This window comes from uncultured Sanguibacteroides sp., assembly GCF_900543425.1.
Classification (GTDB): Bacteria; Bacteroidota; Bacteroidia; order Bacteroidales; family Marinifilaceae; genus Gabonibacter.
The window spans coordinates 115,344-173,014 of the sequence record NZ_UQRQ01000006.1; the positions used below are offsets into that span (position 1 = coordinate 115,344).

The window sequence follows — 57,671 nt, forward strand, 5'->3', positions numbered from 1 at the left end:
GAATATCACTATTTTAAAGGATAAAGCGGCTATTGACCAGTATGGTAAAAAAGCTAAAAATGGAGTAGTCCTTATTTCTCTTGGAGACGGAACAGAGATGGGCGTAATGAAAAATTTGTATCGCTCGCTTCAGGCAAATTATTTAGCTAAAGATGCCGTTTTTTACTTGAATGGAAAGAAGATTTCCGGGGAAAAACTAAAGAACGTAAACTTATCTTACGATCAAATCGAATCCATCAATATGTCGGCTACCAAGGACGGGAAAAAAGTTTTCCGTGTAGAAACCGATAAAAAGAAATAAATCAGTTTTTTCTTGTGATTCAGCCTACCACAAAGTACACTGTGGTAGGCTGATTATCTACAATTTACAATCGTCACTCTACAATTAAAATAGCATATTGTACCCGTCCCTGTGGGTTATTCCGAATTTACAATTGTTGATTATTTCGTTTCTTCGATAGCGACGGCAACGGCTACAGTTGCTCCGACCATGGGATTGTTTCCCATACCGAGGAATCCCATCATCTCCACGTGAGCGGGTACGGAAGAGGAACCGGCAAATTGGGCATCTCCGTGCATGCGACCGAGGGTGTCGGTAAAGCCGTAGCTGGCAGGGCCAGCTGCCATGTTATCAGGATGAAGGGTACGTCCGGTACCACCTCCGGAAGCTACTGAAAAATATTTTCTTCCGGTTTCCATACACTCTTTTTTGTAGGTTCCGGCTACCGGATGTTGAAAACGAGTAGGGTTTGTTGAGTTACCTGTAATGGAAACATCCACTCCTTCGTGACGCATGATAGCTACTCCTTCGCGAACATCGTCTGCCCCGTAGCATTTTACTTGGGCTCGTTCGCCTTTGGAATAGGCTTTTTCTTTTACGATTTTCAATTCTCCGGAATAGTAATCGAATTCTGTTTGAACATAGGTGAAGCCGTTGATACGAGAGATAATCATGGCGGCGTCTTTTCCCAAGCCGTTTAAAATGACTTTCAGCGGTTGTTTACGTACCTTATTGGCCGATTTGGCAATACCGATGGCTCCTTCTGCAGCTGCAAACGATTCGTGTCCGGCTAAGAAGGCAAAACACTTTGTCTCTTCCCGAAGCAACATGGCTGCCAGGTTTCCGTGTCCTAATCCTACCTTCCGATCGGCGGCAACGGAACCGGGAATGCAGAATGCTTGCAATCCTTCTCCGATAGCTTCTGCTGCTTCCGCTGCCTTTGTGCAACCTTTTCTGATGGCAATGGCTGCTCCCACCACATAAGCCCACGCTGCATTTTCGAAAGCAATGGGTTGAATTTCTTTACACATTTTGTAAGGATCGATTCCTCTTGCATCGCATATCGCTTTCGCTTCTTCGATGTCTTTTATATTGTAATGGTTTAAAACCGCGTTAATCTGATTAATCCGGCGGTCGTAACTTTCAAATAAAGCCATGTTGATTTTTATTATTCTGTGATTTTGTGATTACCTGATTCTGTGATTTGTTGTAATCTGTAATTACTTAATCTCATAATCAATTAATCGTTTTTATTCGTGTCTCGGATCGATGTATTGGGTAGCTTCGGCGAAACGACCGTAAGATCCTTTTGCTTTTTCGAGTGCCTCTTTGGGTTCGATACCTTTCTTCAACATATCGGTGAATTTTCCGAGGTGGATAAATTCGTAGCCGATGACTTCACCTTCTTCGTCTAATCCCATGCGGGTAACGTATCCTTCAGCCATTTCCAAGTAACGAGTTCCTTTAGCCCGTGTTCCGAACATGGTTCCTACCTGACTGCGAAGTCCTTTTCCTAAATCTTCCAGGCTGGCTCCGATAGGAAGACCTCCTTCGGAGAAAGCGCTTTGACTGCGCCCGTAAACGATTTGCAGGAAGAGTTCTCGCATTGCCGTGTTGATAGCATCACAAACTAAATCAGTATTTAAGGCTTCCAATAACGTTTTTCCCGGAAGAATTTCCGAAGCCATGGCCGCAGAATGAGTCATACCGGAACAACCGATGGTCTCTACCAATGCCTCTTCGATAATCCCTTCTTTGATGTTCAGGGTCAGCTTACAAGCTCCCTGTTGGGGAGCACACCAACCGATCCCGTGTGTCAGGCCGGAAATGTCTTTGATCTCTTTTGAACGTACCCATTTCCCTTCTTCCGGAATGGGAGCCGGACCGTGATCCGGTCCTTTTTTCACAACACACATGTGCTGTACCTCTTGTGAGTAAATCATGTTTCGTTTGATTAAAATATCGTTATTATATTCTTGTTTTTAAGATACGCGGGCAAAAGTAGTACAATTGTTTAGATTAAAAAATATCTTATATAACATATAATTGTGCATACGTTTGCGATATAACTTTTTGATAATATGATAGATATGTAGAACGAACAAGATCGTTCAGTATCTCAAAAAACGAACGATTATAAAGATACAAAACTAAACAAAATTTCTCATTATGCAATATTTACATGCGATGTTTATATGATTAACAATCAAAATATTACATTATTGAACAACAAACCACGGTCTACTTATACTGCCATCTCAAAAAAGGTTCGTTTTAAGAGTCTGATGTTACATTGGCTGTCAGGATGTTGTTTTATTAAAGATAAGGGAAAATTTCATGTATTCGTCTGTATATAAGATAAAGATAGAAGATAAGGCCGTATTTAAAAGTCTGTTCAACGATTTTTTCGTGACCTTGTGTCTTTTTGCGGAGAGATACGTGGAAGAACCTGAAATGGCGGCCGATATTGTACAGGAAAGTTTCGTTAAATTATGGCAGAATCGAAAGAATTTTAATTACTTACATCAGGTGAAATCTTTTTTATACGTATCTGTCCGAAATTTGGCCCTCAATGAAATAAAGCATAAACGTGTGGAGGAGGCTTATCGGGATTGGGCGGGAGAGGGTTTCCGACTTTGGGGGGAAGAGGTAATAGAAGAGGAGAGTTATCGGTTGCTGATGCAAGCGATTCAAAAATTACCGGCGCAGTGCCGGCGGGTGATTATGTTGGCCATGGAAGGCAAGGCGAATAAAGAGATTGCCGAAGAATTGGGAGTATCGGACGGTACGGTACACTCTTTAAAAAAGACGGCTTATAGACGTTTGCGAGAAGATTTAAAGCATTATTTTTATTTGTTTATCTTATTGATGCACAGTGTTCAATAAAAAAACTGCAAAAAAAAATTATTTTTAACTACCCCATTTTTGACTTTCAGTTGTTATAGAGAAAAACTGAAAAAATGTTACATCGGGAATTTGATATTGCTTCTTTCATCGCAAAATCGTTAGCCGGAACAATGAGCGAGGAGGAACATGCTTTATTGGAAGCATGGAAAGAGGAGGATATTGCCCATCGGCGATTATTCGAAAGATTATCTTCTCCCGAAAATTTGGCCCGTAGAAACGAGCATGCCGAACGTTACCGGAAATTACAACGTTGGAAAGATCTGGAGAAACGAATAGACAATCGGCGGTTTGTAACGGTAAGGAGAGTGACGACCTATGCGGCTTTATTGATTGTTTTATTTGTAGCATCCTATTTTGTTTTTCGTTTGCCTGAAGGACCGAATGAAAAGGTCGGACAAGCCCGGCTTATTCGTCCGGGTGAAGCTAAAGCTGTCTTGGTTTTAGCCGACGGGCAGCATGTTACATTGGAAACCCGTTCCTCTTTTACTCTTCAGGAATCCGATGGGACGGTAATTTGTAAAGACTCTTCCGTGTTGGATTATCGGGGGAAGAATGAAAGAGAAACGACCGGAGAAGAGGTTATATATAATACGATAAAAACCCCTCTTGGGGGAGAATATTTTTTAGTGTTGAGTGACGGTAGCCGAGTACATCTTAATGCCATGAGTTCCTTGCGTTTCCCGGTTCGATTCACGCGAGAGAGACGGGAAGTTGAATTAACCGGGGAGGCTTATTTTGAGGTAGAAAAGGATAATCGTCTTTTTGTAGTGACGACCGGAGAAACGTCAACGGAAGTATTAGGTACGAAATTTAATGTTTCTGCTTACCCGGAGGATGAAGAGGTAAAAACAACATTAATATGCGGGAGCGTCCGTTTTACGGCGAAGGTTCGGGGAAGATCATTCCTTCTGAAACCTTCGGAGCAGGTCAGTTTTAATAAATTGTCCGGAGAAGCAAAAGTGGAAGAGGTAGATGTAGCTGATTTTATTGCCTGGAAAGAGGGATTGTTTCGTTTTAAAGATTGGCGGTTGGAAGAGATCATGGAGCAGTTAGCCAGGTGGTATGATATGAAGGTTGAATTCCGGGAAGAAGCTTTAAAAGATATCCGGTTCGGTTGTTGTTTTAATCGTTACCGGGATATTACTCCGGTATTGGAGTTGCTCGAGGAGACTTGTAAAGTGAGGGTGAAGGTAGAGGGGGACACCGTCGTATTGGAAAAAGCGAATACTAAGACTAAATAAAAAGCTACGTGATGCGGGAACATCGCGTAGCCCCAGTTCTTGTAAAACAAGAACTTATGTTAAACTTAACACACAAAGTTATGGAAAAAAAAAGAATTTCTTTCACGCGGAAAGAATTAAAAAAGGTTTTTTTTCTGATGAGATTAGCCTTTTATGTGGTTATTTGGGGTCTGTCAGACCTATCGGCGGGAAACCTTCCCTCCGCTAACACGACAAACGAGCGTGCGCCGGAACTCTGGGTGATAAAGGGGACGGTCGTCGATAGTGTGACGAAAGAACCGATGCCGGGAGTTTCCGTTCGTTTAAAAGGAACGCAAATCGGTACGGCTACGGCTGTCGACGGTAAATTTGAACTTAAAATTCCGAAATCTAAGGAGGTGATTATCGTGGTCTCTTTTATCGGCATGAAGACCAAAGAGATCAAAATCACTAAACCGGAAACAACGTTGAAAATTTTATTGCAAGAAGATGTGGCAAGAATAAAAGATGTAGTGGTGACCGGTTACGCGACCGTCCGCCGGGAAGCGTACACGGGTTCGGCTACCGTAATGACAGCAAGAAAGATCGAAGAGCGGCCGGTAGCCTCTTTTCAAGATGTATTGCGGGGAAATTCGCCGGGGACGTTAGTAACCTCGACCGGACAACCGGGAGTTTCCGGAACTATCCGTTTAAGAGGAATCAGTTCTATGAATGCTTCCAATGCTCCGCTTTATGTCGTGGACGGGATTGTTTGGGATGCCGCCAACATGTCGGGTAGCGCAGAGTTCCCCACCAATCCGTTGAATACCTTAAATCCTTCGGACATTGCCAGTATGACGGTTTTGAAAGATGCGGCATCGGCTTCTTTATACGGTTCGCGCGGAGCTAACGGGGTAATTGTAATTACCACGAAACAAGGTCAGATAGGGAAAAGACCGCAATATACGGTTGATATGCAATTCGGTTTTTCCAAAATATTTGAAGCCTCCAAACCGGAGTTGGTAAACGGAAAAGAGTTTACGGAGCTTTGGCTGGAAGGGGAGATGCACCGGATGGTATATGCTGCCTGTTCCAAGGAAGATGATTTCTTTGCGATCATTAAGGATTTGTATAAAGACAAGGAGGGATATAAGTTTGACGGAAAAAATTACAACGAATGGTATGCGGATGCCAAAACCGAGTTTTGTGACGTCTTTAAAATCAAAAAAGGAGCGGATAGTGACGAGTACTATACCGATCTGTTCGGGGCGGATGCCGACAAGGTGCCCGATGTGAATTGGTATGACGAGGTGACCCGTACGGCTCCTTTCCAGAAGATCAATGTTTCGGCCCGGGGTGGTTCGCGTGTCGGAAAATTTTATGCTTCGTTGGAGTATTTCAATCAACAGGGAGTTTTGAAATCGAGCGAATTAAAACGTTACTCTCTACGTATGAATTTGACTTCCGACGATCCGGACAATTTCTTTAATTGGGGGCTGAATACTCAATTAACTTACTCCGCCCAATCGGGGCCCCGCCGGGATGCATTGGGGTACGCCATGTTGCATTATACGGCTTTATCTCTTGCTCCGGTTGTTCCGGTCTATTTAGAGGACGGATCTTTTAATTTCAATTTTCCCAAAAATGTCAATTCGAATATGAACCCTCTGGCTGTAGCAAAATACAATAGCTACGATCGTCCGCAGACAAAAGTGTTGACATCCGGTTTTTTACAGTTTAATCTTACGAAGTGGTTAAAGATAAAGAGTACTTTTGGTCTTGATTATCTGCACGCCCGTCGTCGTCAGTATTATGATAAGGATTTCGGTGACGGAGCAAAGAGTGATGGTTATCTATACGAACGGGATGCCCGTCGACGGAAGATCTCCAATACTAATTTAGCCTATCTTGAAAAAACTTTTAACGAAGTACATGAGGTATTAATCTATGGAGGAATCGAGTGGGAAGATATGAAATCTGAGTATATCAGGGCAGTAGCGACTAAGTTCCTTTCGGACGATTTTCCTTACCTAAGTGCGGCTGCCGTACCCGATGAGGTCGCCGGGGACGGAGATCGTTACTCCATGCTTTCCTGGCTGTTGAAAGGAGATTACAGTTATGATAATAAATATTTCTTTTCTGCTTCTTTCCGAAGTGACCGTTCTTCCCGCTTCCATAAAGATTACCGGGTGGGTAATTTCTGGTCCGTATCAGGAGCTTGGCGTATAAAGGAAGAGTCTTTTATGCAAGGTTTAGATTGGTTGAATAACCTGAAAGTCAAAGCCAGTTACGGTATAAACGGGACCTTGCCGAGTTCTTATTATAGCTGGCGTTCCCGTTACTCTTTCGGTTATAATTACAATGGACATTTGGGTTTAAAACCGACGGCAATTGCTTCTAAGGACTTGTCATGGGAAGAGAATAAAATCTTTAATATCGGTTTGGAGATGGGCTTTTTCAATCGGATCGATTTGAGCGTGGAGTATTATAACCGAAAGACGGAAAATTTATTACAAGATCTGCCGATCTCTTACGTAACAGGACATAAAGAACGTTTGGTGAACTCTTCTGCCGGGCTGAAAAACCGGGGATGGGAAATCGAATTACATGCGTCGATTGTTCAGGAACGTCAGATCAATTGGGATTTTAATATCAACATAGCCACGTTGAGAAATGAATTTTTCGGTTTGACCAACGATGATATCGGTACTCAGATCAAACGTAACGGAGAGAGTTATTACTCCTGGTACTTGAGGGAGTGGGCCGGTATAGATCCGCAGACCGGGGAACAGCAGTGGTATAAAAAGGACGATCAGGGGAATAAAGTAATCACCAAGGATTATGATGAAGCAGACCGGGATATCCGGGGGACGGCACTTCCGAAGGTAAACGGAGGGTTCTCCAGTACCGTTTCGTATCGGGGGTTGGAGTTGAGTTTCCTGTTTACCTATGCTATGGGGCATAAGGTGTTGGATTATACCGGTCGTACGGCCACGAAAAATGACGGAGCCCGGGATATTCGGGCGATTGAAAAAGATCAGCTGGATCGTTGGACTCCTGATAATCCTACCGGGAAAAATCCGCTACGGATCAATTCCAAGAAATGGAGTCGCTGGACCTCTACCCGGTACTTGTATAAGGGAGATTATTTGAAATTGAAGAATATTAAATTGCAATACGATTTTCCCAAACCCTGGATGGATAAATTGACATTGAGAAGCGCCAAAGTGTTTGTACAGGCGGAGAACCTGTTTGCCCTTTCCAAATTGAAAGGATATGATCCCGAAATGACCTTAAACGGTTATCGTAATCCGGACGATTATCCTTCGGCTATGACGTTTACGGCAGGTTTACAGATTAACTTCTAAAATGATACAGTTATGAAAAAGATATATCTATTAGGAATATTGGTGGTCATGTTATCCGGTTGTGATCACTTTCTGGACCGGACACCTTACGATAATATGGATGAAGATATTGTATTCGAGAAATTGGAGCATGTACAGGGGGCTTTGTATGGAGTGTATGATGCGATATCTCATGAAAATTATTATGGACGCCAAGTGTATGCTTATGAGGCGGCAAAAGGCCCTGACTTTTACGTGAACAGCGGGACGGGAAACCGTTTCGAACGGGAGAACGGTTACCAGGAGTCCTCTTCCTCCGGCGGATTTGCGGTCGATACGTGGGAACAGCTTTATGGCGTGGTAAAGGCTACGACCAATATCATCGGACGTATCGATAATGTTCCCGGTAATGAGGAAGAGAAAAAACGGATAAAAGGAGAGGCTCATGCTTTACGCGGATTGACCTATTTCGATTTGATGCGGATGTTTGCTTATCCTCCGATCTTCTCTTGTCCGGGAGGGGCTAAGTACGAAGATAAATATAAGAAGGGAGTACCTCTGGTTTTGACTATCGAGGAGTTGAATAGTGTGATTACTACACCTATCGGTCGTACGGATGCAGCCACTTGTTATGAGAAAATTCTCCATGAGTTGAATCAGGCGAAGATTTGTTTGAAGGGAATGCCGGTAAAACAGGGAGAGATCTCTTATTATGCCGTTTGTGCTTTGCTTTCCCGGGTATACCTTTATTTGGGGAAATGGGAAGAGGCGATCACGGAAGGGGAGTTGGCTTTAGGGGGAAAAAGTAAGATGATGGATTATAGCGAGTACAAAACGAATTATTATAAACCTTTCTGTAAGGAGAATATATGGGAGTTGGCTTATACGGCAACGGATAATTTGAGTACGGCAGCCTTGAATTATATTATACGCTATCCGACAATTGATAATCCGGAAGATCCGAAGGACGGAAAAGTTTCGGCCAAGCAGGGGTACGCTGCTTATAGTATCAATTCGTTGTGGATGAATACCGTAAAAAAGGATGCAAAGGACGTGCGGAGTTATTTGATTTGTGACAATAGAAAAGGCAAGGGGTGTCGGAGATATATAGGTGATCCTACCCATTATCAACATAATATTCCTGTGGTTTGTTTGGCTGAGGTCTATCTGAATCTGGCCGAAGCTTACGCGGAGAGTAGCCGTCCCAATGGATTAAAGACGGCTTTGGATTATATGAATGAGGTGCATGAGGCCCGGACGGACGAAACGTTTGAAGGAGGATTGTTGACAAAACAGGAATTGATCGATGCCATATTATTGGAGCGTCGCAAAGAATTGGTTTTATTGGGACATACCTATTGGGATTGTTTCCGTCGGGCGATTCCTTTTAAACGGGAAAGGAAAGGATGTGTGACGGCTGCAAACGAAAATATTGATTATACTTTGCCTCAGGTAGTATATCCGATACCGGAGAATGAGATGGATGCGAATCCCAATATCCGGGGAGAACAGAACCCGGGCTATGCGCCTTATCAGTAAGTTTGGGTGAATAGATTTGCTTGTTTGTAGAGAGATTGTCCGAAATCCGTTTTCGGACAATCTTATTTGCGTCAGGGATACTACTGGGTTATACCGGTGAATTACAGTAATCGATAACCAGAATAAAATCGTAAGATCGAGGACGAACAGAAGCATTTATGGAAAGATTTATTAAATATCTATTGCTTTGGGTGTGTCTGAGCATGGGGGAAACTCTTCAGGCTCAGGAGCAACGGGTTAATTTGAATCTGAAGGATGTCATGTTACGGGATTTGATCTGGGAGTTGCAGCGTAAGACCGATTTGATTTTTATTTATAGTACGTCCGATGTGGAATCGGTACGACTGTCCCGGGTAAAAGAGAGAAACAAGGGGGTTCGGGCGATTCTGGATAAATACCTCGAGGGTACCGGGTTGTGTTACGATGTCCGTCACGAGGTTTTTGTACTTCGACGATGCGACAAGCAGCCTGTAAAGATGAAAATGAGAACGATACGGGGATGCGTACGGGACGAAGAGGGAGTCGTGTTGCCGGGAGTTACCGTACGGTTGAAGGGGAGTTCTATCGGAGTTGCCACGGATATAAACGGTTGCTACGCTTTGCGAGTACCGAAAGAGGGACGATCGATATTGGTTTATTCTTTTATCGGGATGGAGAGTTGTGAAGTGGAGATTACTGCAGGAGCGACCGTTGACGTGGTGTTGCGGCCGGATTGTAAACATTTGAGGGAAGTGATCATTACCGGGTATGGTCAGTATGCACGGACCGGTTATACGGGATCGGCTACGGTTATCGGATCGGAAAATATAGGAGGGCGTTCCGTCAGTTCGTTTCAAGATGTTATCCGGGGACTCTCTTCCGGTACGTTGGTCGGCGGATCGGGACAACCCGGGGTGGCTTATTCCGTTTTAATCCGCGGGGTAGGTTCCATGCATGCTTCCAAGGATCCCCTGTATGTCGTGGACGGGATGGTTTGGGATTTGATGAATCTCTCCGGTGACGATGAATATCCGATCAATCCTTTGAACACGATTAACCCGCAGGATATTGCTAATATTACGGTATTGAAAGATGCAGCTTCCGCTTCCCTCTACGGTTCCCGGGGAGCAAACGGTGTTATCGTTATTACGACAAAACAGGGAAGCGGAAACGGGAAGACCCGTTATACCCTGGATGCCCAGTTGGGGTTGGCTTCGTTGTTCTCCGGGGCAAAGCCCGATCTTGTGAATGCAGACGAGTTTACCGATTTATGGGTGGAGGGTGAAATGCACCGTTTAGTATACCAACAGATCTCTAAAAATAATTTTTTTGAAGAGGTGAAACGGTTGTACGCGGATAAAGAAAACTATCTGATCGAGGGGAAGAACTATTATGATTGGTATCATGCCGCACAACAAAGGTTTAATGAGGTCTTTAAGATAAAGAGAGGGGACGGGGGGTATTACGAGGATTTGTTTGGGGTGGATCGGAGAAAGTTACCGGATGTCAATTGGTATGAGAAAGTGACTCGCTTGGCTCCGTTTCAAAAAATTAATTTCTCCATGGATGGAGGAGATCCTGCCGGAAACTACTATATTTCGCTGGAGTATCTGAATCAACAGGGAGTTATTCGGGGAAGTCAGTTGAAACGTTATTCTTTACGGGTGAATTTTGCTTCGGAACCCGCGGGGAAATCGTTTCATTGGGGAATAAAGACTATGCTTTCTCATTCCGATCAGAGAGGGCCGCGACAAGATGCTATGGGGTATGCCATGCCTCAGTATACGGCTCTTTCTTTGGCTCCGGTCGTCCCGGTTTATTTAGAGGACGGATCTTTGAATCTGGAATTTCCGTACGGACAGAATAGCAATATGAATCCGTTAGCCGTTAATAAATATAACATTTATGCCCGTCCGCAAACAGTCGTTTATGCTTCGGGATGGATACGTTGTTTGTTGTCTCGATCTCTTTCTTTTCGGGGAACCGTTTCTTTGTCGGCTTTAATGGCCCGTCGTCGTCAATATTACGATAAGGATTTCGGAGATGGACAAAAAGATGGAGGGGCTCTTTACGAACGGGATGCCCGTCGCCGGAAAATCATGGGTACGGGAATACTTTACTATTGTCCCGTTCTGGGGAAAGGGCACGAGTGGAGTTCTTATACCGGATTTGAACTGGAAGATGTAAAGGAGGAGTATATATCGGCCAGAGGAATACGTTTCCTCTCGGATGACTTTCCTTATTTATCGGCTTCCGCCAAGGTGTCGAGAGTGGGGGGCGGCGGAGAAGGTTATGCCATGTTTTCCTGGTTGTTTAATTCGAATTATACGTACAGGCAGAAATATTATTTGTCGGTTTCTTTGCGTGGGGATCGTTCTTCTTGTTTTCATCCCGACTATCGTTTCGGATTTTTTGGCTCCGTTTCGGCGGCCTGGAGGATTTCCCGGGAGCGATTCATGCAACGACAGGATAAGATACAAGAATTGAAATTGAAGGTCAGCTACGGAAATAACGGCTGTTTGCCCCAGAAGCTTTATGGTTGGCGTTCCCTCTATTCTTTTGGTTATGAATATAACGGTAAACCGGGATTGAACGCCGAAACAATTGCCAATAAACGTTTGACCTGGGAAAATAACCGGATATTGAATCTGGGGGTAGAAGCCGTTCTTTTGAACCGGATGCATCTGAATCTGGAATATTATTACCAGGTGACGGCAAATTTGTTGCAGGATGTTCCTCTTTCCTACGTAAGTGGTTATTCCAGCCGCTTGGAGAATACGGAAGCAGGATTGCGCAATACCGGGATTGAGTTGGACGTGGAGTTGGATCTCCTGAAAAAGAGATTCTGGAGTTGGGGTATTGATTTTAATCTGGCAACCCTGAAGAATCGATTTTTCGGATTGAAAGGAGACTACCTCGGATTACAGATACAGCGGAACGGGGAGAGTATATATTCCTGGTATTTAAGGGAATGGGCCGGGGTGAACCGGGAGACGGGCGAACAGCAATGGGTTCATGTGGAAAAAAATGGGAAAAAGGAACTGACAACAAAATATTCAAAAGGTTCGCGGGACGTGAGGGGTAGTGCTTTGCCTAAGATTAGCGGAGGATTGACAAGCGTGTTGCGGTATAAGAATTGGGAATGGAGATGTTTGTTTACTTATGCCTGCGGATATAAGGTCTTGGATTATACCGGTTCTTATAGTACGAAGAATGATGGTGCCCGGAACTACCGGAATATGGAGCGGGATCAATTGGATCGTTGGACACCGGATAATCCGGCCGGGAAAAATCCGATCCGTATAAATAATGGTTGGGATCGTTATAATTCAACCCGGTATTTGTATGACGGGGATTATTTAAAGTTGAAGAGTATGAAGGTTCAATATAACCTGCCTGAAAGTTGGACCCAAAAATTTAAAATAGAGCATGCGCATTTGTTTTTGCAAGCAGAAAATCTTTTTGTATGGACCGAATTGAAAGGATTCGATCCGGAAATCACCTTAACCGGTTATCGAAGACCGGAGGTTTATCCTTCGGCCACGACCTATACGGTCGGATTATACATGGTGTTTTAAAAATGTTTTTTTAGATTTTAATGAAAGGTATGAAAATGAACAGGATAATATGGGGATTGCTGTATTTCATAATGTGGCTCCCTGCAGATCGGGTATTTGCACAAGAAATACAAACGAAAGATACGGCCCTTTCGGTAGATGGGCCTTATATTTTACACGAGAAAGAGGGGTGGTTGAGGTTGTTGAAGGTAGATGAGGCCGGAAAATTGACGGATAGTTTGTTTTTTCCGGATGATCGCTTCTCTTTTCAGGTACGTTCGGAGGATGGAGAACACCGTTTTTCCGTCCGGTTACATGAATTTGAACGGGAGGAGTATAGAATTCCCGGGGTTTCGGATCAGGTTTTTGTAATTTCCGATCCTCACGGGAATTTGGATTGTTTTGTTTCCATATTACAGGCCGGAAAAGTTATAGACAAGACATATCGTTGGATTTTCGGTCGAAATCGTTTGGTTATTATCGGAGATGTTTTCGATCGGGGAAAAGACGTGCTCCCGATCTTCTGGTTGATTTATAAATTGGAACAAGAGGCCCGGGAGGCGGGGGGAGCCGTTACCTTATTGTTAGGGAATCACGAAGAGATGGTATTGCGGGGAGACCTACGTTATACCCGGAAAAAATATTTGAATCTGGCCAAACGTCTGGGGCTTTCTTATCAGAATCTTTGGCATGGAAATAGTGAGTTAGGCCGCTGGCTTCAAACCAAAAATACGGTCGCTCTTATCGGGAGAAACGCTTTTGTGCATGCCGGTTTTAGTCGAGAGTTTGCCGCTTTGAAGGAAGATTTGGGAGTGGTAAACCGAACCGTAAGTACTTCTTTGTTTTTATCTAAGCCGGAACGTAAGGCCGTATCCGAATTGTCCGCCTTTCTATTTTCGGGGAAAGGACCTTTATGGTACCGGGGGATGGTGCTGAACAAGAAAAAATACGATCCGATGACTTTAAAAGAGGTTAAATCCGTTATGCAGAAATTGGAAGTAGACAAGGTATGGGTAGGGCATACTATCTTTAAGGATATATCCCGGTTTTACGGGAAACGGGTGATTGCGGTAAACGTGAATAATGTAAAAAATCGGGAAGCCCAACGGGGACGCGGCGTTATGATGAAAAAGGGGAAATTATACCGGGTTTATGATTCCGGTAAATGGAGAGAGATGAGGTAACAGATTGAAGAGAGTAGGACAGATATGGTTTTTATAATTTGTGAATTTCCTTTTAATGAACAAAAAGGAAATTATTTTAAGTCGTAAATGTACAGTCATTTTCTATAAATGTGAAAAAGAGGACCTTTTTAGCTTATTTTGGGTCCTCTTTTTGTATTTATTGAGCTATTTTTGTATTGTTTTTATTAGTATTTTTTCTTAATTTTTCCATTTTATTTATGCTGTTTTCACATAAGAAATAGGTTACTTTATCACCATTTTTGTTGTGTATGAAAGACGTGTACGAGATGACTGATAGGAATTTGAAAAAGATAAACGGATATGTATATAATGTGGAGTCTATATTTAAAGAATATTATGGCTCTTTATGTTATTTTGCATCTCAGTATATCCAGGATGATAGTATTACGGAGGACATAGTGCAGGATATTTTTATCAGTTTGTTGGAGAAAAAAAATGTTTTCCAGACAGAACTTCATTTGAAAAATTTCCTGTATTTATCTGTGCGGAATGCTTGTTTGAATGTTTTAAGGAATAAGGTTTCCAAGGAAAAATACATTGAGTTTATTACTCGAGAAGAATCTTCCGAGAATTTTGAAGATAACTTGATTCTTACGGAAGTTCATAAAGAATTGGCAGAGGCGGTGGAGAAGTTGCCGCCGGAGTGTCGTAAAGTATTTGATCTCTCTTATTTCCAGGGAAAAGATAATGAAACGGTGGCGGAAGAATTGGGACTTAGCGTGAATACCGTGAAGGCTCAAAAAGCTCGTGGGAAAAAAATTTTAAGAGAGGGATTAAGGGATATTTTCCCTTTCGTGATGTTTTTTTTGAATATTTTGGATAAATATTGATGATGTGTTATTAACTTGTTTATAAGGATTTTATGATATGTTTGTTTTAGGATAGTTATTCCCAAAATGGACATGGAATTTTTTTTGGAAAAAAAAGAAGATTCATTTAATCCTTTTGAATACCCTTCGTGTAATAATGATGATGAAAAGAGAAAACTGTACATACCAGTATGACATGGCCGCTATAATAGTTTCCTATTTGCGGAATGAGATTAGTGAGGCAGATCAACGAAAGTTAGATGTCTGGCTGGCTTCTTCAGAGGGTCACAAGGATCTCTTTTCCCGGATTTGTAACGAGACGATGCAGTTGGAAGAGATCCGGAAAATTTTATCTCGTGATGCCAATAGTGCATGGGTGGTATTGAAGATGAAAGCCGAAAGGCGCCGTAAACAACGTTTATTTAGGATATATAAAGTTGCAGCTTCTGTGGTAGTCTTGTTTGGTGTGTCTATGGTATTGTGGTTAAAGTCTTCGAATAAGCCTGTAGAGGGAGAGAGGGTGGCCGTGCGCGAAGAGATCGTTCCGGGGCGTCCGATGGCAAAGTTGACCGTTGCTTCCGGAATCACGTATCAGTTGGATACTTTGGGTGACTTGATGTTGTCGAGTTCTGCGGCAGAGAATAACGGGCGAGAGGTGATATTTAAAGATTTGCATGAGGTGCAGGATTCATTGCCGAAATATGGAAAAATAGAAATTCCTCGCGGGGGAGAGTATACAATGGTTTTAAGTGACGGAACAAGGGTTTACTTGAATTCGGCAACGGAATTACGTTTCCCGGAAAGTTTTGCGGGATGTAAGGAGCGGGTGGTTTATCTTTCGGGAGAAGCTTTTTTTGAGGTGGCTAAAGATGCCGACCGACCATTTATTGTCATTTGTTCTACTTACGATGTGCGGGTTCTGGGAACCTCTTTTAATATTTCTGATTACGCGGATGACGAGGATTCTCGGACAACATTAGCCTCCGGAAAGGTCGAAATCGATATGCATAATAACAAGCAGATTGTATTAAAGCCAGGAGAACAGGCTATCGTGACGGGTAAAGGAGTGAATGTGAAAGAGGTTGATGTGGAGCTTTATACCACGTGGATGTACGAGAATTTCCGCTTTAAAGGTGGAAATATAGAAGATATTATGAAAAAGTTGGCGCGATGGTATGTGGTGGATGTGTTTTATGCCAATCAATCTGTAAAAGATTTTCATTTTACCGGTTTTTTGCCTCGTTATGCAAAAATCGAAGATGTGTTGGAATTATTAAGTTTGACAACAAAAAATATAGCGTTTGAAGTGAAAGGTAAAAGTGTATGGGTTAGGGAAAAATAAAAAGGGTATAAGAAAAGGGCCGGAGCTGCAACCCCGACCCTTAAATGTGTACTAAAAATAAACCAAAAGGGATTACAAATATACTCTTTTTTTTTCCATAAACAAATATTAAGCAAATTTTCTCACTGCAATTTTGAAAAAAAATTATGCGGGAGAAGGTCGGTTTGTGGTGTATTGAATTTTTATAAAACATCAATTGCTTGGTTCAGAGATTATTGACAGTGATCTTCTGAGTTGGGTGATATGTACTAAAAATGACCTAAATAAATTAAAAATCAATGAGAAGTAAAATGAAAAACTGGTTGTTTAGTCATAGCAGATTTTCGTTAGGGTCGAAGCTAACGTTAATGCTATTGCTAATCACGCACATTGCTTTTTCCAGCGAGAAAGCTTTCAGTCAACAGAACATCACGGTTCAGTTTAAGAAACAGTCTTTGAGTGAAGTATTGAATGTATTGAAAACAAAGACTACGTACGAGTTTTTGTATAATGATGAGGAAGTGAAGAATATCACAGACATCACTCGTGACTTTACCGATGCAACGATTTCTGAAATTCTAAAATCTTGTTTGGCCGGAACAAAGTATAATTTTAAGATCGTGAATAATATCATTATTATCACTCCGGACGATCAGAAGAAAGAAGAGGTAAAGGCAATCACGGTAAAAGGTAAGGTTTATGATGAAAAGGGCGAATCCTTACCCGGTGTAGCGATTACTTTGAAGAAGACAACTTTGGGTGTTGTTTCGGATATTGATGGTAAATTTGAAATTAAGTTACCCAAAAGGGATACGATGATTTTGGTATTCTCTTTCCTTGGGATGAAATCTCAAGAGGTCGATGTCAATAAGATTAAAGACCTGACGAAAGATGTTATCATCAAATTACAACCGGATGTAACGGAAGTGGATGAGGTTGTGGTTACCGGTTACGGACAAATCAAAAAACAAAGTTTTACCGGTAGTGCGCAAACGATAGAGGGAAAAGAGTTGATGAAAGCTTCTAAAAGCAACGTGATAAAAGCATTGCAGGCTTTTGACCCGTCTTTCAGAATTCAGACCAATAATCAATGGGGATCCGACCCGAATGCATTGCCTGAAATGTATATCCGGGGTCGTTCCGGTATAGGTGTAAAGGAACTGAATAAAGACCCGTTATCTAAATCCGCCCTGCAGAATAACCCGAACCTGCCGACCTTTATTTTGGATGGTTTTGAGGTAGATGTACAGAAGGTGTATGACTTGGATATGAACCGGGTTGCCAATATTACGATTTTGAAAGATGCCGCAGCAACGGCTATGTACGGTTCTCGTGCTGCTAACGGTGTGATCGTTATCGAGTTGGTTGCTCCGAAACCGGGAGAGGTGACGGTTTCTTATACCGGAAAAGCCACGGTAACCATGCCTGACTTATCCGATTATAACTTGGCAAATGCGAAGGAAAAGTTAGATATCGAGGTACTTTCCGGCTTATACGATCCGGCTAATTATAATGGTTTAGACGATGCCATGAAGGCATATAATAAACGTTACGAGCGTATTGTTGAGGGTGTGGATACCGATTGGATGTCTATGCCATTGCGTAATGTTGTTGAACACCAACACAGTTTGTATGTTGAAGGAGGTAACAATGATTTGCGTTACGGTTTGGATGCTCAATTCAACAACAGAGGCGGTGTAATGAAAGACTCTTATCGTAGAACGATGGGTGTAGGATTCTCCGTGGATTATCGATTGAATAAGAAATTCCAGGTGAAAAATACCATTTCTTATACTTACACGAAATCTCAAGAGTCTCCTTACGGGTCCTTTAGTGATTATACGGAGTTGTTGCCCTATGACCGTCCATACAATAAGGAGGGTAAATTGGTACAGAAATTGGATTTCTCCGTGGATGCCTCCAATTCAGGTTTGAACAACCCGTTGTATGAGGCTACTTTGAATAACTTCGAGTATAGTAAATACGACGAATTTATCGATAACCTCAGTATGAACTGGTATGTTGATGACTTCTTGTCTGTCAAAGGACAATTCAGTATCACCAAACAGTATACGAAAGGAGAACGTTTTTACGATCCTCTTTCCAGCAAAGTATCTGCAAAGGATTCTGACGATAGCGACGGTCTTTTGGGAGATTTGTACTGGAATAAAGGAGAAAATACGAACTGGAATGCCAATGTGTTCGTTTATTACAACCGTTTGATCGGTGCCCACAGTATAAACTTTTCTTTGGGTATGAATGCCCGTTCCACGAAAACGACTACGACCTCCATTCACTACAGAGGTTTTCCGTCCGGAGAGTTGCATTCACCGAACTATGCTGCCGAAGTATACGATAAACCTTCTAAGAGTGAGAATCAGACCCGTTTGGTCGGTTTTATCGGAAGTTTGAACTATACCTATAATGATATTTACTTGTTGGATGCTTCCGTACGTTTTGACGGTTCTTCCGAATTCGGACGTAATCAACCTTGGGGTTCTTTCTGGTCCGGCGGTTTGGGTTTGAATATCCATAACTACGAGTTTATGAAAGATAACGGTATTTTCGACCAGTTGAAAATCCGCGGGTCTTACGGACAAACCGGTAAGGTAAATTTCTCTCCGTATAGTGCAATTACTACTTACGAAGCTCAAACGGACGAGTGGTATAAGACCGGATACGGTGTGAAATTAAAAGCGTTAGGAAATGCGGATTTGACCTGGGAAACCACGAATGAATTGAATATCGGTTTGGATATGACCGTGTTTAATCGGTTCACGTTGAATTTCGACTTCTATAATAAGAAAACGGTAGACTTGATCAACGATGTAACGCTTCCGACTTCATCCGGTTTCTCTTACTATGTAGACAACGTGGGAGAGAACCAAAACCGCGGATTTGAAATTCAACTTCGTGCCGATATCATTAAGAAGCGGGATTTGAACATTGCTCTCTGGGGAAATTTAGCCCACAATAAAAATAAGATTTTGAAAATCTCCGAGTCGTTGAAAATGTACAATGATCAGGTAAACGATTATTATAAAGAGGCCGAGGATGATCAGGTTAGTGCTTCCTGGATTAGTAAAGATCCCAAGTATTCCAAGCCGATTATGAAATACGAAGAGGGCGGTTCTTTGACCTCTCTATTTGCGATGCAATCTTTGGGAATTGACCCGAGTAACGGAAAGGAACTTTTCCTGAATCGCGACGGATCTGTTACTCATACCTGGAGTGCGACCCAACAGGTAATCGTTGGAAATACCGAGCCGGATGCTCAGGGTTCTTTCGGTTTGAATGCCATTTATAAGAACTTCACTTTGTTTGTTAACTTTATGTACCAATGGGGAGGACAGGCTTATAACCAGACTTTGGTTGACCGGGTTGAGAATGCAAAAGTGGAAAACAGAAACGTGGACAAACGGGTGTTGACCGATCGTTGGCAAAATCCGGGAGACGTGACTCCTTTGAAAGATATTAAGAATCGTGACGTGACGACTTTGCCCACCTCTCGTTTCGTGCAGGATGATAATTTCCTCACCTTGTCTTCTATCTCTTTGACGTATGATTTCAACGAATCATTTGTAAAACGTCTTAGAATGAGTCGAATGAGTTTCGAGGTAAGTATGGAGGATATCGTAAGATGGTCCAGTATTCGTCAAGAACGGGGACTTAGCTATCCGTTTGCACGGGGTGTAAGCTTCTCGTTAATGGTCAACTTTTAATTAATTAGAAAACTATGAAAAGATATAAGTTAATATTACTTTCTGTTTGCGTGTTGCCGTTTGTGTTGGCTTCGTGCAACAAGTGGCTGGATGTCTCTCCGGAGGATCAGATCACGGAGGAAGAACTTTGGAGTAAGGGAGAAGGATTCCGGAATGCCTTGAACGGTGTTTATAAATCGATGGCCGCTTATAACCTTTACGGTCGTAATTTGACCTGGGGATTGGTAGATGCTTTGGGACAATGTTATAATTTAAATTACGCGGCAGATAATGCTACCAAGGATATGAAGAAGGCCGTGGAGTACGAGTTTGAAGACGAAGCTTTGAAACCGGTTATCGAGACGATCTGGGAAGAGGCTTACAATACGGTAGCCAATTGCAATAACATATTGAATAATGTGCCTCAGGCTAAGCCTGAAATTTTTGCAGCCGGAGAGCGGGAAAAGAATATGATATGGGGAGAAGCCTTGGCTTTACGTGCCTTTATCCAGTTCGATATGTTGCGTTTGTATGCGGCAGCTCCGATAACGAAACCGACCACGAAATATATTCCTTACGTGGAGACCTATCCCTCTTTGATCTCTAACAAGAAAAGTGTAAATGAGTGTTTGGATTTGATTATCAGGGATTTGAAAGATGCAAAAGCGTTGTTATGGAAGAGTGATTCTGCTTATACGTTATCTGTTGCCAATCGTTTTGAGGTTGCCGGAAGTTTAACCAACCGGTTTATTTCGACCAGAGGATACCGGATGAACTATTATGCCGCTTGTGCTGCATTGGCCCGGGTATATTTGTATGCCGAACAGACGACCAACGCGTATAACGAAGCTACTGCTTTGATCGAATTGGAGAAGAAAAATAACTATTTCCCTTTTAAAAATAGTGCAAACAATGGAGATTTGAAGTTCTATAGCGACATCATTATGGGACTGTATGCCTCTAAATTAAGGGATTGGGATCGGGCAGCCAATGAGGTGATGAGCGGAAACAGTATGTATTATTTAAGGTTGACGAACATTAAAAAAATCTTTGCTCCGGACTTGAAAGGTTCCTATGAAAATATAACGAGTGATGACTATCGCTTTAAGTATCAGATTGAGAACTACATGGGATACGAGTATTTCCGTCCCTTGAAATACAAGGAGCAAACGGCGACTACGACCCAGACCAAGGTCGCTAACGACTTGGTTCCGATGCTGCGTATGAGTGAAGTATATTATATCGCTGCAGAGGCTATTTATGAAACCAATTTGGAAGAGGCTAAGGAGTATCTGTTTAAGGTGAAATCCGGAAGAGGAATCAGATCTGCTGCCGTGACGGAACAAAAACAGGCTATTCAGGATAAAGATGCCTTTATAGAAGCTTTGCGTAACGATATGCGTAGAGACTTGTGGGGAGAGGGACAATTGTTCTTTATGTTTAAGAGAGTGAATGAAGCTATTCCCTCGGATTACGAGACCTTCGGTCCTTCGGATGAGTATTTTGTACTTCCGGTACCCGATAGTGAAATTACTGTTAAATAAAATCGAATTATGAAGACGAATATTATATTACTTCTTTTATTGTCCCTGTTTTCTCTGTCGGCTTGCGATGAGCAAGGTTTATGGGAAAATTCGAATGATGTGACTTATATCTATTTCTCTAAAGATGCAACAAAAGACAGCACGGCTACTTCCTTTAAATTGTATGCCGGAGAGAATCGGATTACAATTCCCGTGGAGGTAACGGTTGCCGGTAAATGGCCGAAGCAGGATATGGAATTTACGGTATCAGTAGATTTGAACGAGACCACTTTATATCCCGAGAATTATGTTATTCCGGAAAAATTCGTTTATCGTGCCGATCATAAGGTTGATACGATCTATATAGATTTTATCAATCATCCCGATTTGGCCACGAAAGATTTGAGATTAGTTTTGAAAATCGATCCGAAAGGGGATATTTTGGAAGGACCGGTTATCAATCAGAGAGCGATTATCTCTATTACGGACAGGATTTTCCAACCGGAGTGGTGGACCGTATGGGATTTTATCGGTACGAACGGACAACCCCTCTTTAATATAGCGGAAGCTTATTATATCGGAGAATATTCGGATACGAAATACTTGATGTTCCTGGATATATTGGACGGTGAGCCTTTTGACGGAAAGGACCGGAACAAATTGAGAGGTTATTGTTTGCAGCTGAAGTACAAGATCGAAGAGTTCAACAATGATCCGGCGAATATCGCTGCAGGAAAGACCCCGTTGAAAGATGAGAAAGGTAGAGTAATAACTGTTCCTATCAAGGGATAATTAAAACGAGAAAAAAGATGAGACATAATTTTTTATGGATTGTAATGCTGCTGTTGGCAGTGAGTTGTTTGGACGATAAAAACAACTACAATTACAAGGATATAAATACGGTTGGGGATTCTAAGATTACAGGATTAAGAAGTGTTTATACTTGTTTCCCCGGCGAAGAAGTGCGTTTGGTTCCCGAAGTAAAGCTTTCAAAAGACACGTTGAATCCAGATGTAAGCTACTCCTGGTATGTTAACGGTGCTTTAATCGAGAATACCGATTCTATATATACGTTCAAATCGGATGTTATCGCCACACATAAGATAGTTTTTTGTGTGACCGATAATCAGACCGGTGTTCAGTTTGTGGCAGGAACTCAGGTTTCCGTTGACTCTCGTTGGCTAAAAGGGTGGATGATCTTGTCCAAGGGGGCCGGAGACGCTTCTCAGGTATCCATGGTGTTGATGAGAAGAAGCGAGGTCGCTTTACCGGAAAATCAAACCAAAGATACGATTTTGTATGATGGTCAGGATATCAATGTTGTAAAGGATCTGGGAACGGGACCGAAGAAATTGAGAGAATCTTTTATGATTTACGATTATGCTTTTGACGGAGCCATGGATGAAATTGTTGTATTACAAGATAACAAATGCGCTGAATTACACGGGAGCGACTTGCATAAGGTAATTAATACGGAAGAAGAGTTCTCGGGAGCCGTTCCCTCCAATTTCCGTCCTTTGGATGCTATTATGACAACCGGATTAAAATGCGTATTGGATCAAGACGGTTATGTTTACACGAGTACGGGAGCCGTAATCACCGACTTCCACGCCGGAAGATATCCGTCGGAGCCGGCTTTCAACGGAAGGAAATTTAAAGCACTTTATCAATCCAACCGGAATAACGCTAAGTTTTTCTTGGCACTGGATGCAAATAACACTTTGGTCGGAATCGTAGACGATGCTACCGCCAGATACGGTAGTCAGGATGTTCAAATGGGGGGTAAAGCGGGTGCGTTAGCCGAGATTCGTTTCCCCGAATCAAGCTACGATAAGACTTTGTTCCAGAATATTCCGGAAGAGGTGTTGTTTACGACATGGACGGACGGTGAGTACGAAGATCCTTCGTTCGTATCTTTGCTGAAAGGACAGAGCGATTATTACATGCATACCTATTCTTTTGAGTATAAGAGTAATCCTTCTTCGGAAGAGCCCAATTTGGATGTTATCTCAACCAACGGAAGAACACATAAAATTTCTTCTGCCATGATGAATAATTTCACGGATGCGGCTGCTCTTTACTACTATAAATGTTTGATCGTGGCTAACGGCAATAAGTTATACAGTTGTTCTTTGACCGATGAGAACGATCCCGGTAAGGAGTTTATGACCTTCGCCGGTAATATCGTTGCCATCGATGCCAAAGATATGGGACGAGATCCGGATAGCCCGAGATACGATTTCGGTGGTGCTCATGTCGGAGTGGCGTTGGATAACGGAGAGTTCTATATCTACGAGTTGAAGTATGACGAGGATGCGGCGAAAGTGACAGAGATGCGGGAGTTGTATCATTATGCCGGATTTGGTAATATCGTAGATGTTATATATAAGTATGGAGAAAGTTCTATGGTAACTTTCCCGTATCAGCCGAATTGATTACAAACTGGATTTTAATAAATATGGAAGGGAGCTTAGGCTCCCTTCTATGTTCTAACAAAGGGGTTGCGGATGTGAAGGATATAGATGGTAATTGTATGTAAATGATAATTGTATGAAAAAATGTTTGATTTTATTTCTGTTATTTTTTGTTTTTGAAAGTGGGAATGCCCAGCAGAAAGCGAATTATAAGTTAGCAGAAAAATTTACCCGGATGGGATTAAGCGGGGTCGTGTCGCAAAATAGTAAGCAGGTGGTTCCCCGGTATATCCATAACGGAGAAAAATTTTGGTTTGAATTCAGAACGGATGAGGGGAAGAAATTTTATTTTGTAGATCCGGAAAAAGGAGAAAAGCGTCTGCTTTTCAAGAATACGGATATAGCCCAGGGAGTGAGTAAGTACACCCGCAGGGCTTATGACGAGAAAAATTTAGTATTGTCGGATATCGATTTCTCCAAAGATTTGTCGAAAATGACCTTTTCTATGGATGATGGAGAGTACGAGTATAACATGAAGACAAAGGCAGTAAAACAATTGCCGAAGCGGGAACAGAAGGAGGAGCCTATCAGGTATTCCTGGATGGCGTTGTCTCCGGATAGCAGTTATATTTTATACGCGAAAAATCATAACCTCTATGTCAGAGGAAGCAAATATAAAGATCAGGATACGACCGAAATACAATTGACAACTGACGGGGAACAGTATTTTTCCTATGCCCGGGATAACCAAAGTATGGACTCCACGGAGACGGAAATGGAGGGACGTTGGTTTAAATTTGCCGATAAGGCTTATGTTTTGCGTCGAGATCAACGGAAGGTGGAGGAGATGGCCGTAATTGACGTACTGGCTAAACCGAGACCGAAAGCCGTAAGTTACAAATACGATATGGCCGGGGCAAAAGAGTTGTCCAAATGGGAATTGTCGGTTATCGATGTGAAAAAACTCAAGGTATTGAAGATCAATGCAGATAAATGGCAGGATCAGGATATGGAAGTGTTATATACCACCAAAAAGGGGGATAAAATCTTCTTTGAGCGTTATAAGCGGAAGCGGGATGAGGTGGAACTTTGTGTTGCCGATACCGAAACCGGAGAGGTAAAAGTATTGATTCATGAGGAAGACAGACCTTATGTTGATTATCATATGCGGAATATCGTTTTCCTGAATGAAGGGAAGGATATTCTTTACCGTTCGGAACGTACGGGATGGGCCCATTATTATCACTATGACGGAGAGGGAAATCTGAAGAATACGATTACTTCCGGAGATTGGGTGGCCGGACAAATTGCGGCAATAGATACGGTCGGCCGTACCATTTATCTGTACGCGCACGGGTATGATAAAAAGATAAATCCTTACTACTATCAGGTGGTGAAAGCCCATATTGACCGGGAAGGGGTTGTCTTGTTATCTCCCGAGGACGGTCAGCATAAGGCTACATTTTCTGACTCCAGAAAGTATTTTGTGGATACCTATTCCCGGGTAGATATGGAGCCTAAGTTTGTATTGAAAGACAATAAGGGACGGGTGATTATTTCGGAGTTGGCTAAGTCTGATTTTAGGCGAGCTTACGAAATGGGCTGGAAGGCTCCCGAACGATTTACGGTAAAAGCAGCCGACGGTTTGACAGACCTTCATGGAATCATGTGGAAGCCGGCCGATTTTGATCCGAACAAGAAATATCCGATCATCTCTTCCGTTTATCCGGGGCCTTTCTTTGAATATGTATCAACCGGATTCAGTCTGGACGACAGCTATAATATGAAGTTGGCACAACTTGGGTTTATCGTGGTTTCCATGGGACATCGCGGAGGAAGTCCCATGCGTGGTAAATTTTATCATCGTTACGGATACGGTAATTTAAGGGATTATCCTTTGGCAGACGATAAATACGCTATCGAACAATTAGCAGATCGTTACTCTTTTATCGATATCACGAAAGTCGGTATTTTCGGACATTCCGGCGGCGGCTTTATGTCTACGGCCGCTATCTGTACGTATCCCGATTTCTATAAAGCTGCGGTTTCTTCTTCGGGAAACCATGATAATAATATCTACAATAACGGTTGGGTAGAAATTCATCACGGGGTGAGAGAGACGAAAGAGGTGATCAAGGATAGTATTAACGGAGACCGGGACGTTTCGGAATTCAGCGTAAAGGTTCCGACCAATATGGAACTTGCGAAAAATCTGAAAGGACATCTTTTGCTGGTAACAGGGGATATGGATAAAAATGTTAACCCGGCCCATACCTTACGTATGGTGAATGCCTTAATAGAAGCCGGAAAAAACTTCGATATGCTGGTATTACCCGGAAAAGGTCATGGATACGGGAATGACGATCATTTCTTTGAGCGGAAATTATGGTATCATTTTGCCAAATATTTGTTAGGTGATACGACTGCCGATTATTTTGGAGATATAGATCAATATAAAGAAACAGAAAATTGAAAATAATGATAAAGAATATAGCGCTGTGGGTACTGCTTTTAGCGAGTCTTACCCTTTCTGCCCAACAAAAGGCAAATTATAAATTGGCGGATCGTTTTACGTTTAAAAATTTCCGGTATGCCGATCGGAATAGTCTGTCTATTTATCCGGAATTTATTAATGACGGGGATTGTTTCTGGTTTTCTTTTACCACGGAAGAGGGTAAAAAATATTATTATGTGGATCCTGCCAAACGGGAAAAACGATTGTTATTCGACACGGAAAAGTTGTTGGGACAATTAAGCGAAGAGACCCGTAAGGCATACGATGCCAAAGACTTTAATCTTCAGGGAATGAACTTTGATAAAAAAGGGACTTCCTTCACCTTTGTTTTTGAAAAAAACAAATACCGTTATGATATGAAGACAGAGTTGATTGAAAAAATGGATACTGTGATCAGTAAGGGCTGGGGAGAATCTTGGAAAAAATATTCTCCGGATAGTTCTTATATCCTTTATGCCAAGAATCATAATCTGTTTCTGATGGGGAATAAGGAGAAAGGAAAAGATACGACCGCCATACAACTGACGAAGGACGGAGAAAAATATTATACTTACGCGAAAGAGGAAGCGGATACGTTTCCTACCGCTCCCGTTGCGGTATGGTTGAAAGATTCCAAAAGAATCTATGCTGTCCGCGAGGATATGAGGGACATGAAGGAGATGGCTATTGTGGATGTGCTGGCAGAGCCTCGTCCGAAGTTGAAAACCTATAAATATTCAATGCCGGGAGATCAGGAAGCCGGACGTACGGAGATGGTGATCATCGATGTGGAGACAAAAGAGATTAAAAAGGTCGATATCCAGAAATGGAACGGGGAGTATTTTTCCGTTTTACATACTTCCAAGAACGGCGATAAGATTTATTTCGAGCGTCGTCCCCGGACATTCGACGAACAGGAGGTAGGTGTAGTGGACACAAAGACAGGAGAAGTAAAAGTGCTGATTCACGAAATCGATAAGCCTTTTATGGATTATAAGATGGCTAATATCCTGTTTTTGAATGATGGAAAAGATATTATTTATCGCTCGGAACGTACCGGATGGGGGCACTACTATCTTTACGATGAGAACGGTAATTTCAAACATGCCATTACCTCGGGTGCTTGGGTTGCCGGACCGGTATCGGATGTAGATACTGTCGGACGTACTCTTTATTTTTATGGTTTGGGGATAGATAAAAATATAGATCCTTATTATTATACCTTGTGTAAGGTGGATATCGATAAGCCTGGAAGCGTGAAGCAGTTGACTTTTGAAAATGCGACTCATATGGTTCATTTCCCGAAGTCTTATAAATATTTCGTGGATACTTATAACCGGGTAGATATGGTTCCCCGGATAGTCTTAAAGAATAGAAACGGAAAAGAGTTGATGGAATTGGCAAAACCGGATATCCGGAGAGCTGTGGAGATGGGCTGGAAAGCTCCTGAAAGGTTTAAGGTAAAAGCTGCCGACGGTGTAACCGATTTGTACGGGGTGATGTGGAAGCCTTTTGATTTTGACTCCACGAAGCAGTATCCGATTATTTCTTCGGTTTATCCCGGACCGTTCTACGAATATGTGCCGACCCAATTTGCCTTGTCGCATGACGATAATACCCGGTTGGCTCAACTCGGTTTTATCGTGATTGCCGTGGGACACCGGGGGGGTACACCTATGCGGGGTAAATTTTATCATACCTATAGTCATGGCCGTTTGCGGGATTACCCTTTAGCAGATGACAAATATGCTATCGAACAATTGGCAGATCGTTATTCTTTTATCGATGGAACGAAGGTCGGAATATACGGACATTCAGGAGGTGGTTTTATGTCTACTGCGGCCATTTGTACCTATCCCGATTTTTATAGTGCGGCCGTGTCTTCAGCCGGGAATCACGACAATACGATTTATAATTCCTGGTGGGGAGAGGTTCATCATGGGGTAAAAGAGGAGAAAAAAGTAATTAAAGACAGTGTCAACGGTGACCGGACGGAGAGTACTTTTAAATTTAGTGTTCCCACAAATATGCAATTGGCCAAAAACTACAAGGGGGGATTATTGCTGATTCACGGTTGGGTGGACGATAATGTACATCCGGCCCATACCTTGCGGATGGTGGATGCCCTGATCCGGGCGAATAAAAACTTTGATATGATCATTCTACCTGCTGAAAATCATGGTTTCGGAGGCGCTGCCAATACGTTCTATGAACGGAAAATGTGGTTCCATTTTGCCAAACATCTGTTGGGGGATGAAACGGGTGATTTTTATTACGAGATAGAACAATATAAAGACCGAAAATAATACTGACGATTGTAAATTGCAGATTTTGGATTAATCTGCAATTTACAATCTGCAATTTACAATTAAAAGTATGATACGGAGTATTTTAATTTCTATTTTACTATGCGGGAATGTACTTGGCGGTATGGCCCAACAAAAGGCAAACTATGAGTTGGCGGAACGTTTTCGGGCTGTGACCAAGGTACCTATTGTAAAAAATTCATTGGAAATTCGTCCCCGCTATATCAATAATACCGATCGTTTTTGGTACAGTTTCCGTACGGAAGAAGGAAACCGGTATTATTTGGTCGATCCCTCGAAAAGAAGTAAACGTTTACTCTTTGATAACGCCGAGTTACTGATGAAGATCAGTGAGATTACCCGTAAGGCTTATGGCGATAAAGAGTTGGATCTTAATTTTGAATTCGCTCCTGACGGAAAAACTATTTATTTCAATTTCGACCGGAATAATTTTGCCTATAATACGGAAACCAAAGTATTGGAGATAGAGGAGAAGATGCGAGGTTATTACTCTTCCAGTCCTTATTGGATGTATTACAGTGCGGATAGTTCCTATATGCTTTTTGCCAAAAGACACAATCTTTATGTGGTCGGTAACGCTGACAAGGGAAAAGATACGACAGAGGTACAGTTGACCTCGGACGGAGAACGTTATTATACCTTTAACCGGGAGGAGGAAGGAGAGATCGACGACCGTTTCGGCTGTTCCGCCAAATGGTTTAAACAGGGACATAAATTTTATGCGGTGAGGGAGGATTCCCGTTTGGTAAAGGAGTTGTGGCTGGTGGATGCATTAGCGAAGCCCCGTCCCCGGTTGAAAACTTACAAAGCTGAATTAGCAGGTGACGAACATGTGATCCAATACGAACTTCTGATCGGAGATGCGGATAAAGGAGAGGTGAAGAAAATAGATATAAGCCGTTGGAAGGATCAGTATATTGATGTGTTATATGCCAGCAATGATGGGAAAAGGCTTTATTTCCAACGTTACAAGAGAACCTGGGATGAATGTGAAATCTGTTGTGTCGATACGGAAACCGGAGAGGTAAAAGTTTTGATCCATGAAGTTGATAAACCTTATCTGGACTACCAAATGAGAAGCATCTCTTTTTTAAATGACGGGAAGGAGATACTATTTCGTTCGGAACGTACAGGCTGGGGACATTATTATTTGTATGACGAGAACGGAAATCTGAAGAATCAGGTGACTTCCGGTGCTTGGGTTGCCGGACCGATTATGAAGATCGATACGGTAAAGAGACAAATTTATTTTATCGGTTTGGGTAAAGAGAAAAATATAGATCCTTATTACTACGTGCTATATCGAGCCGATTTGGACAGAACGAACGCGATAACCTTGTTGACTCCCGAGAATGCCACTCATGACATAAGCCTGTCTCCTTCCTGTAACTATTTTACCGATAGTTATTCGAGAGTGGATATGGAGCCTGTCAATGTGGTCCGGGATCGGAAAGGAAGAGTTATTATGGAGTTGGAAAAACCGGATTTACGCCGTCTTTATGAATTGGGTTGGAGAAAACCGGAGCGTTTTAAAGTGAAAGCGGCAGATGGAGTGACCGATTTGTATGGAACGATGTGGAAACCGGCGGATTTTGATTCGACCAAATGTTATCCGATTATCTCTTCTGTGTATCCGGGGCCTTTTTTCGAATATGTTCAGACTCGTTTTACCTTGAATGACGATTTGAATACCCGTTTGGCACAAGTAGGTTTTATTGTGATCTCGGTAGGACATCGCGGGGGAACTCCGATGAGAGGTAAATTTTATCATACCTATGGGTATGGAAATCAGCGGGATTATCCGTTAGCGGATGATAAATATGCTATTGAACAACTGGCTGATCGTCATGCTTATATTAACGGGAAGAAAGTCGGGATATTCGGACATTCCGGTGGCGGTTTTATGTCTACGGCCGCTTTGTTGACTTATCCTGATTTTTATGGTGCGGCTGTATCTTCCGCGGGAAATCATGATAATAATATCTATAATAAGGGATTCGTGGAGATCCATTACGGCGTAAAAGAGAACAAGAAGATTGTTCGGGATAGTGTCAATGGAGATCGGGAGGAAATTACGTTTACGACTAAGAGTAAGAGTAACGCGGAGTTGGCGAAAAATTATAAGGGAGGATTATTGATCGTTACCGGAGATATGGATAAAACGGTTCACCCGTCACATACGTTACGGGTGGTGGATGCCTTAATTAAAGCGGGAAAGAACTTCGATATGTTGGTATTACCAGGCAATACGCATGGTTTTAGCGGAGAGGCAGAAGATTTCTTTGAACGGAAATTATGGTTCCATTTCGCCAAGCATCTTCTGGAGGATGACTCTGCTGATTACGAGGGTGATATCAATTATTTTATGAAACGTTAATGTTTGTAGGGGGGATATATAGCTATGAGGTTAACCGGGAATTCACTTCCCGGTTAACCGCTGTTTTCCCATGACTCATTTTGTTATAAGTTTAACGGAATCGGGATTGTTTGTTAAACTTATGTTATATATGTTACATTGCAAGCTTGTCTGAATTAAAATTATTTCATTTGTATAATAAGTTGTGATGTCGGATGTGTATGGAGAAAGGGGTCTACCAAGGGCATACGGCATGACAAATCGAATAATTATTGTGTACTATATTTTAAACCAAAATTAATTTATTATGAGACTGAAAACTATCGTTTTTGTTGTTATCGGTCTTTTCTTGATGCAAAGTAGTGTGACTTTTGCAGGAGAAAGGAAGAAAAAGAAATCGAAGGGAGAGAAAGTTGAAGTAAAGAAAGAGTCTGCCTATGACAAATTATTTAAAGGGCAGAAGTGCGAGACCGTAAAGGGAATGATTACCATTCACAAAATGGACGGGAAAGTTTATTTTGAATTTCCATTGAATTTATTGAATAAGGATATGCTATTGGGATCAACAATTACCAAAATTACCAATAACGGTTTTGGTAGTGTCGGAGAAAAACCGTACGATCCTTTACACATCACTTTTGTAAAAAGAGATTCTGCCGTGAATCTTTGTGCCGTTAATACCAATTACACGACCAAAGACAAAAACATCGGGAAACGGATTGAGGAGAGTACGATCCCTGCCGTTATGCAGACCTTTAAAATTATGGCTTACAACGCCGATAGTACGGCTGTCGTATTCGACGTGACTGATTATTTCCTTTCCAATGAGGATAATATCGGACCGTTCTCACCGTATGCACCTATTTTATATCGTCGTCGTTTAGAGAAAGAGTTTAAAAAACAGGATTCTCAGATTACCGGAATCAAAGCCTATGCTGATAATGTTAGCGTGGAGTCTTCATTGAACTACGTTATCAGCGTAAGCGATCAACGTTATTATTATATTTATAAAGCTCCGTTTAATGCCGTAATGACCCGGAGCATTATCCTGTTGCCGGAAGAGCAGATGCGTCCCCGTTACGCCGACCCCCGTATTGGTATCTTCGTGGGAGGTCGTTCCGAGTTTACGAGTGACGGTTCCGGTATACAGCCTCGTTATTTCGCTAATCGGTGGAGATTAGAGCCTTCTGATGTGGAAGCCTATAAGAGAGGAGAATTAGTGGAGCCGGTGAAACCGATCGTGTTCTACGTGGACAATACTTTCCCGGAAGCTTGGCGTAAATACATCAAAGAGGGCGTAGAGCAATGGCAGGCAGCCTTCGAAGCTATCGGCTTCAAAAATGCGATTATCGCCAAAGATTTTCCCACGGATGATCCTGAATTTGATCCGGATAATTTAAAATATTCTTGTGTACGTTATTCTCCTTCCTGGACGGCTAACGCTATGGGACCCTCTTGGACGGATCCCCGTACCGGAGAGATTTTAAATGCTTCTGTTTATTTATATCATAACCTGATCGAATTGGTACAGAACTGGCGTTTCATTCAGGGGGGACCTGCTGATCCTGCTGTTCGTAAAATGGTGTTGGATGAAGAGACTTTAGGCGATTGTATCCATTATGTGGTAGCTCACGAAATCGGTCACTGTTTGTCATTGATGCATAACATGGGATCTTCTTCTGCTATTCCGGTAGATTCGTTACGTTCTCCGTCATTTACTCAAAAATACGGAACGACATACTCCATTATGGATTATGCCCGTAATAATTATGTAGCACAGCCGGGAGATGCTGAACGGGGTGTGAAAATGACTCCTCCTGACTTGGGTGTTTATGATATGTACGCTATTCATTGGTTGTATACTCCAATATTTGAAGCAAAAACATCTGAAGAGGAAGTACCCGTATTGGATAAATGGATTACAGAGAAATCCAATGATCCGGTTTATCGTTACGGAAAACAACAGATCAATTATCGGATTGACCCGAGTGCAATGGAAGAAGATTTGGGTGACGATGCCGTAAAAGCTGCTACTTACGGTGTGAAGAACTTAAAGTACTTGATGAAGAACCTGAACAATTGGATCGGTGATGAAGATAAGGATTTCCGTTTCCGTGAGAATATATATAATGAAGTGATTTATCAATATTTCCGTTATATCAATCACGTGATTTTCAATATCGGAGGTATCTATTTGAATGAGCGTTACGCGCAGGATGCACGTCCGAGCTATAAATCCGTGGAGACAGAGAAACAAAAACGGGCCACCCAATTTATGTTGGCTCAATTGAAGGATCTGTCCTGGTTGAACGACCAAGCTTTGTTGAAAAACTTCGAGATTCGCAGCAATATTATTTCCGATATGGAAGATGCTATCTGGGAGGGTTTGACCAAACGTTTCGGTGCCGTTGCCATGAGTGCGGACAAGGCAGAAAAGAATCCTTATACTCAAAAGGATTATATGAAAGATTTGATGAACTTCGTATGGGCTCCTACCAAACAAGGCAAATCATTGAGTAATATTGAGAAAAAATTGCAATTGAACTTTGTCTCTTTCACGATCGGAAATACCGGAATAAATATGATGAGAGGTAACTCGTTGAGTTTCCATGCCGAAGACCTGATGATTCCGGTACCTGAATACATAAAAGAGAAGAGCCGTGAAATGTACGGTGATGTCTCCGAACATTGGATGGGTATGTTCACGAACAAGAAAGAGATGAGCCATGACGATGTACAATGTGGTGGCGCGGAAAAACAAGGTTTTGGTTGGTACGTGAGTGTTACTCCTCCTTACGAACCGTTGGAGCATCTTTATTTCGATGCTTTGCAAAATACGTTAACTCTATTAAAGAGTAAAGCGAATACCGGAAATGCTGATACCCGTCAACATTACAAATTGTTGATCTACAAAATAGAACAAGCGCTTAAAAAATAATTTGCGATAGAAGATCCGGATTGCGGTATATACACCGTAATCCGGGATCTGAAATCATGAATCTAAAGTTTGATATATGAAAAAAGGAATATATTTATTGTTTCTTTCGTTTTTCTTGTTCGGTATCTGCGGTCAGGTGGATGCCAAACGGAAAAAAGAGACGAACAAGGAAACTAAAAAAGTGACCGAGACAGCTTACGACAAGTTGTTTAAGGGAAAGAAATATACTACGGCCGAAGGGTTGATGAAAATCCATGATATGCAGGGGAAGATTTTGGTTGAATTCCCGGTAGCCTTTTTGGATAAGGATATGGCATTAACCTCTTCTATCAGAACGATTAGTGATAACGGAGAGGGGATTGTCGGTCAATTTGCCGGCCGTCCTATGCATTTGCGTTTTACTCGTCAGGATTCTTTGTTACAGGCTCGTTTTCTTTTATTTAACATTCCTGTAAACACGGGGAAAGAGGTAAAAGCAAACCAGGCTTTAGCTGAATCTAATATTCCGGGTATCTTCAAATCTTTTAAGATCAAAGCTTATACTCCGGATAGTACCGCTATTGTGGTAGACATGACGGATTTATTCCTGGAGCATTCTTATTACACCAATCCGTTTGCCGGTTATGCCGGAAACTCTTTGTTCGGCTTCGTTGCCCGGACTCATAAATTCCAGGAAAATCGTTCTTCCGTTTCCGGAATCAGGGCCTATGACGACAACATCGTGGTGATGTGTAATATGGGATATAATGTAGACCATTTGGTATTCGGAGCTTTCTTGATGAAAAAAGACGTTCCGGTAAGCGTAAATATCGATAAGATGTTGTCTCTTTTACCGGAAGAGCCTATGCGTCCTCGTATGGCTGATTCTCGAATCGGAGTCGCTTACACGGGAAAAACCGATTATACCGGAGGAAGCGAAGGTTTTAAACCGATGTATTACACGAAACGTTGGAGAATAGAACCTTCCGACGAAATAAAATACCGGAACGGAGAGTTGGTTGAACCGAAAAAACCGATTGTATTTTACCTGGATACATTAATGCCTGAATTCTGGAAACCTTATATTAAGGCTGGAGTTGAAGAGTGGAACAAAGCTTTTGAGAAGATCGGATTCAAAAATGTATTGCAGGTAAAAGATTTTCCTGCCGATGATCCCTCTTTTGATGCTAATAACATCAACTATAATACCATTCGTTACGCTCCTTTGTGGATGTATTTTATCCAAAATTCCATGTTTACGGATCCTCGTACGGGAGAGATATTGCAGGCTTCCATGTATATTCATGATAATGTAGTTACCGGTTTACATGAAGATCGTTTGGTCACGACGATGGCTGTAGATCCTTCTGTCCGCACGTTAGATCCGACTCCCGAGTTGGATGGCGAGGCGCTTCGTTTGAAGGTAATGCAGATTGTCGGTAAGAGCCTTGGGTTGACGGAAAATATGGGAGCTACGGCTGCTTACCCGACTGATTCTTTACGTTCTGCTTCTTTCACTCAGAAATACGGATTGAGTCCTTCCATCATGGACTATTTCATGTTTAACTATGTGGCCCAACCGGGAGATGTGGAGAAAGGGGTTCGTTTGACAACTACCGGAATCGGAGCCTATGACTATTATGCTATTCAATGGTTATATAAACCTATATATGAAGCTGCTACTCCCAAAGATGAAGAGCCTGTGCTGGATCAATGGATTCGTGAACATCAGGATGATCCGATGTATCGTTTCGGAGTTCGTCAGGCTTCTTATGCTTCTTATGATCCGACATCACTTTATGCCGACCTGGGAGATGATCCCGTGAAAGGATTGACGTATACCGTAAACAACCTGAAGAAATCTCTTCAAAATGTGTTTACTTGGTATGGGGGAGATAAGGATAGAAGTATGACGAAGAGACGGTCTATGTATGCTGGATTGACTTCAGCCTTCAGATCCAAATTGGATTACGTTTATGCTTATATCGGTGGAATGTATTTAACGGATAAACGTGCGGGAGATACCAAACCTTCTTATCAACCGATACCGAAGGCAAAACAAAAAGAGATCGTAAAATACCTGGTTGGTCTTTCCCGTGATCTTTCCTGGTTAGATAATGAGGCTGTTTTAAAAGAGTTTGAAATCGGGGATAGAACGGCCGCTAAAAACGAGGAAGAGATCATCTACGGCTTATTGGATCGAATTCGCTTTGTCGCTCTTGCTGCAGAACGGGGAGGAGATTATACTCCGGAAGAGTATGTAAATGATATTTATAATATTATCTGGGCTCCGACGATGAAGAACCAGAAATTGACCAATAAGGATATGAAATTGCAGAATGCTTTATTGATGGGAATTATTACGAGTTCTACCGTGACATTGTCTCCGGCAGCATTCGATGTTCCGAGAGAAGCATTCCGTTTGGCAGATTTCCAGGATCTGGGTGTTCGGAGCATGTATCAACATGATTTTGCGTTGCTTGAGAATGCGGGACTTCCGGTAGAACCGATGAGAGAAGGTATGATGATTGCCGGAGAAAAAGAGGGATTCGATGTGGCGAATTTCGTTGAAGCTAAACCATATTCAACCACTCATCTTTTCTATAACATGCTTTTGAAAACAAAGGATATGTTAGCTCAGGCTGTAAGCAGAAGTACGGGCGAGACCAAATCTTATTATCAATTGTTATTGTTTAAGGTAGAGAAAGCTCTTGACCGGAAATAATTATTAATACAATATAGATTACGGGCTGGCGGGTATATTTTTTGTACTTGGTCAGCCTGTAATTATTTAAAGGTAAATTAAAATTGTACATTATGTGTTTAAAACGAATCTTCGGTGTCTTGTTGCTATTGCTTGTGGGATGGGAGGCCGGAGCTCAAAAGAAGTCTTTGGATCTGGAGTCATACAAACTGTGGCGACGGGTAGAAGCTCAAAAAATGTCCGAGGACGGAAAGTGGGTTACTTACCGTTTCGCGTATATCGATAACGAGGGACACGATAAGGATGAACCGGTAACCTATTTGCGTCATGTGGCGACCGGTAAAGAGTATGAATTACGTAATGTTAATTACGTGAATTTCTTTAACGGAGGCAAGGGATTGAAGTATACCGTGAATAAATCTCCGTTGGATACGGCCAATCTGACATCCGATACCACGATATTGCTCTCCTTGAAAGACATGAAAAAAACGTATTGGAATAGGGAATATTCGTTTAATGAATCGCCACGTTCGCCGCTTATTACGTATACTTATTCTATCGGGGAGACAAACGGAAAATCTATTAATAGATTGGTTGTTTGGAATTTTGAAACGGGAGACTCTACCGTGCTCGATAGTATTGAAAATCCTGTTTCTTATGATCAATATAAGACGATAGCTTACCTGAAAAATAACGGGGCGTATAAAAGTCTTTATGTCGGACCGTTGAAAGGAAAACATCGGTTGATATACGGGGATCAGAAGGCTCAGATAAAGAATTTCTCTTTGAAAATGGGAGGAAAAGAGGGAGTGTTTACAGTTGCTTCCGATACCTCTTATTTGAAAAACCCGGATCTGTTGTATACGTTTTCTATCGCCGATGGAGAGTATAAATTAGTCTTGGATTTGAAAGAAGTCGAATTACCGGGGGAGTATAAAATCAGCCCCAGTACCTATACGGTTTTCAATCATGGTAAGTATATTTTGGTGGATGTGGAACCCAAGGTCCGTGAACCTCAGAAACCAAAAGTAAAGCCGGATACCAGTTTCGAGTTGGAATTGTGGAAATGGGATGATGAAATCTCTCAAAGTCGCCAAAAGCATGAGTGGACCAGTTTCAGGAGAGGGATGCCTAAATATGTTTATCATGTAGAAGATAAGAAATGTATCGAAATTGCTCCGGCTGAGATCGACCGGATTTCTTCTCCTGCCACTGAAAATTATGAATATGTGATTCTCGTGGATGAAGCTCCCTATCGTCGGTTTTCCGATTGGAAAGACGGGGTAAATGCCGATTTATATTTAGTCAGCTTAGAAACAGGAGAGCGGAAGCCGTTATTTAAGGATTTTAGAGAACGTCCTGTCTGGAGTCCGAATGGTAACTATGTATTGTTGTATCACGGGGAGGAAAAAGTATGGTATAAATTGGATGTACGGACAGGGCAATTGACAGATATCTCTTCGGCTATCGGTTATCCGGTGTATGATGAGGACTATGATAAACCGAAACCTGCAGATGCTTATGGTATTGCCGGATGGTCGGAAGATGGGAATACGGTTTATATCTATGATCGTTATGATATCTGGACTATTGATCTGACCGGAAAAAACAAAACAATTTCTCTGACACAAGGATACGGTCGTAAACATAATATTATTTTGCGTTGGTTAAAGTCTGATTATGATACGAAAACCCTGGATGTGAGTCAGAATTTATTGTTGCGTACGGTAAAGATGGATAATCTGGATATGGGAATCTATCGTTTTTCTCCTAACGGGAAATTTAAAAAATTGATTGAAGGGCCTTTTTCCGTTTATGTCAATCAATTCTCTGCCGATGGGAAATCCTGTATCTTTACACGTCAGAGTTACACGGAATTTCGAGATTTATGGTGGAGTAAGTCCGATTTTGCACATCCGAAGCGTTTGACTTACACCAATCCGCAACAGGAAAATTATAGCTGGGGTTCCGTCCGGTTGGTGGAGTGGACTAATTACGAGGGAAAACCTAACCGGGGATTACTCTATTTGCCGGAAGGGTACGATTCGACAAAAACCTATCCGACCATCGTGAATTTTTACGAGACCCATACGGGAGATATTCATATGTATCATGTTCCCGCTCTGAGCAGTGCCATGATTAACACGGTAACCTACGTAAGCAACGGGTATGTAGTCTTTATGCCGGATGTGCATTTCACGGTCGGCGCCCCCGGTGAGAGCAGCTATAATGCGGTAGTCAGCGGAACTCAGATGTTGATAGACAAAGGAATTGCCGATAAGGATCGTATTGGAATACAAGGACATAGTTGGTCCGGTTACCAGGTGGCTTATCTGGTGACGCGTACGAATATGTTTAAATGTGCCAATCCCGGAGCTGCCGTATCCAGTATGGTGTCGGCTTATACAGGAATCCGTTCCGGTAGCGGAATGCCTCGTATGTTTATGTACGAAGAGACCCAAAGCCGTATGGGAAAACCGCTTTGGGGAGAGGGTAATACGGAGATGTATATTAAAAATTCACCGATCTTTTTTGCCGATAAGATTCAGACGCCTTTGTTGATTTTCCATTGTGATGCCGATGAAGCCGTCCCTTATTCGGAAGGATTGAACCTTTTCCTGGCCATGCGTCGATTGCAAAAGCCAGCCTGGTTGCTGAATTACAAGGGCGATCGTCATTTTATCTATAATCATGCGGCCGAGGTGGACTGGACCATCCGTCTGCAACAATTCTTCGATTACTACCTGAAGGATGCTCCTATGCCTCGCTGGATGCAGGAGGGTATCAATATTAAAGAGAGAGGAATCGATCAGAAATACGATTATGTGAAATAGTAGTAGTAGCGATTTTACTGAACGGAGGTTGGATTCAAAAGCTTTGAAAACTTTTGAATCCAACTTTTTTTATCTGGTTTTGTATAAAGAGCTCCGGATAAAAATGTTTATATTGAACTTTTGATATTTATATTTTTATAAAATTTTATTATATTTGTAAGCATAGTGATTAAAGCTGGCCTTGTTTGTTAAATTCTAAAATCTAATGCTATGAAAAGTGTACTAAAGATGGTCGTAATGACCTTGGTTCTATGGGTGGGTAGCGTATCTATGACAGCCAACCATAATGTTGTTAAAGTACGGGTTGGAGAGAGTGTGATATTGGATTTTTCTCCCCTTTTTCCGGATCGTGGTACAGGTTCGTACAATATTCGTTATTATAAAGAGGGACAGGAAATTAAATCCTCGAGTGGAATTGTGATAAAAGATTTTATCTTGTACATCCCGAACGTACGTTTCTCGGACATGGGAAGGTACGTGTGTGTAATAACGAATGAAAAGGGGAGTTATACGGCAGCAATCGATTTGATCGTAGAGGATTGGCCTCAATAATGTAACTTATGACTTTTACTGAAAAATGGAAAAGGCAGCCTCAATACCGGGGCTGCCTTTTTGCGCTATGTTAGAGAATGGATTATCCGAAGTCACTTCCAATTCTGAAAAGAATATTGATAACTTTATCGCCTAAGCTTGTCCCCTTGGGCATTTCCCAGAGTAACTTTTCTTTTTCCAAATTCAAACCGTTCACTTCGAGTATAATGACCCGGCCGTTTTTAAGAACGACACCTAACCTGTTTGAATTGTAGTTTTCGGCGTTCATACAAGCAATTTCACTATCCTCGAAATGATAATACGGTTTAACTCCGTTTTCCGGATTATTGAGATTGTAGATGAATAAATCTTTCCCTTGTGCAATCATTACGAATGGTTTTGATTTGTAGGGTAAATTATAGATTACACAATCTTCGTATTTTAACGGGGTACCGTCTGATGCTTGTTGAGGTAATTCTGCGTATGCCGTGCCCGGAAATTCATACGTTAAGCCGGTCGAACTATAGTCTCTTTTTAGGATGAATTGCTCCTGATAATATTTATTAGTAACATTATCTTTTAGTACTAAGAAATATTGACAAGAGGTATTATTTTGAAATATATATCCACAGTGAATCAAAGTATTGTTTCCTAAATTGTTTGCCGGAATGTATTGTTTGGGCCATCCGTCGTTAGGATCCGGTAATACTTCTACTTTACCCATTGCGTAAACATCCTGAAAAGTATTTTTCACGTCAAATACGACCAAAAATCTATTTTGAGGAGCTTGAGCAGTGCCTTTTTCATGAATTAGGCAATATTGGGTATCTCCAATTCTGGAATGAATCAATTGTCCGTAAATTTCATGCTCCTCAATTTTCATTGGGGTTGGAATGAAGAATCCTGAATGAATCAATTCATTGGTTTGTTTTACACGGGAGTATATTTTACCGTTGTGATTCTGTAAAAGATCAACCCATTGCATAAACATGGCGTTTACCGGACGAAAATCAACAGGATAACCACCTCCGATAAATGCTTGTTTCAGGTTTATGTCTTTTTCAAAGGTGGTACTGTTGATGTCAATATCGCCTTGTCCTCCTGATTGTAGTACTAAAAGTTGAGCGGGAGGGGTCGTACGACGACCGAAATGTTCATGCAATTTCAACGGACCGCTTCCCAGTTCTTCCTTATTCACGGTTTTGTAAAGATTTTCGTAGATTCGATTATTGTATTTATTCGTCTCGTCATCCTGAATTTCACGAATATAACTTAGACTGGAATATCCGTTCTTCTCCGTTAAAATATACCAACCGTTGTTAACGTAAGGGGTTGTAATATTTAAATGAGTCGTTTGTATGTATTGTACGTTGTATTTGTGATCCGTGACCCGCAAAATGCAATATGCTTCAGCCATGGTATCGATGATCCATTCCAGATTCCGTTCGTTACCAATAACCTTTTCTGCAAATGACCATTCATAACTTAACTCCACATTGCTACTATCTCCTTTTGCATAAGTGAACTTCGGAGTAATCCGTATGGTATCCCCGAGGGTAGGACTGGAGATATAGTTGAATTCTTCGATCTTAATTTCGTTCAGGTCGGCGTAGTCATAATTCCCTTTATCGTCGTAACATCCGATAAAACTCAGTATCAATACCGTAAGTATATATATGATATTTTTTGATTTCATAATATTCTATTCATTATAAAGTTAGTAAGCCGGAACTCCATCAACCATAGGAAATTCATTACCGTTCTTGTCTTTTTCCATAATGTTGTTTTTAATCAGATATTCTTTGAATTCCAGTGCCAAAATTCGAATTTCCGAAAAAGACATTTCTGAAAGATCACTGACGTGTGTGGCGATAACAAAATGGTCGTATTTCTGATCGCTGTATTCCCCTAATAGAATCAGTTCGATGTCGTCTTTCCACCACAACGGTTGACTTTTAATATTGCTGAAGATAACTTTAATATCCTGTTTATTGTAAATTCCCGGTGAGAAATTTTCATTTGCAACGATCCGGAAGGTTACTTTAAATCTTCTTTCGGAGAGTTCCGGTCTGGCCTTTTTGATGTGGATATAGATGGTGTCCTTATCTTGATTCGGGGCGAATTTCAATGTTTTAGGTAATTCGTAGTCCACAGGTAATGCCGTTGTTAACGAATCGACTACAACCAATTTGTATTCCAACGAATCGTGGGATGGTTTACCGATTAAAGCAATTTCAAACGGAACGTCCAGTTCATTTGTAAGATAATGGGTAAAGGAGATCACGGCTGAATCCCGTCCCTCATCATTGGGAAAATAGAGATAGCGCGCTTCCCCTTCATAAATAGGGGTCTCATTTGTTTCACAGCCGATTAATCCTGCAAAAAATGCGAATAATAGAATATATTTTTTCATGATATAGATGTTTAATTTATGAGTTCATTATCAGGTAATGGAATAACAAATCCGTTATCGGGCATAGTTCTGACCGGTTTTATGTTTAAACGTTTGTAGTAGTAAAAGAGCTGGCCTTCTTGCATGAATTCTCTTTTAGCCTCTTTTATTAATTCCTCTAAGAAACTATCTAAATCGTTGATTTTGCTATTTAAGCCTTCCCGTTCGCAGCCCCGAGCCTCTCTTAGATCGTCAAGAGTTTTCAACGCTTCGGTTTTATTATTACTTCTATAAAGATATTCGGCTTTAATATAATACATTTCACCAAGACGAATCATCGGAATCATGTCTGCACTTTTGCTATAATCGCCTGCACTTCCGGTGGGTTCTAACAACTTATTGCAAGCTCTATAACTTCCGATTAATTCCGTTACAGCGTTTCCGCGGCAATCACCTCCGTCATCAAACATCGTTTTCAGATCGGTAGTTTTGGTCATAAGGGTAAACTCAATGCTGTTGTCATTGTAATTATTTACTGATTTGTATCGATCCAATAATAACGTGTTAGACAACGTGAATATGATTTCTTCGTACATTTTACGATCTTTGTTACTTTCAACATCATAAGCATCGGTAAAACTAAATACTTCGGTGTCCCAGCTTCCGTAAACAGCATCGATCACCTCACTTGCTTGTTTATAGGCTTCCTCGTATTTACCCATATAGTTGTAAACGCGGGCTAATAAGGCTGTAACTGCGTAATAGTTCATACGATATCCGCGATATCTGTAGAATAAATCTTTTGGAACAGAACTGCTTTCACCTGAAAGATAATACCTGTATTGTGCCATGTTTAGCATATTTACATGAGCGGGTATCGTGTCGAAAGAACCCACGAGGGTTTTGGCTTTTAACAAATCTTTCTCAACCAAATCCAATACTTCGGTTACGGTTCTATCCGGTTCGAAAGTAGAAGGATATTTACTGAAATAGGGGATATAACCTCTATCGTCATTTTTGGCTACTTCCGGCGAAGGAGCAAAAAGACGTAACATATCGAAATGGAGTAGGGCTCTCAATGCCAATGCTTCTCCTTCAATTAGGTTTTTCTCTTCTTGTGCTCCCGGGAAAATCAGGGGATCGGTTTTTTGTAATTTCGTGATAAGATTGTTACAATTAGCGATGCAATTGTATGTTTTCGTCCAGATGTTTTCAGTAATAGGCTTTACCGTTTTGTCGGTATAAGCGTAATTATCGGCAATTTTACGATAAGCGGTAGAGCTTTTGAAACGGGATTTGTAATAAAGTTGTCCCATAACATCGACTAGTCCCCAACTCATTTCTTGTCCGTACATGTCGTATGAGGACATTTGACGATATACTCCGTGCAGTGCATTTCGATACCCTTCGTATGTTGAGAAAAGTTCTTCTTCCGTTACGGTATCTTGTGGGTCTACATTCAACCAATCATTGCAGGAACCCAACATGATTGGTAAAACACATATGATTAAAAATTTCTTTAATTTCATAACTTACAATTTAAAAACTAGCCTTTATTGAGAAACTAAAAGATCTTGCAAAGGGATAACTCAATCCGCGCTCTGCTTTTACGGTACTCCATCTGAAAATTTCGCTACCACCTATTTCCAGACGCAACATGCTTAACCGGCAAGCTTTCATCCATCTTAATTCTCTGTCGAAATCGTATCCGAGGGTAACAGAATTCAAGGACAACCAATTATTGTCTTCGACAAAACGAGAGGAAGGACGGGTCGTTTCTTCCGATTGGTTTGCTATTCCCAAATTAATTTTACGGTATTTTGCGATATCACCGGGTTCTTTCCAACGCTCTTTTAAAACACGTTTATCCACGTTCGTGGTACGGATGTTTACATTTTCAACTTTGTCTACTAAGGTTTGGTTGTAGATTTGACCTCCCCATTCATATGAAAAGGTAACGAATAGACTGAAGTTTTTGTAAGATGCATTCATACCGAACGATCCTTTTGCTTTGGGTTCCTCATTTCCTAAGATAACCTGATCGTTGGCATTCCATCTATCGGTTAACGTTCCGTCTTTTTTCACTAATATTTCATTACCACTGGCAGGATCGATTCCTAATGAACGAACCCCGAAAATGGACGTTAATGAGCCTCCCTCCTCGAATTGCCGGAAAGGTTTGGTGTTCGATCCGTCATATCGACTACTATTCGTAAAATGGTCGTTAACCTGGTTGTTGTAATCTTTTAAACTTTGGGCAATTTCCAATAATTTATCCTCGTTGTGGGCTAAGTTGGCAAACAATGCCAAGAAAAGGTTTCCTTTTGAAATTAAGTTACTTCTCATGTTGATTTCGAATCCGGTTTTCCGTAATTTTCCGATATTATCCACATAGGTCGTGAAACCGGTTGAACTGCGAATTGTTACGCTATTGACCAAATCGACAGTTTTTTCGTTATAATAGTTGAAATCCACATAAAAAGCCTGTTTCAAAAGACCTAATTCGATACCGAGATTGATCTTATTCGTAGTCTCCCATGTTAAATCTTTGTTTCCCAGTGCTTTTAAGGATGCTCCGTATCCGGTTTTATACCACTCTTCCGAAAGAATTTCGTACGTGGTTCTCGCTTGATAAGGGGCAAAATTCACTTTACCGGTTTGTCCGTAAGTACCTTTGATTTTTAATTGTTCAATAATGGAATTATTTTTTAGAAAAGCATAGTTGTGGATGTTTATACCGGCTCCTGTTGACCAGAAGGTGGCATATTTGTTGTCTACTCCAAATTCGGAAGAACCGTCTACGCGAATAGACGCATCGAATAGATAGATGTTGTTGTAGCTGTAGTTAACTAAGCCTACGAATCCGATTAATCGGGTAGAATTTTCCGAATAAGACGGTTTTTGAACGATCGTTTGAGCGTAGTTCGGAGAACTAAGACTTCCTGATGGGAAACCTCTATAAAAAGCCGAAGTTCCGGTTGTTTTAGTCGAACGGGCATTTATACCAACTAAAGCGTTGATATTGTGTTTATTGATATTACGGTTATAAGATGCCTGTAAATTTAAGTTCCAGTTAAAATTTTTTCCGTCATTGGTTCTAAGTTCTCCGGAAGAGGTATTGTATGAGCTAAGTGGTTGAGAATTTCTTTTCGATAGCGGATCTAAGAATTTTTTTCCGTCACTTACTTCTTTGGTTATACTGAATTCTCCTTTGATTAACATATGATTTGTTGCATACCAATTGATACTCAGATTATTGGTAATCTCTTCGGTGGAGGATTTTTCAAAACTCCCCAAGGTCGATTCGTATAGTGGGTTTGGTTTATCTAAAGTTTGCCCCCAACCATCCAAATTTTCCAAATAGCGTCCCAATTCGTCTTTGTATACATCGTAAGGTTGTGCTTTCGTGTATTCTGAAAAACTTCCGAAAGGAGACTCTTGGGATCTTACAACAGTATAGGAGACCTGATCCTTTACCTGTAAAGTTTTATATCGATAGTCTATGTATAGGGCTACGCCGAATCTGTTTCGGAAAGACTCTTTCATAATACCGTCCTGATTATGGTAAGAAACATCCAGTCCGAAACGCAATGCTTCGGAACCTCCTTCTACGAAAAGCGCGTGTTTATGATTAAAGGTTGTTCTCAAAGGTAATGAAAGCCAATAGGTATCGACACCTTTGGCAACGTTGGCCTGTTTCCTGAGATAAATTTTTTCCAGACTTAATCTGTCATACTCGTCTTCTGCTTCAAAGATACCGGCACGAACTTCCGTTTCGAGTTTTTCTGCGGCATTTGTCAGGTTGTAATCGGTTAAGTCCGGCATTGTAATTTCACTATCGAAACTATAAGAGATATTGATACTTCCGGCTTTCGGGGCAACAGTTGTAATAACCACAACTCCGTTGGCTGCCCGCGAACCATACATGGCCGTTGCTGCGGCATCTTTTAGAATGGTGACCGATTCGATCCGACTCGGGTCCATATCGTATAACTTTTGTACGCTGATTTCGAAACCGTCCATGATGAATGTCGGTAAGTTCGGGTTGTCTTTTAAGGCGGATTTGGAAATATAACCTTGCGCTTGATCGGCTTTTAACTTATCCAACTCTTTTAATCCGATTCCTGAACGACCGCGAATGTACATTTCCGGTAAGGCATTCGGGTCGGATCCCCATTCGTTATTGGTTTGAATGCGAAAAGAGGGATCAAAAACCTGTAATGCTTTGATAACGTTTGTTTTGGATACTTTTAACAGTTCTTCTCTATGGATTGTTACGGAAGAGCCGGTAAAACTCTCTTTACGGATATTGGCAATACCGGTAATAACGACTTCCTCGACTTCTGTTACATCTTCTTTCATTTTAATGATCAGATCTTTATCATCATCTTTTCGATTCTCTTTCAAACGATGCTCTACGGTTTGCATCCCGATAAATGAGAAAACCAGAATAGTACTGTCCAGTTTGGGAATTTCCAATTTGAATTCACCGTTTGTTCCGGTAGCAATTCCGAGTGTTGTTCCCTTGATGATAACAGAAACTCCGGGTAAAGGCAATCCTTTTTCATCTATGACCTTTCCTTTGATTACACGAGGTTTGTAATCCTCTTTAGCCTTTTGTTGAGGGCGAATGATGATTACTCCATTCTGAATTTCATATGACAGTTGGGTATTAGCTAAAATTTTTTGTAAAAACTCTTCGATAGTGGCGTCTTTGATATCAATATCCCGTTTTCCGTATTTTTGGACTTCTTCGATACGGTACAGAAATTTGTACTCTGTTTCTGTTCGGACGCTTTTAATTAATTCATCGATAGTTGCATTTCGCATTTTTACTGTCAACCTTCCGAGCTGTGATGAATTTCCGGCTTGCAGCGAAAACGTGGAAATCAGAATAAGCAATAGAATTGCTCGCAGAATAGTTAACGTTTTTTTAAATCTTTGATGTAAATCAAAGACATAGATTCGTTTTTTTTCCATAAATTTGAAAGTTTATTAATAGTCAATTAATAGATAAACAGGATACAGAAGATATTACCACTATCTTCTGTATTTTTTATTGATGAGTTTTACTTATAATCACATTTTTCCCATTGATGTTGAAATGAATATTGGTTGCTTTTTCAAGCATTTTTAGTACTTCGTTAAAATCATCGTATCGTTCCAAATCTCCTGTAAAATGGAAATTCTTAACTGATTCATTCGCATAAAATAGGCGGATATCGTACCATCGGCTCAATTTGTTCATGATAGATTCAAGAGTTTCATTTTCAAAGATAAATTTGCCTTCTCTCCATGAAGAAATATAATCTGCATTAACTTCTCTGGAATTCAAAGTTCGATTAGTAGTATGATAAACGGCTTGTTGATTTGGTTTTAATTGAATCGATTGTTGTCCGTTGCTGACTAAAACAGAACCCTCGTTAAGTGTTGTTTCTATGGTGTTTTCATCAGTGTAGGCTTGTACGTTGAATTTAGTACCGAGAACTTTGACGGTCAGGTTGTTTGTCGTTTTGACAATGAAGGGAGCTGTGGAGTCCTTGGCAACAGAAAAGAAAGCTTCTCCTTTTAAAGAGACTACCCTTTTATCTTTATCGAATCGGGTCGGGAAAGAAATTTCTGTTTCCGAATTTAGCCAAACCGTGGTTTTATCCGGCAGAATTAAGGTAAATTCTCCACCACGGGGGATTCTAATCGTATCGATTTTGATAGGAGTCAAAGAATCCGTTGCCTGAAAATAGGTTATTTTTTTGCCGTCACTTGTTATTTTGGTTCCGTTTTTAAGTTGGATAGCTTGCTCTTTCTCGTCAATCGATGATAGGGTTATTTTTTGTCCGTAGGAGGTAATCAACATGGCTTTTGAACTTCCCGGTACAATTTGCGAGAAGGATGTCTCCTCGTTTTTCACTTCCGGAGTTTGGAAAAGGAGCGGAAAACTGATGAGCAGAGCGATTGTTGCTGCAATACTGCCATAAATGAATAAATTCCTGTTTTTCTTTGTCGGTGCAGATAAACGCTTTTGTGTTTGTTCCCAAGCATGGGTAACATTAATTTGTTGAATAAATTGGTTCCTTTCTTTTTGTGTCTCTGCGTTGCAAATTTCTTCGAATAAAAGACGGTTGTTTTCATTCCGGTTTCTCCATCCGTTTAACTCGGCTTCTTCTTCCGTGGTGATGGTTTTGGCCAGAAATTTAGCTAAAAGTTGTGAGATTCTATATGCTTCGGAGTACTGGGATTTGTTCATCATTTTTGTTTTTATAAAATCTTCTTACTGAAAGAACACATCAAAAATAGAAAAGGATGAATAGGGGTATTTATTTTTTTATAAATAATTGATTTGATGAAGAGACTGTCCGAAATTTTATTTTCGGACAGCTCTTGGTTGTTGATACGAAATGGATTATTGTATTATCTACTTTTCCTAAACCACCACATTCTGAGACTGATAAATATTAATATACCAGGCAGAAGTCCCATGAATAGTAGTTTTAACCAGATTTCAGAACCTTCTCCCAGGTAAGCATTGTCATCAGAGGGGCGGGGACGACTTGTGTCTACCGGAAATTCGCCGTAGCTAAGGTCTCCAAATGAATTTGTAATCAAAGAAAAGTTAGAACTCTTCACTCCCTCTCGGGAAGTGGATAATTCTCCGTTTCCGATGCAATCGGCATCTCCCCATACCAGGATGCGTTGTTCTTTTTCTCCCATCTGACGCGTTAATTCGACCATAACCGGAATCGCTCTTTCCTCTTCTCCGATTTGAGGATTACAAATAGGTTGGTTGTCAATAAAATCTGTCGTTTCTAATTCGTTCCAGGCTCCTTTCTCGTTTGTGGTGACAAGGGGAGTGACTTTGAATCCTTTTTCTTCTAAAATTTTGATTCCGACGGCACCCGGCATCGTAATTTTGTATTTTCCTCTCCATAGTCTTTGATAACCTTGGGATAATTGTGCTGCTTCTTCGGTAATGTTACCAAAAATCAAATCGGCTGTGAAATCTTTGGAGGGTTGAACTATAATACCTGGCATAAACTCCAGTCCGAGAGAAAAGAGAAGGGGATTCATTATGTGTTGACGATAAGGTTCTCCTGAAATAATCATATTTCCTCCTCTCTCTATGTACTCTTTGATTTTGGCTAATTCTTCCAATTCTATAACCGTTTTAGGTTCTGCGATGACAAGGATATCAATATCTTCAGGGATATTTTCTTGCTCGCTTAAGTTTAGTGATGTTACGTCGAATCCTTGATTCGGTAACGCGTATCGGAAAGTGAGATCTCGAACGAAAGCTCCATAATCCCGCTCCCCTGCTCCGTTAATGCTCCGTTCTCCGTGTCCCGTGAGGAAAGCAACTTTAGGGGGTTTTGTGACGAGACGTTTTAAAGCAGCTGTAAATTCGCTTTCTGTTGGAGTACGTCGTATGTCTTCATAAAATCGTAAGAATGATTTCTGACCGTTTTCTCGTTCAATAACCCGAACCAACCGGTATCCTTCTCTTGATAGGTCGATTCGTTGATTGATTTGTTCAGGAGTGAGGAACATAGCAGTATCCCATTCCATAACTTTACATATTTCTTGAACCCGTTGTTTAGGTGTTAACCCGGGATAACGCTTATCCATATATGGATTATAGCAAGGATGATAGTAATACACGTATTTGATTTCGGTCTCCGGTTTAAAACGTACGTATTTTTCAAACTCTTGGAAATCATATTTTCTTCGATTGGGCATAGCTCGCCAATAGTTATCTTCTAAAATATTGACATAAGTTGTGATAGTCAGACCCCCCGTCAGTTTATTCATCACCTCCTGACTATTGGGAGTTAATGTGTTTATTTTGGTTTCAGTAGTATCGTAGAAACTCATAAACTGAGGTCTGGAAGATACATAACCGAGTAAGAGTGCTATGATAATTACTGAGGTATACCGGGAGATGACAATATATGACTTGCGCCGTTTCCGTTCAGAACCTAACTTTAAAATAGAAAGAGTTAAGAATAAGGCTATTACAATAATAAAATAAAGAACATCTTCGCTACAGATCAGACCGTCTAATAGAGTGGAAGATCGTCCGGAGATCGATAACCAATAAGTAATCTCTCTGACAAATTCCATATCCTGTCCCACATCTTTGATGAAGTTCAATACGGTTAGGAGAGCTAATGTACCTATTGCGGCGACTACTTGATAGGAGGTCAAGCAAGACATAAAGAGACCTATTGCTGCATAAGTACACGTGACAAGAAATACACCCAATAGTCCGGATAGGAGTAGGGGGAGATCGATATTTTTTATGGCAAATGCGGTAAATATGACATATATGAAAAGAATGGCAATTAAGATTAACGCATAGATGATCATAGACAGGTATTTTCCAAATATGATCTGTTTGTTAGTCACAGGAGAAGAGAAAAGCAATTTGATGGATCCGCTATAAAATTCTCTACTCATTAATCCCATGGTTAAAAGAGGAATATATAAGTATAAATTATCGAGCATTTCGGAGAATACTCCGTTGTAGTTAGAGAAAAGCCTGGAAGTTATACCTGAAAGATTGTAACCCAATGCTTGATAACGTATTACGTCCGCATAAACATTCGCGTAGGTCATCCCGGCCTGAAAGGTGAAAATGATTAGAATCAGCCACGCTATCGGAGAGAAAAATAGTGTGCTTAATTCTGTTCTGGTGATTCTGAATAATGTTCTCATAATATATCTTTACTATTTTTAATTGTGTGTTCTTTTCCCGGATAATTGGGCGAAAATTTCGTCTAAAGATTCTTTTTCCAGGTGAATTTCACGAAGTTCCCAGCCTTTGGAGATACTTTCTTCTACCATCCTCTCGGTAATGGTTTTAGGGGCGTTGAATTGAATCCGGTAGGTCGAATTTTCAATCGATTCGACTTGTTTCACGCCTTCTAATGCCTGTAATTCTTCTATTGCGGGGGGATTATCCAGAGTTACCAGAAAAGCGGTCGGTTCCACGTAATTATCGAAGTCATCCATGCTTCCCGAAAAAACGACTCTTCCTTGTTCGATCATTTTGATGTTGTCGCAACTGGCTTGTACTTCAGAAAGAATATGAGTAGAGAGCATAACCGTCCGGTCTTCTGCGATCTCTTTGATGAGATTGCGAATTTCTACGATTTGGTTAGGATCTAACCCGTTTGTCGGTTCGTCCAAAACGACGAATCTCGGATTATGAACGATAGCCTGTGCTATGCCAACTCGTTGTTGGTATCCTCCCGATAAATTGCGGATTAATCTTTTACTGAAATGAGTAATACAGCATTTTTCTTTGGCAAAATTTACTGCTTTTTTAATTTCGTTTTTTTCTACCAAATGTAGATGAGCGCACAGGGTTAAATATTCGTCTACCGTTAAATCAGGATATAACGGGGGCTTTTGAGGCAAAAAACCAATGTGTCGTTTAGCTTCTACCGGATGTTCACGTAAATTGATACCGTTTAAATATACATTTCCTTCGGTTTGGTTTAGTACACCGCATATGATATTCATAGTGGTGGACTTGCCTGCTCCATTGGAACCTAATAATCCGAGAATGCCTTTTTCTTTGATTTCAAAGTTTATATCACGAATGGCCCATTGGACACTATATCTGTGAGAGAGATGCTCTACTCTTACAACTGCTTCTTCCATGTGTTTTATTGATATATAATAATAGATTATGGTTTACAAACGCAACAATCGATGGATTTGTATTATTTCCCTTTTCTTCTGATCCAGATCATAATGCTTAATATGAATAAGCAACCCGGTATGATACCCATGGCGGTTGTTTTTATCCATGTTGAAGCCTGAAAGGGCAAGTTTATTTTTTTATCCGGTAAATTCGGCCGATCCGTGGTGATAGGATATTCGTCATAAGAGAGCCATTTAAATGTACCTGTTACGAATTGGTGATTGGCGATATAAATTCCGTTCCGTTGTTTACCTAATTCCCCATTACTGATACAGTCGGCATCACCGACAATCATAATTCTTTGTTCTTTATCACCAAGTTTACGACTTAAAGCAAGAGCGACTGTGTTTGTTTGTTCCACTTCTCCAGCTTTACTGTCGAGTGTAAGTATGGCATCTTGGAAATTAGTTGTTTTTAATTCATTCCAGCTTCCTTGTTTCGGACTCCGGGCAATAGGACAAACATCGAAACCTTTATCTGTCTCGTAGTTTAAGCCGCTGGCCGTCGGGAAAGCAAAAGAGTAACCATGGTTGCGGGTCTGCCTAAACGATAGAAATTGTTTTGCCGCTTCATCGGTAATTTCTCCGACAATTACAGTGGGCGAGAAATCTTCTTTGTTATCCTGAACAAGAATTCCCGGCATGAGTTGAACTCCAAAATCGGCCAAGATAGGGTTCATAAATTCTTGTCGTTGGGGTTCTCCCAGGATAAATAAGTTTCCCCCTTTTGCAATGTAGCGATTCAGTCTCTCTTTTTCTTGAGGTTCCAAGGCAGCTTTCATGTCGGCAATAATCAGAATGTCGATATCTTGAGGGACCTCTTCATCTTTTAGTGAAAGGGTCGTCACGTCGAATCCCTGATTGATCAAAGAGTGCCTGAAATAGACATCAGTTGCAAAACGTTTGTAATAGCGATCGCCGCCACTCGTTATATTACGTTCTTCGTGTCCTGTTAGGAAGGCCAAACGGGGACCTTTTACCAGAAAACGTTTTAAAGCTGCCGTTATCTCGGTTTCGGAAGGATGCTTTTCCATATCGTCATAAACACGTAAAAATGTTTTTTGGCCGTTGTCTCTTTCTATAAGGCGAACGAAACGATTTTGTTCCGGACTTAAATCGATTACTTTTTTTATTTCTTCAGGCGATAGGAACATATTGAAATTTAATTTGTCTACTTTACAAAGTTTTTCTGCTTTTTCTTTGTCGCTTAGTCCGGGATAACGATTTTCGAGGGATTCATCTTTGGCATGATCGTAATAATAGACATACTTCATTTTAATCTCCGGCTTAAAACGGATGTATTTTTCGAATTTTTTGATATCGTCTTTTCTGTTTCGCGGTAGACCGGAATAACGATTCTCCTCCAATAAATTGACAAACGTGGTAATTGTAAGTCCTCCATCGAGTTGCTTTACGATCTCTTGGCTATTCGGAGTCAATGTGTTACTTTGGGTAGCTGTAACGTCGCAATAGGATTTCAGATGGGGAAGAGTACTTAAATAACCGATAAATAGGGCAGAAATGATGGTTGTGCTGTATTGCAATATGGTTTTCGGGAGACTTCTTTTTTTCCGTTCGGCTTGCAATTTTATGACGGAGAGAGCGAGGAAGAGGAAGATAACAACAATAAAATAAATGACATCTTCACTACAGATCATCCCTTCTAAAAACTCGTAAACTCTTCCGGAAATAGATAGCCAGTAGGTAATGTCCCGGATAAAGTCGATGCCTTGTCCCATCTCTCCAACATAATTCAAGAAGCCGAGTACGGCAAGTGTACCCATGGCGGCGACAACCTGATAAGAGGTTAAGGTGGACATAAAAAGCCCGATGGCGGAATAGGCACAGATCAATAAATATAAACCGAATACAGATGTTAGAGTTAAGGGTATATCCATTTGATGGATAGTACAGGCTCCGAATAAGATATAAAGTAACCAAATACAGATAAGGATGAAACCATAAGCCATCATGGAGAAGTATTTTCCTAAAATAATCTGTAAATTGGTAATCGGGGAGGCGTAAAGTAGTTTGATGGAACCGCTGCTAAATTCTTTACTCATTAATCCCATGGTTAAAAGAGGAATATAGAGGTAAAGATTCCGTACCATTTTCGTAAATATACCCACGTAACCCACGTATACTTGATTGGTTACACCGTAAAGAGAATGTCCCAGGGATTGATTCCGTAGCTGGTTTACGAAAACATCAGAAAAGATCATCCCTGTCTGGAAAGCAAAAATGATAAGAACCAACCAGGCGACAGGAGAGAAAAATAATTGGCTTAATTCTGATTTTGCAAGTCTATATATTGTATTCATAAGATATTTCATTTTATATTTTAAAGATATTTCCCGGATAATTGAGCGAAAATGGTATCCAGTGATTCCCGTTCTAACACAATCTCACTTAATCTCCAATTGTTGGAAACACTTAATGCTGTTATTTTTTTGGTAATATCCGGACTGTCTTTAAAGTGAACCCTGAAACGTGTTCTGGTTAATGATTCAACATGTGTTACGCCAGGAATTTGATTTAATATGGAAAGGTCGGGGGGATTTTCCAATGTCATGATAAAAGTACTGGGTTCCATGTAATTATTGAAACTCCCGATGGATCCTGAAAAAACGACCTGACCGTGTTCTATCATTTTAATCTCGTCGCAAGTGGCTTGTACTTCGGGTAGGATGTGAGTGGAAAGCAGTACGGATCTATCCTTGGCAATTTCTTTTATCAGGTTTCGGATTTCTACTATTTGATTGGGGTCCAGTCCATTGGTGGGCTCATCCAAGACGACAAAACGGGGATGATGTACAATGGCTTGTGCTATACCAACCCGTTGTTGATAACCTCCGGATAAATTGCGAATCAGTCGATTACATACTTGAGTGATACGACATCGTTCCATCGCCTCGTCGACAGCTTGTTTTACTTTCTCCTTTTCGACAAGCCTTAAAATGGCACAATGCCTGAGGTATTCTTCAACCGTCAGATCCGGATGTAAAGGAGGTTTTTGCGGTAAAAAACCAATATGCTTTTTAGCTTCAACCGGATTTTCGTTTAGATTAATACCATTGATATACACCTCTCCTTCTGTTTGATTCAATACTCCACAAATGATGTTCATCGTGGTGGATTTGCCTGCGCCGTTGGAACCTAACAGACCGAGGATACCTTTTTCTTTTATTTCAAAATTGATATCCTTTATAGCCCATTGAATACTATAACGGTGAGAAAGATGTACAACTTTTACTACTGATTCTTCCATACATTCGATTTGTTTTACAGATTTACATACAATCAATCTTTTCTGCCATTGATTTGGCCAGGGAACAGTAAGATTCCGTATCCCTTTTAGAGAACACAACAATTATTAAAAAGGATGAATGGAGGATAATTTTTTCTTTGATAGAAATCAAAAATGGAGCCTTTTGATTTAAATGATAGACAGTTAATGTTTTTATAAATTTATCTTTGACTCAAGAAAATCAATAAAATGTAGAAATAGTCTTTAAGACTATGTTTCAAATTATCTATTGCATTGTATTTTAGAGTCTTAACACTGTTGACGGAGATTTCCATAATTTCGGATATCTCTTTATTTTGTTTACCCTCTAAAGTCAGTTTCATGATCTTTGCACTTTGAGGGGGTAATTTTTCTATGGCTTGTGTGAGGATGCGATAAGTTTCTTCTTCAATGAGTCGGTTGTGAAAAAGAATTTCTTGCCTCTCTACCTCGGGGGAGGTGTATTCAATGGTTTCCTTTTTGTCTCTTAGGTGATTGAAACATAGATTTTTAACTGAAACATATAAGAATGTTTTCAGATTAGGAATACTCTCGTAAGCTGTTCTTTTTTCCCATAGACGGACAAATGCCTCCTGGGCGATATCTTCTGCAACAGCCTTATTTGCAATAAATTTTATCGCAATCCTGCACATGGACGGATAAAGTTCTTCAAATAATTTTCCAAATGCTTTTATATCACCACCTTTGATAGCTTCGTATGAAATACCTTCTGTCATATTTAAGCTAAAAAATGTTCGTTTAATGATATCCAACATGATTGCAAAATGGATTTTTTGATTATTTTTAAATAAACTAATTATCAGTTGTTTCAAAAAAAATAGTAAATCATTTTTTTTTGTTACATTTGAACGCATTAAACGAACGTTTTATTTTATTTCTCTATACTTATTTACATGACATGAAAGTATGTTAAAAATCAAGGATACATATATGTTTTATTGATTCAGCGAGTCGTTTTTTCCCTGAAGGCTATCTAAATACGGCGCAAATGCTTGCACGATATTAAACATATAGATGTCGAAAACGGTATTGAACGAAGTAGGACGATTTTCTTCCCGCGTGGGACAGTGTCATTGTTCTGTACCGGATTGAAAGAAAGTGATTCCATCTAAAGCAAGAACAGCTAAAATCTGGAATATTCAATTCCGGGATGGTGTTTTAGCCTTGCATCGGACAATATGAAAAATATCGTGCAAATTTATGTCAGAGAGGATTAGCTGTATTTTTTTAATACGGCTTTACGGTTGCTTGTGCATATTCTATTTGAAAACTCTTTTATATAAACGGTTTTTAGTTTGTTGTCGATATTTGAGGCGAAATTCGGAGAACGGGAATCTATAACCGTTATTTCGTATTTTCTGATTACGACCCCGTTTTTTCTGGCTTCACAGATCCAGAGACCCGGGTAACTGGGAATTAATGAAAATCTTCCTGAGGCAGAAGTGAATATAAGGTTTCCGTTTTGCCAAATTTCGACCTCCGTTACTAAATTATCGAATTTATCTTTTACCACAAGACTGATGGATTCACCAAAGTTGATCGTATGTCTTTCGACAGGCGGAACATCGGTATTTGCGAAACTTGCCGTTGTCATTCCTATGACAAATACAAGTAGTAGGGTACATTTTGGAATTAAATTTCTCATAACCTTCGATTTTAAAGTTTTAATGATAAAAAACGAGAATCACTTCATTTGCAATTCTATAAAATTAAGAAAAATACTTTAAGACAAATGATTACGATCGAGGTTGAGTGATAATTTAGAATAGTTTTAAATAGATAGAGGCTTGTTTGTTGTGCGGGTATTTTTTTTATTCTTTCGTGGTATGTTGATAATGAGGGAGTTAAACTTAATTATGATTCTATGAAATGGTGATTGTAAATGGAACGTTGGTTGCCTGTTATAACGCGTATAGGATAATGTATTTCATCGGGTAGTGGGATGATGTGCTTAAATTTCATGAAAACAACAGGGGGGAATACTCCCCCCCTGTTGTTATTTTTTATTTAAAATTAGCGAACTCGCCTTGATTTAAAAATTCGACAGCGTTTTCGATGTCTTTGTACATCACTCGATCTTGTGCGTTGAAAGGAACAACACTACGGAATTCAGCCATGAACTCTTCCAGATAGGGCGAGGTCTTGGCGGGACGTTGCAGGTCGATGGCTTGGGCCGCATTCATGAGCTCTATAGCCAGGATCCTTTCCACGTTTTCCATAACCTTCACGCTCTTCGTGGCTGCGTTGCCTCCCATGCTGACGTGATCTTCCTGTTCGTTGGAAGAGGGGATAGAGTCCACAGAGCAGGGGGTGCATAATTGTTTGT

General features: G+C 40.9%; 34 protein-coding genes (2 of these 34 cut by a window edge). 20 read left to right on the forward strand and 14 right to left on the reverse strand.

Going from position 1 to position 57,671, the window contains the following annotated elements:
- Positions 1-301 carry the 3' end of a M56 family metallopeptidase gene (locus QZR76_RS04885; protein ID WP_294140907.1) on the forward strand. 1,835 nt of this gene lie to the left of the window's left edge, so 301 of the gene's 2,136 nt are visible here — the last part of the coding sequence; its start codon lies off the left edge, out of view; the stop codon is at positions 299-301.
- A gap of 140 nt (positions 302-441) precedes the next feature.
- Here the strand turns inward: QZR76_RS04885 and QZR76_RS04890 are convergent, their stop codons facing one another.
- Positions 442-1,437 carry a GGGtGRT protein gene (locus QZR76_RS04890; RefSeq protein WP_294140909.1) on the reverse strand — a complete coding sequence of 332 codons (996 nt, stop codon included), beginning with the start codon at positions 1,435-1,437 and terminating at the stop codon, positions 442-444.
- A 93-nt stretch (positions 1,438-1,530) separates the two neighbouring features.
- Complete coding sequence (locus tag QZR76_RS04895) at positions 1,531-2,223, reverse strand: hypothetical protein (RefSeq protein WP_294140911.1); 693 nt, start codon at positions 2,221-2,223, stop codon at positions 1,531-1,533.
- Between the two features lie 394 nt (positions 2,224-2,617).
- Here QZR76_RS04895 and QZR76_RS04900 point away from each other — a divergent pair, with 394 nt between their 5' ends.
- From QZR76_RS04900 to QZR76_RS04990, 19 genes are all read left to right on the forward strand, one after another.
- Positions 2,618-3,166, forward strand: a complete 549-nt coding sequence (locus QZR76_RS04900) for an RNA polymerase sigma-70 factor (protein ID WP_294140913.1) — start codon at positions 2,618-2,620, stop codon at positions 3,164-3,166.
- A gap of 74 nt (positions 3,167-3,240) precedes the next feature.
- Entirely contained in the window at positions 3,241-4,428 is a 1,188-nt protein-coding gene (locus QZR76_RS04905) for a FecR domain-containing protein (RefSeq protein WP_294140915.1), read from the forward strand.
- An 80-nt stretch (positions 4,429-4,508) separates the two neighbouring features.
- The gene (locus QZR76_RS04910) at positions 4,509-7,754 is read left to right on the forward strand and encodes a TonB-dependent receptor (RefSeq protein WP_294140917.1); all 3,246 of its coding nucleotides are present in this window, start codon (positions 4,509-4,511) and stop codon (positions 7,752-7,754) included.
- 12 nt (positions 7,755-7,766) lie between these two features.
- Entirely contained in the window at positions 7,767-9,272 is a 1,506-nt protein-coding gene (locus QZR76_RS04915) for a RagB/SusD family nutrient uptake outer membrane protein (protein WP_294140919.1), read from the forward strand.
- Between the two features lie 158 nt (positions 9,273-9,430).
- Positions 9,431-12,829, forward strand: coding sequence for a SusC/RagA family TonB-linked outer membrane protein (locus tag QZR76_RS04920; RefSeq protein WP_294140921.1), 3,399 nt, complete (start codon positions 9,431-9,433; stop codon positions 12,827-12,829).
- Between the two features lie 35 nt (positions 12,830-12,864).
- Positions 12,865-13,992 (forward strand): metallophosphoesterase, encoded by a 1,128-nt coding sequence (locus QZR76_RS04925; protein ID WP_294140923.1) that lies wholly within the window; start codon positions 12,865-12,867, stop codon positions 13,990-13,992.
- Between the two features lie 287 nt (positions 13,993-14,279).
- Positions 14,280-14,843 carry an RNA polymerase sigma-70 factor gene (locus QZR76_RS04930; protein WP_294140925.1) on the forward strand — a complete coding sequence of 188 codons (564 nt, stop codon included), beginning with the start codon at positions 14,280-14,282 and terminating at the stop codon, positions 14,841-14,843.
- A gap of 136 nt (positions 14,844-14,979) precedes the next feature.
- Positions 14,980-16,164: a FecR family protein gene (locus tag QZR76_RS04935; protein ID WP_294140928.1), complete on the forward strand. Its 1,185-nt coding sequence runs from the start codon at positions 14,980-14,982 to the stop codon at positions 16,162-16,164.
- A 278-nt stretch (positions 16,165-16,442) separates the two neighbouring features.
- Positions 16,443-19,865, forward strand: a complete 3,423-nt coding sequence (locus QZR76_RS04940; RefSeq protein ID WP_294140930.1) for a SusC/RagA family TonB-linked outer membrane protein — start codon at positions 16,443-16,445, stop codon at positions 19,863-19,865.
- A gap of 14 nt (positions 19,866-19,879) precedes the next feature.
- Positions 19,880-21,388 carry a RagB/SusD family nutrient uptake outer membrane protein gene (locus QZR76_RS04945; RefSeq protein WP_294140932.1) on the forward strand — a complete coding sequence of 503 codons (1,509 nt, stop codon included), beginning with the start codon at positions 19,880-19,882 and terminating at the stop codon, positions 21,386-21,388.
- A 9-nt stretch (positions 21,389-21,397) separates the two neighbouring features.
- Positions 21,398-22,159, forward strand: coding sequence for a DUF4843 domain-containing protein (locus tag QZR76_RS04950; protein ID WP_294140933.1), 762 nt, complete (start codon positions 21,398-21,400; stop codon positions 22,157-22,159).
- A gap of 17 nt (positions 22,160-22,176) precedes the next feature.
- Entirely contained in the window at positions 22,177-23,802 is a 1,626-nt protein-coding gene (locus QZR76_RS04955) for a PKD-like family lipoprotein (RefSeq protein WP_294140935.1), read from the forward strand.
- 115 nt (positions 23,803-23,917) lie between these two features.
- Positions 23,918-26,254, forward strand: a complete 2,337-nt coding sequence (locus QZR76_RS04960; protein WP_294140937.1) for a DPP IV N-terminal domain-containing protein — start codon at positions 23,918-23,920, stop codon at positions 26,252-26,254.
- A gap of 5 nt (positions 26,255-26,259) precedes the next feature.
- A complete protein-coding gene (locus QZR76_RS04965; RefSeq protein ID WP_294140939.1) occupies positions 26,260-28,581 on the forward strand; it encodes a DPP IV N-terminal domain-containing protein in 2,322 nt (773 codons plus the stop codon).
- A 70-nt stretch (positions 28,582-28,651) separates the two neighbouring features.
- Complete coding sequence (locus tag QZR76_RS04970; RefSeq protein ID WP_294140941.1) at positions 28,652-30,979, forward strand: DPP IV N-terminal domain-containing protein; 2,328 nt, start codon at positions 28,652-28,654, stop codon at positions 30,977-30,979.
- Positions 30,980-31,265: 286 nt separating this feature from the next.
- A complete protein-coding gene (locus QZR76_RS04975) occupies positions 31,266-33,896 on the forward strand; it encodes a zinc-dependent metalloprotease (protein WP_294140943.1) in 2,631 nt (876 codons plus the stop codon).
- A 76-nt stretch (positions 33,897-33,972) separates the two neighbouring features.
- Positions 33,973-36,600: a zinc-dependent metalloprotease gene (locus QZR76_RS04980; RefSeq protein ID WP_294140945.1), complete on the forward strand. Its 2,628-nt coding sequence runs from the start codon at positions 33,973-33,975 to the stop codon at positions 36,598-36,600.
- A 92-nt stretch (positions 36,601-36,692) separates the two neighbouring features.
- Positions 36,693-39,413, forward strand: coding sequence for a prolyl oligopeptidase family serine peptidase (locus QZR76_RS04985; protein ID WP_294140946.1), 2,721 nt, complete (start codon positions 36,693-36,695; stop codon positions 39,411-39,413).
- A 210-nt stretch (positions 39,414-39,623) separates the two neighbouring features.
- Positions 39,624-39,965 (forward strand): hypothetical protein, encoded by a 342-nt coding sequence (locus QZR76_RS04990; RefSeq protein ID WP_294140948.1) that lies wholly within the window; start codon positions 39,624-39,626, stop codon positions 39,963-39,965.
- An 82-nt stretch (positions 39,966-40,047) separates the two neighbouring features.
- Here the strand turns inward: QZR76_RS04990 and QZR76_RS04995 are convergent, their stop codons facing one another.
- The 12 genes from QZR76_RS04995 to hutH all read right to left on the reverse strand — a co-directional run.
- Positions 40,048-41,640, reverse strand: a complete 1,593-nt coding sequence (locus QZR76_RS04995; protein WP_294140950.1) for a PKD-like family lipoprotein — start codon at positions 41,638-41,640, stop codon at positions 40,048-40,050.
- A gap of 21 nt (positions 41,641-41,661) precedes the next feature.
- On the reverse strand, positions 41,662-42,357 hold the full coding sequence (locus tag QZR76_RS05000; protein ID WP_294140951.1) for a DUF4843 domain-containing protein: 696 nt from the start codon (positions 42,355-42,357) through the stop codon (positions 41,662-41,664).
- Positions 42,358-42,368: 11 nt separating this feature from the next.
- Entirely contained in the window at positions 42,369-43,865 is a 1,497-nt protein-coding gene (locus QZR76_RS05005; protein WP_294140953.1) for a RagB/SusD family nutrient uptake outer membrane protein, read from the reverse strand.
- A 10-nt stretch (positions 43,866-43,875) separates the two neighbouring features.
- Positions 43,876-47,316 carry a SusC/RagA family TonB-linked outer membrane protein gene (locus tag QZR76_RS05010; RefSeq protein WP_294140955.1) on the reverse strand — a complete coding sequence of 1,147 codons (3,441 nt, stop codon included), beginning with the start codon at positions 47,314-47,316 and terminating at the stop codon, positions 43,876-43,878.
- A 76-nt stretch (positions 47,317-47,392) separates the two neighbouring features.
- The gene (locus QZR76_RS05015; protein ID WP_294140956.1) at positions 47,393-48,583 is read right to left on the reverse strand and encodes a FecR family protein; all 1,191 of its coding nucleotides are present in this window, start codon (positions 48,581-48,583) and stop codon (positions 47,393-47,395) included.
- A gap of 161 nt (positions 48,584-48,744) precedes the next feature.
- Complete coding sequence (locus QZR76_RS05020) at positions 48,745-51,045, reverse strand: Gldg family protein (protein ID WP_294140958.1); 2,301 nt, start codon at positions 51,043-51,045, stop codon at positions 48,745-48,747.
- An 18-nt stretch (positions 51,046-51,063) separates the two neighbouring features.
- Positions 51,064-51,996, reverse strand: a complete 933-nt coding sequence (locus QZR76_RS05025) for an ABC transporter ATP-binding protein (RefSeq protein WP_294140960.1) — start codon at positions 51,994-51,996, stop codon at positions 51,064-51,066.
- Positions 51,997-52,058: 62 nt separating this feature from the next.
- Entirely contained in the window at positions 52,059-54,359 is a 2,301-nt protein-coding gene (locus QZR76_RS05030) for a Gldg family protein (protein WP_294140961.1), read from the reverse strand.
- A 20-nt stretch (positions 54,360-54,379) separates the two neighbouring features.
- The gene (locus tag QZR76_RS05035; RefSeq protein WP_294140962.1) at positions 54,380-55,306 is read right to left on the reverse strand and encodes an ABC transporter ATP-binding protein; all 927 of its coding nucleotides are present in this window, start codon (positions 55,304-55,306) and stop codon (positions 54,380-54,382) included.
- A 200-nt stretch (positions 55,307-55,506) separates the two neighbouring features.
- Positions 55,507-56,199 carry an RNA polymerase sigma-70 factor gene (locus tag QZR76_RS05040; RefSeq protein ID WP_294140964.1) on the reverse strand — a complete coding sequence of 231 codons (693 nt, stop codon included), beginning with the start codon at positions 56,197-56,199 and terminating at the stop codon, positions 55,507-55,509.
- A gap of 359 nt (positions 56,200-56,558) precedes the next feature.
- Entirely contained in the window at positions 56,559-56,990 is a 432-nt protein-coding gene (locus QZR76_RS05045) for a hypothetical protein (protein ID WP_294140965.1), read from the reverse strand.
- A gap of 358 nt (positions 56,991-57,348) precedes the next feature.
- Positions 57,349-57,671, reverse strand: partial view of a histidine ammonia-lyase gene (hutH, locus tag QZR76_RS05050; protein WP_294140967.1) — the 3' end only. Its footprint extends 1,177 nt past the window's final position; the window shows 323 of its 1,500 coding nt (coding positions 1,178-1,500); the start codon falls outside the window, past its right edge — the gene reads right to left on this strand; its stop codon occupies positions 57,349-57,351.

Coding starts and splice junctions, on each gene's coding strand:
- QZR76_RS05000 (WP_294140951.1), bottom strand. CDS start 42,357: ATGAAAAAATATATTCTATTATTCGCATTTTTTGCAGGATTAATCGGC.
- QZR76_RS04995 (WP_294140950.1), bottom strand. CDS start 41,640: ATGAAATCAAAAAATATCATATATATACTTACGGTATTGATACTGAGT.
- QZR76_RS05015 (WP_294140956.1), bottom strand. CDS start 48,583: ATGATGAACAAATCCCAGTACTCCGAAGCATATAGAATCTCACAACTT.
- QZR76_RS04925 (WP_294140923.1), top strand. CDS start 12,865: ATGAACAGGATAATATGGGGATTGCTGTATTTCATAATGTGGCTCCCT.
- QZR76_RS04990 (WP_294140948.1), top strand. CDS start 39,624: ATGAAAAGTGTACTAAAGATGGTCGTAATGACCTTGGTTCTATGGGTG.
- QZR76_RS04920 (WP_294140921.1), top strand. CDS start 9,431: ATGGAAAGATTTATTAAATATCTATTGCTTTGGGTGTGTCTGAGCATG.
- QZR76_RS04930 (WP_294140925.1), top strand. CDS start 14,280: ATGACTGATAGGAATTTGAAAAAGATAAACGGATATGTATATAATGTG.
- QZR76_RS05040 (WP_294140964.1), bottom strand. CDS start 56,199: ATGCGTTCAAATGTAACAAAAAAAAATGATTTACTATTTTTTTTGAAA.
- QZR76_RS05020 (WP_294140958.1), bottom strand. CDS start 51,045: ATGAGAACATTATTCAGAATCACCAGAACAGAATTAAGCACACTATTT.
- QZR76_RS05030 (WP_294140961.1), bottom strand. CDS start 54,359: ATGAATACAATATATAGACTTGCAAAATCAGAATTAAGCCAATTATTT.
- QZR76_RS04915 (WP_294140919.1), top strand. CDS start 7,767: ATGAAAAAGATATATCTATTAGGAATATTGGTGGTCATGTTATCCGGT.
- QZR76_RS04940 (WP_294140930.1), top strand. CDS start 16,443: ATGAGAAGTAAAATGAAAAACTGGTTGTTTAGTCATAGCAGATTTTCG.
- QZR76_RS04970 (WP_294140941.1), top strand. CDS start 28,652: ATGATACGGAGTATTTTAATTTCTATTTTACTATGCGGGAATGTACTT.
- QZR76_RS05025 (WP_294140960.1), bottom strand. CDS start 51,996: ATGGAAGAAGCAGTTGTAAGAGTAGAGCATCTCTCTCACAGATATAGT.
- QZR76_RS04975 (WP_294140943.1), top strand. CDS start 31,266: ATGAGACTGAAAACTATCGTTTTTGTTGTTATCGGTCTTTTCTTGATG.
- QZR76_RS04890 (WP_294140909.1), bottom strand. CDS start 1,437: ATGGCTTTATTTGAAAGTTACGACCGCCGGATTAATCAGATTAACGCG.
- QZR76_RS04910 (WP_294140917.1), top strand. CDS start 4,509: ATGGAAAAAAAAAGAATTTCTTTCACGCGGAAAGAATTAAAAAAGGTT.
- QZR76_RS04945 (WP_294140932.1), top strand. CDS start 19,880: ATGAAAAGATATAAGTTAATATTACTTTCTGTTTGCGTGTTGCCGTTT.
- QZR76_RS04935 (WP_294140928.1), top strand. CDS start 14,980: ATGATGATGAAAAGAGAAAACTGTACATACCAGTATGACATGGCCGCT.
- QZR76_RS04900 (WP_294140913.1), top strand. CDS start 2,618: ATGTATTCGTCTGTATATAAGATAAAGATAGAAGATAAGGCCGTATTT.
- QZR76_RS05010 (WP_294140955.1), bottom strand. CDS start 47,316: ATGGAAAAAAAACGAATCTATGTCTTTGATTTACATCAAAGATTTAAA.
- QZR76_RS04895 (WP_294140911.1), bottom strand. CDS start 2,223: ATGATTTACTCACAAGAGGTACAGCACATGTGTGTTGTGAAAAAAGGA.
- QZR76_RS05035 (WP_294140962.1), bottom strand. CDS start 55,306: ATGGAAGAATCAGTAGTAAAAGTTGTACATCTTTCTCACCGTTATAGT.
- QZR76_RS04905 (WP_294140915.1), top strand. CDS start 3,241: ATGTTACATCGGGAATTTGATATTGCTTCTTTCATCGCAAAATCGTTA.
- QZR76_RS04980 (WP_294140945.1), top strand. CDS start 33,973: ATGAAAAAAGGAATATATTTATTGTTTCTTTCGTTTTTCTTGTTCGGT.
- QZR76_RS05005 (WP_294140953.1), bottom strand. CDS start 43,865: ATGAAATTAAAGAAATTTTTAATCATATGTGTTTTACCAATCATGTTG.
- QZR76_RS04955 (WP_294140935.1), top strand. CDS start 22,177: ATGAGACATAATTTTTTATGGATTGTAATGCTGCTGTTGGCAGTGAGT.
- QZR76_RS04985 (WP_294140946.1), top strand. CDS start 36,693: ATGTGTTTAAAACGAATCTTCGGTGTCTTGTTGCTATTGCTTGTGGGA.
- QZR76_RS04965 (WP_294140939.1), top strand. CDS start 26,260: ATGATAAAGAATATAGCGCTGTGGGTACTGCTTTTAGCGAGTCTTACC.
- QZR76_RS04960 (WP_294140937.1), top strand. CDS start 23,918: ATGAAAAAATGTTTGATTTTATTTCTGTTATTTTTTGTTTTTGAAAGT.
- QZR76_RS04950 (WP_294140933.1), top strand. CDS start 21,398: ATGAAGACGAATATTATATTACTTCTTTTATTGTCCCTGTTTTCTCTG.
- QZR76_RS05045 (WP_294140965.1), bottom strand. CDS start 56,990: ATGAGAAATTTAATTCCAAAATGTACCCTACTACTTGTATTTGTCATA.